Annotated in this window: 49 protein-coding genes and 4 tRNA genes (2 of these 53 cut by a window edge); 37 read left to right on the top strand and 16 right to left on the bottom strand. The window is 70.7% G+C overall.

Annotated elements, in window-relative coordinates; translation table 11 throughout:
* Positions 1 to 213: the beginning of a response regulator gene (locus tag ACZ6RT_RS11535; RefSeq protein ID WP_470153235.1), read on the bottom strand. Its footprint begins 495 nt before the window's first position; only the first 213 of its 708 coding nucleotides appear in the window; it begins with the start codon at positions 211 to 213; the stop codon falls past the left edge of the window.
* Positions 210 to 1727, bottom strand: coding sequence for a sensor histidine kinase (locus tag ACZ6RT_RS11530; protein WP_470153234.1), 1518 nt, complete (start codon positions 1725 to 1727; stop codon positions 210 to 212). Before ACZ6RT_RS11530 ends, ACZ6RT_RS11535 begins: the two co-directional genes overlap by 4 nt.
* 262 nt (positions 1728 to 1989) lie before the next feature.
* Here ACZ6RT_RS11530 and ACZ6RT_RS11525 point away from each other — a divergent pair, with 262 nt between their 5' ends.
* The 6 genes from ACZ6RT_RS11525 to katG all read left to right on the top strand — a co-directional run bounded on the left by ACZ6RT_RS11525 (position 1990) and on the right by katG (position 9482).
* A complete protein-coding gene (locus ACZ6RT_RS11525) occupies positions 1990 to 2880 on the top strand; it encodes an ABC transporter ATP-binding protein (protein WP_470153233.1) in 891 nt (296 codons plus the stop codon).
* Positions 2877 to 3944 carry an ABC transporter permease gene (locus ACZ6RT_RS11520; protein WP_470153231.1) on the top strand — a complete coding sequence of 356 codons (1068 nt, stop codon included), beginning with the start codon at positions 2877 to 2879 and terminating at the stop codon, positions 3942 to 3944. The genes ACZ6RT_RS11525 and ACZ6RT_RS11520 overlap by 4 nt, the downstream gene beginning before the upstream one ends.
* Positions 3941 to 5371, top strand: a complete 1431-nt coding sequence (locus tag ACZ6RT_RS11515; RefSeq protein WP_470153230.1) for a S41 family peptidase — start codon at positions 3941 to 3943, stop codon at positions 5369 to 5371. Before ACZ6RT_RS11520 ends, ACZ6RT_RS11515 begins: the two co-directional genes overlap by 4 nt.
* 11 nt (positions 5372 to 5382) lie before the next feature.
* Positions 5383 to 6537: an alpha/beta hydrolase family protein gene (locus tag ACZ6RT_RS11510; RefSeq protein ID WP_470153228.1), complete on the top strand. Its 1155-nt coding sequence runs from the start codon at positions 5383 to 5385 to the stop codon at positions 6535 to 6537.
* Positions 6538 to 6764: 227 nt separating this feature from the next.
* Entirely contained in the window at positions 6765 to 7196 is a 432-nt protein-coding gene (locus ACZ6RT_RS11505; RefSeq protein ID WP_399189695.1) for a Fur family transcriptional regulator, read from the top strand.
* Positions 7197 to 7211: 15 nt separating this feature from the next.
* A complete protein-coding gene (gene katG, locus ACZ6RT_RS11500; RefSeq protein WP_399189693.1) occupies positions 7212 to 9482 on the top strand; it encodes a catalase/peroxidase HPI in 2271 nt (756 codons plus the stop codon).
* A 262-nt stretch (positions 9483 to 9744) separates the two neighbouring features.
* Here the strand turns inward: katG and ACZ6RT_RS11495 are convergent, their stop codons facing one another.
* On the bottom strand, positions 9745 to 10236 hold the full coding sequence (locus ACZ6RT_RS11495) for a nuclear transport factor 2 family protein (protein ID WP_399189691.1): 492 nt from the start codon (positions 10234 to 10236) through the stop codon (positions 9745 to 9747).
* Positions 10237 to 10303: 67 nt separating this feature from the next.
* On the opposite strand from ACZ6RT_RS11495, the gene ACZ6RT_RS11490 reads away from it, so the two are divergent.
* Positions 10304 to 10783, top strand: a complete 480-nt coding sequence (locus ACZ6RT_RS11490; RefSeq protein ID WP_399189689.1) for a winged helix-turn-helix transcriptional regulator — start codon at positions 10304 to 10306, stop codon at positions 10781 to 10783.
* A 165-nt stretch (positions 10784 to 10948) separates the two neighbouring features.
* On the opposite strand, the gene ACZ6RT_RS11485 is transcribed toward ACZ6RT_RS11490, so the two are convergent.
* Both ACZ6RT_RS11485 and ACZ6RT_RS11480 read right to left on the bottom strand, forming a co-directional pair.
* The gene (locus tag ACZ6RT_RS11485; protein ID WP_470153227.1) at positions 10949 to 12268 is read right to left on the bottom strand and encodes an MFS transporter; all 1320 of its coding nucleotides are present in this window, start codon (positions 12266 to 12268) and stop codon (positions 10949 to 10951) included.
* 812 nt (positions 12269 to 13080) lie between these two features.
* Positions 13081 to 16719: a LamG-like jellyroll fold domain-containing protein gene (locus ACZ6RT_RS11480; protein WP_470153225.1), complete on the bottom strand. Its 3639-nt coding sequence runs from the start codon at positions 16717 to 16719 to the stop codon at positions 13081 to 13083.
* Between the two features lie 354 nt (positions 16720 to 17073).
* Between ACZ6RT_RS11480 and ACZ6RT_RS11475 the strand changes: the two genes are divergently transcribed.
* From ACZ6RT_RS11475 to ACZ6RT_RS11410, 14 genes are all read left to right on the top strand, one after another.
* On the top strand, positions 17074 to 18102 hold the full coding sequence (locus ACZ6RT_RS11475; RefSeq protein ID WP_470153224.1) for a LacI family DNA-binding transcriptional regulator: 1029 nt from the start codon (positions 17074 to 17076) through the stop codon (positions 18100 to 18102).
* Positions 18103 to 18164: 62 nt separating this feature from the next.
* Positions 18165 to 19439 (top strand): sugar ABC transporter substrate-binding protein, encoded by a 1275-nt coding sequence (locus ACZ6RT_RS11470; protein ID WP_470153222.1) that lies wholly within the window; start codon positions 18165 to 18167, stop codon positions 19437 to 19439.
* Between the two features lie 4 nt (positions 19440 to 19443).
* Positions 19444 to 20388: a carbohydrate ABC transporter permease gene (locus ACZ6RT_RS11465; RefSeq protein WP_470153220.1), complete on the top strand. Its 945-nt coding sequence runs from the start codon at positions 19444 to 19446 to the stop codon at positions 20386 to 20388.
* Positions 20385 to 21191, top strand: coding sequence for a carbohydrate ABC transporter permease (locus tag ACZ6RT_RS11460; protein WP_470153219.1), 807 nt, complete (start codon positions 20385 to 20387; stop codon positions 21189 to 21191). Before ACZ6RT_RS11465 ends, ACZ6RT_RS11460 begins: the two co-directional genes overlap by 4 nt.
* Positions 21192 to 21220: 29 nt before the next feature.
* Positions 21221 to 23119: a glycoside hydrolase family 127 protein gene (locus tag ACZ6RT_RS11455; RefSeq protein WP_470153217.1), complete on the top strand. Its 1899-nt coding sequence runs from the start codon at positions 21221 to 21223 to the stop codon at positions 23117 to 23119.
* 130 nt (positions 23120 to 23249) lie between these two features.
* The gene (locus ACZ6RT_RS11450; protein WP_470153215.1) at positions 23250 to 24920 is read left to right on the top strand and encodes an amylo-alpha-1,6-glucosidase; all 1671 of its coding nucleotides are present in this window, start codon (positions 23250 to 23252) and stop codon (positions 24918 to 24920) included.
* Positions 24921 to 25277: 357 nt separating this feature from the next.
* On the top strand, positions 25278 to 25580 hold the full coding sequence (locus ACZ6RT_RS11445) for a transposase (RefSeq protein WP_470153213.1): 303 nt from the start codon (positions 25278 to 25280) through the stop codon (positions 25578 to 25580).
* Between the two features lie 41 nt (positions 25581 to 25621).
* The gene (locus ACZ6RT_RS11440) at positions 25622 to 26176 is read left to right on the top strand and encodes an IS3 family transposase (RefSeq protein ID WP_470153211.1); all 555 of its coding nucleotides are present in this window, start codon (positions 25622 to 25624) and stop codon (positions 26174 to 26176) included.
* Positions 26177 to 26194: 18 nt separating this feature from the next.
* The gene (locus tag ACZ6RT_RS11435) at positions 26195 to 27595 is read left to right on the top strand and encodes an IS30 family transposase (RefSeq protein ID WP_470153210.1); all 1401 of its coding nucleotides are present in this window, start codon (positions 26195 to 26197) and stop codon (positions 27593 to 27595) included.
* 361 nt (positions 27596 to 27956) lie between these two features.
* A complete protein-coding gene (locus tag ACZ6RT_RS11430) occupies positions 27957 to 29129 on the top strand; it encodes a helix-turn-helix domain-containing protein (RefSeq protein ID WP_470153208.1) in 1173 nt (390 codons plus the stop codon).
* A gap of 95 nt (positions 29130 to 29224) precedes the next feature.
* A complete protein-coding gene (locus ACZ6RT_RS11425) occupies positions 29225 to 29569 on the top strand; it encodes a hypothetical protein (protein ID WP_470153207.1) in 345 nt (114 codons plus the stop codon).
* Positions 29566 to 30195 carry a hypothetical protein gene (locus ACZ6RT_RS11420; RefSeq protein ID WP_470153205.1) on the top strand — a complete coding sequence of 210 codons (630 nt, stop codon included), beginning with the start codon at positions 29566 to 29568 and terminating at the stop codon, positions 30193 to 30195. Before ACZ6RT_RS11425 ends, ACZ6RT_RS11420 begins: the two co-directional genes overlap by 4 nt.
* A 197-nt stretch (positions 30196 to 30392) precedes the next feature.
* Positions 30393 to 31391 carry a hydroxymethylbilane synthase gene (gene hemC, locus ACZ6RT_RS11415; RefSeq protein WP_470153203.1) on the top strand — a complete coding sequence of 333 codons (999 nt, stop codon included), beginning with the start codon at positions 30393 to 30395 and terminating at the stop codon, positions 31389 to 31391.
* A gap of 50 nt (positions 31392 to 31441) precedes the next feature.
* Positions 31442 to 31894, top strand: coding sequence for an NUDIX domain-containing protein (locus ACZ6RT_RS11410; protein ID WP_470153201.1), 453 nt, complete (start codon positions 31442 to 31444; stop codon positions 31892 to 31894).
* A 1107-nt stretch (positions 31895 to 33001) separates the two neighbouring features.
* Here the strand turns inward: ACZ6RT_RS11410 and ACZ6RT_RS11405 are convergent.
* Positions 33002 to 34245 (bottom strand): IS3 family transposase gene (locus tag ACZ6RT_RS11405; protein ID WP_470153200.1). Its coding sequence is split into 2 segments (ribosomal slippage): positions 33002 to 33963 and positions 33963 to 34245, totalling 1245 coding nucleotides; the frame shifts between segments, so codons are not numbered across the junction.
* Between the two features lie 99 nt (positions 34246 to 34344).
* Between ACZ6RT_RS11405 and ACZ6RT_RS11400 the strand changes: the two genes are divergently transcribed.
* The gene (locus tag ACZ6RT_RS11400; protein WP_470153198.1) at positions 34345 to 35211 is read left to right on the top strand and encodes a tyrosine-type recombinase/integrase; all 867 of its coding nucleotides are present in this window, start codon (positions 34345 to 34347) and stop codon (positions 35209 to 35211) included.
* A 255-nt stretch (positions 35212 to 35466) separates the two neighbouring features.
* On the opposite strand, the gene ACZ6RT_RS11395 is transcribed toward ACZ6RT_RS11400, so the two are convergent.
* Positions 35467 to 35542, bottom strand: a tRNA-Lys gene (locus tag ACZ6RT_RS11395).
* A 116-nt stretch (positions 35543 to 35658) separates the two neighbouring features.
* On the opposite strand from ACZ6RT_RS11395, the gene ACZ6RT_RS11390 reads away from it, so the two are divergent.
* Positions 35659 to 36291, top strand: coding sequence for a 3'-5' exonuclease (locus ACZ6RT_RS11390; RefSeq protein ID WP_470153196.1), 633 nt, complete (start codon positions 35659 to 35661; stop codon positions 36289 to 36291).
* A 115-nt stretch (positions 36292 to 36406) separates the two neighbouring features.
* Here the strand turns inward: ACZ6RT_RS11390 and ACZ6RT_RS11385 are convergent, their stop codons facing one another.
* A complete protein-coding gene (locus ACZ6RT_RS11385) occupies positions 36407 to 37564 on the bottom strand; it encodes an acyl-CoA dehydrogenase family protein (RefSeq protein WP_470153195.1) in 1158 nt (385 codons plus the stop codon).
* Between the two features lie 118 nt (positions 37565 to 37682).
* Between ACZ6RT_RS11385 and ACZ6RT_RS11380 the strand changes: the two genes are divergently transcribed.
* The gene (locus tag ACZ6RT_RS11380; RefSeq protein ID WP_399189679.1) at positions 37683 to 38126 is read left to right on the top strand and encodes a PspC domain-containing protein; all 444 of its coding nucleotides are present in this window, start codon (positions 37683 to 37685) and stop codon (positions 38124 to 38126) included.
* A 1-nt stretch (position 38127) separates the two neighbouring features.
* Here ACZ6RT_RS11380 and ACZ6RT_RS11375 read toward each other — a convergent pair whose 3' ends face one another.
* Both ACZ6RT_RS11375 and ACZ6RT_RS11370 read right to left on the bottom strand, forming a co-directional pair.
* The gene (locus ACZ6RT_RS11375; protein ID WP_470153193.1) at positions 38128 to 39423 is read right to left on the bottom strand and encodes an MFS transporter; all 1296 of its coding nucleotides are present in this window, start codon (positions 39421 to 39423) and stop codon (positions 38128 to 38130) included.
* A gap of 169 nt (positions 39424 to 39592) precedes the next feature.
* Positions 39593 to 39943 carry a metallopeptidase family protein gene (locus ACZ6RT_RS11370; protein WP_470153192.1) on the bottom strand — a complete coding sequence of 117 codons (351 nt, stop codon included), beginning with the start codon at positions 39941 to 39943 and terminating at the stop codon, positions 39593 to 39595.
* 35 nt (positions 39944 to 39978) lie between these two features.
* Here ACZ6RT_RS11370 and ACZ6RT_RS11365 point away from each other — a divergent pair, with 35 nt between their 5' ends.
* The 6 genes from ACZ6RT_RS11365 (at position 39979) to ACZ6RT_RS11340 (ending at position 42740) form a co-directional block, all read left to right on the top strand.
* Positions 39979 to 41493 carry a metallophosphoesterase family protein gene (locus tag ACZ6RT_RS11365; RefSeq protein ID WP_470153190.1) on the top strand — a complete coding sequence of 505 codons (1515 nt, stop codon included), beginning with the start codon at positions 39979 to 39981 and terminating at the stop codon, positions 41491 to 41493.
* 90 nt (positions 41494 to 41583) lie between these two features.
* Positions 41584 to 41656, top strand: a tRNA-Glu gene (locus ACZ6RT_RS11360).
* Between the two features lie 102 nt (positions 41657 to 41758).
* A tRNA-Asp gene (locus ACZ6RT_RS11355) sits at positions 41759 to 41833 on the top strand.
* A gap of 28 nt (positions 41834 to 41861) precedes the next feature.
* A tRNA-Phe gene (locus tag ACZ6RT_RS11350) sits at positions 41862 to 41935 on the top strand.
* A 161-nt stretch (positions 41936 to 42096) separates the two neighbouring features.
* Positions 42097 to 42348 (top strand): type II toxin-antitoxin system Phd/YefM family antitoxin, encoded by a 252-nt coding sequence (locus ACZ6RT_RS11345; RefSeq protein WP_470153188.1) that lies wholly within the window; start codon positions 42097 to 42099, stop codon positions 42346 to 42348.
* Entirely contained in the window at positions 42333 to 42740 is a 408-nt protein-coding gene (locus ACZ6RT_RS11340; RefSeq protein ID WP_470153187.1) for a PIN domain-containing protein, read from the top strand. The genes ACZ6RT_RS11345 and ACZ6RT_RS11340 overlap by 16 nt, the downstream gene beginning before the upstream one ends.
* Before the next feature lie 352 nt (positions 42741 to 43092).
* Here ACZ6RT_RS11340 and ACZ6RT_RS11335 read toward each other — a convergent pair whose 3' ends face one another.
* Complete coding sequence (locus ACZ6RT_RS11335) at positions 43093 to 44076, bottom strand: helix-turn-helix transcriptional regulator (protein WP_470153186.1); 984 nt, start codon at positions 44074 to 44076, stop codon at positions 43093 to 43095.
* Between the two features lie 199 nt (positions 44077 to 44275).
* Here ACZ6RT_RS11335 and ACZ6RT_RS11330 point away from each other — a divergent pair, with 199 nt between their 5' ends.
* The 5 genes from ACZ6RT_RS11330 (at position 44276) to ACZ6RT_RS11310 (ending at position 49555) form a co-directional block, all read left to right on the top strand.
* The gene (locus ACZ6RT_RS11330; protein WP_470153184.1) at positions 44276 to 45394 is read left to right on the top strand and encodes an epoxide hydrolase family protein; all 1119 of its coding nucleotides are present in this window, start codon (positions 44276 to 44278) and stop codon (positions 45392 to 45394) included.
* Positions 45395 to 45849: 455 nt separating this feature from the next.
* Positions 45850 to 46506, top strand: coding sequence for a DUF998 domain-containing protein (locus tag ACZ6RT_RS11325; protein ID WP_470153182.1), 657 nt, complete (start codon positions 45850 to 45852; stop codon positions 46504 to 46506).
* Positions 46507 to 46546: 40 nt separating this feature from the next.
* Positions 46547 to 46954: a YciI family protein gene (locus ACZ6RT_RS11320; protein ID WP_470153180.1), complete on the top strand. Its 408-nt coding sequence runs from the start codon at positions 46547 to 46549 to the stop codon at positions 46952 to 46954.
* 4 nt (positions 46955 to 46958) lie between these two features.
* The gene (locus ACZ6RT_RS11315) at positions 46959 to 48203 is read left to right on the top strand and encodes an RNA polymerase sigma factor (RefSeq protein WP_470153178.1); all 1245 of its coding nucleotides are present in this window, start codon (positions 46959 to 46961) and stop codon (positions 48201 to 48203) included.
* Between the two features lie 143 nt (positions 48204 to 48346).
* A complete protein-coding gene (locus ACZ6RT_RS11310; RefSeq protein ID WP_399189654.1) occupies positions 48347 to 49555 on the top strand; it encodes an RNA polymerase sigma factor in 1209 nt (402 codons plus the stop codon).
* A 96-nt stretch (positions 49556 to 49651) separates the two neighbouring features.
* Here the strand turns inward: ACZ6RT_RS11310 and ACZ6RT_RS11305 are convergent, their stop codons facing one another.
* Positions 49652 to 50011 (bottom strand): YciI family protein, encoded by a 360-nt coding sequence (locus tag ACZ6RT_RS11305; protein WP_470153177.1) that lies wholly within the window; start codon positions 50009 to 50011, stop codon positions 49652 to 49654.
* A 369-nt stretch (positions 50012 to 50380) separates the two neighbouring features.
* Here ACZ6RT_RS11305 and ACZ6RT_RS11300 point away from each other — a divergent pair, with 369 nt between their 5' ends.
* A complete protein-coding gene (locus tag ACZ6RT_RS11300; RefSeq protein ID WP_470153175.1) occupies positions 50381 to 50842 on the top strand; it encodes a hypothetical protein in 462 nt (153 codons plus the stop codon).
* Positions 50843 to 50984: 142 nt separating this feature from the next.
* Here ACZ6RT_RS11300 and ACZ6RT_RS11295 read toward each other — a convergent pair whose 3' ends face one another.
* The 3 genes from ACZ6RT_RS11295 to ACZ6RT_RS11285 form a co-directional block, all read right to left on the bottom strand.
* Entirely contained in the window at positions 50985 to 51968 is a 984-nt protein-coding gene (locus tag ACZ6RT_RS11295; protein WP_470153173.1) for a BtrH N-terminal domain-containing protein, read from the bottom strand.
* A 290-nt stretch (positions 51969 to 52258) separates the two neighbouring features.
* Entirely contained in the window at positions 52259 to 53224 is a 966-nt protein-coding gene (locus tag ACZ6RT_RS11290; protein ID WP_399189643.1) for a serine hydrolase domain-containing protein, read from the bottom strand.
* 148 nt (positions 53225 to 53372) lie between these two features.
* Entirely contained in the window at positions 53373 to 55610 is a 2238-nt protein-coding gene (locus ACZ6RT_RS11285; protein ID WP_470153171.1) for an MMPL family transporter, read from the bottom strand.
* 74 nt (positions 55611 to 55684) lie between these two features.
* On the opposite strand from ACZ6RT_RS11285, the gene ACZ6RT_RS11280 reads away from it, so the two are divergent.
* Positions 55685 to 56155 (top strand): MarR family winged helix-turn-helix transcriptional regulator, encoded by a 471-nt coding sequence (locus ACZ6RT_RS11280; protein ID WP_399189639.1) that lies wholly within the window; start codon positions 55685 to 55687, stop codon positions 56153 to 56155.
* A gap of 111 nt (positions 56156 to 56266) precedes the next feature.
* On the opposite strand, the gene ACZ6RT_RS11275 is transcribed toward ACZ6RT_RS11280, so the two are convergent.
* On the bottom strand, positions 56267 to 57255 hold the 3' portion of the coding sequence (locus tag ACZ6RT_RS11275) for an AfsR/SARP family transcriptional regulator (RefSeq protein ID WP_470153168.1). It continues 1900 nt past the right edge of the window; only the last 989 of its 2889 coding nucleotides appear in the window; the start codon falls outside the window, past its right edge; its stop codon occupies positions 56267 to 56269.

Here is a 57255-nt window from a genome sequence, read left to right as displayed (position 1 = left end):
GATCCGCCGGGTGGCCTCGAGGCCGTCCATCCTCGGCATCCGGACGTCCATGAGCACGACGTCGGGCCTGGTACGGCGGACCGCGGCGACGGCCTCCTCCCCGTCGGCGGCCTCGGCCGTCACGTCGATGCCGTCGGCGGCGAGGATCATGCGGAATCCCGTGCGTACCAGTGCCTGGTCGTCGGCGATGACGGCGCGCAACCGCTCGGTCATGTCGCCCTCCACGGGATACGGGCCCTGATCCGGAATCCGCCCCCGGCCGTCGGCCCCGCGTCCAGGGTCCCGCCGTAGACGGCGAGCCGCTCGCGCAGCCCGATCAGCCCCCTGCCGCCGCCGGTCCGCGGTCCGGCGCTCGGTGTCCCGCCGGTGTCGGTCACCTCGATCTCCAGCCGGTCGCCGTCATGACCGATCGTCACGAACGCGGCGGCCCCGGCCGCGTGCTTGATCGTGTTGGTGAGGGCCTCCTGCACGACGCGGTAGGCGGCGAGGTCGATCCCGGGAGGAAGCGGCCCGATCGGCGACACCTCGACGCTCACCGGCACGCCGGCGGCGCGGACCCGTTCCACCAGGGCGTCGAGCCGGTCGAGCCCGGGCTGGGGTTCGAGCCCGTCGGAGAGCCCGTCGGAGGACCCGCCGGAGGGCCCGTCGAGGCGCTCGCCGCCCGGCCCCGCGAGCAGGCCCATGACGTTGCGCAGTTCGGCCATGGCGGCCCGGCCGCCGGACTCGATCGCGAGCAGGGCCTGTTTCGACTGCTCCGGTTCCATGTCCATGACCTTGCGGGCCGCGCCGGCCTGGATCACCATCACGCTGACATTGTGGGTCACCACGTCGTGGAGTTCGGCGGCGATCCGGGAGCGCTCCTCCGCGACGGCCCTGCGCGTGGCGTTCTCCTGCTCCCGCCGCAGCTCGGCGAGCCGACGCCGGCCGGCCCCTAGCTGCCGCCGCCAGGAACGGACGAAGCTCCCGAAGACGCCGACGCCCAGCAGGACGGCGAACGGCACCATCCAGTCCGGCAGCCCGGGCGCGACGTCCCGGAAGGCGCCCCCGGCGAGCCCGGCCGCGAGCACGAGGCCCCCCATCGCCAGGAACCGGTTACGGCCGTGGACGACGGCACCGTACGCGGCGACGGCGCAGGTCAGAACGGTGATCCAGGTCGCGACCCGGTACGTGGCCAGCGCCGCGGCCAGCACCACCCAGAAGGTGACGAGCGGGTACCGGCGCCGCACCGCCAGCGGCAACGCCGTCAGCGCCACGAGGAACACGGGCAGGACGTGGGACAGGAGCCAGGCGGGCACGATGCCGGACGGCTCACCGGAGGACGGGGACGGACCTTCGGACGGGGAATCCGGGATCGACGGCATGTCGGCCATCGGTGGCAGGTCGGGCATCGACGGCAGGTCGGGCATCGAGGGGAGGTCGGCCGTCGGTGGCAGGGGGGAGGCGGTGGGCCGGAGCCGCAGGTACTCGATCACCTCGGGCTGGTCCGTGGCGGGACCGGTCACCGGATATCTCACCGACACGGTCACCGCGACGGCCGTCAGGACGAGCGCGACCACCACGTCGGCGGTGAGGGCCCGGCGCGACGGTCCCGGGGGGCCGTCGCCACCCGGCCCCGGCGTGTCCCGGGCGTCGCGCCGGTCCGGGCGGTCCTCGTCCGTCCGGCCGTCCGGGTCCAGCAGGTGCCGCCACCACGCCGGTCGTCCGGCCGGTCGCTCATCGGTCTCCACCGGCACATTGTCACGCCTGCCCGCCTCTCCCACATCGGCCGTCGTGACGGGGCCCGTGGTCTCGGGGAGTACATCGCAGGGATGACCCGGCGGCCCCTGGTCCCCGGGAGGTACGCGATCTCGGCAGGACGGCCGACGCGCACCGGCGGGGGCGGTGCCTAGTTTCGTTCCCACCGTCACGCCGCTTCGGAACCACGATCCACCGAAGGCACGCGGCGCTGTTCACGACCACCTTTCGGACCACCGCTCAGGAGGACATAGCGTGACCGCTGTTGTGGAGGCCCGGGCACTGGGCAAGAGGTACGGCAGGCGCTGGGCGCTGAGCGAGTGCACCGTCGACATCCCGGCGGGTCGCGTCGTCGGCCTGGTGGGGCCCAACGGGGCCGGCAAGACCACGCTGCTGAAGCTCGCGAGCGGCCAGCTGGAGCCGACGGCGGGCGGCATCAGCGTGCTCGGCGGCCGTCCGGGGAGCACTCCCGCGCAGCTGGCTCGGGTCGGCTTCGTCGCCCAGGACACCCCCCTCTACCCGGCGCTGACCGTGGCCGAGCACCTGCGGCTGGGGGCCCGGCTCAACCCCGGCTGGGACCAGGCCCTGGCGCGGGACCGGATCGCGCGGCTCGGCCTCGATCCCGCTCATCGGGCGGGCCGGTTGTCGGGTGGCCGGCGCGCCCAGCTCGCCCTCACCCTGGGCCTGGCCAAGCGGCCCGAGCTGCTGATCCTGGACGAGCCCGTCGCCTCGCTCGACCCGCTGGCCCGCCGCGAGTTCATGCAGGGGCTGACGGAGGCCGTCGCCGAGCACCGGCTCAGCGTCGTGCTCTCCTCCCACCTGATCTCCGACCTGGAACGGGTCTGCGACTTCCTGGTCGTCCTCGTCGACTCCCACGTCCGGGTGGCCGGGGAGGTCGACGGGCTGCTGGGCACCCACCACCGGCTCACCGGCCCGCGCCGCGACCCCGACCGCCTGCCCGCCGACCAGTACGTGATCTCCGCGCGCCACACCGACCGGCAGAGCACGTACGTGGTCCGTACCGACTCCCCGATCCACGACCCCGCCTGGACGGTCGCCCCGCTCGGCCTGGAGGACCTCGTCCTGGCCTACATGGACGAGCGGCCCACGGAGAACCGGCCGGCCGCCACGGAGGTGCGGCGATGATCTGGCTGACCTGGCGCCAGTTCCGCGGCTCGGCCGCGATGACGGCCGCCGTCCTCGTCGTCCTCGCCACCGTCCTGACCCTGACCGGCCCGGACCTGGCCTCCGCCTACGCCGCCGGGGTCGCCGACTGCACCCCGGACGGCACCTGCCACGACTTCTTCGACCGGTTCTTCGGCGAGTACGACATCCCCTTCCTGGCCCTCACCCTCGTCGTGCTGGTCCTGCCGGCGTTGATCGGGCTGTTCTGGGGGGCTCCGCTGGTCACCCGTGAGCTGGAGGCGGGCACGCACCTGCTGGTGTGGAACCAGAGCGTCACCCGCGGCCGCTGGCTGGCGGTCAAGCTCGGGCTCATCGGCCTGGCGGCCGTGATCGCCGCCGGTGCGTGCGGTCTGGTGGTGACCTGGTGGTCCGATCCGCTGGACAGGTCGGCCGTGCCGGAGCTGGCGATGATGGCCCCGCTGGTGTTCGGCGCGCGCGGCATCGCCCCGATGGGGTACGCGGCCTTCGCCTTCGTGCTGGGGGTGACCGTGGGCATGCTGGTGCGCCGCACGCTGCCGGCCATGGCCCTGACCCTGGCCGTCTTCGCCGTGATCCAGCTCGCCGTGCCGCTGCTGGTCCGCCCCCAGCTGATGCCCCCGGTCACCGGCACCTTCGAGATCAACCGGGAGAACATGGACGGTCTCGGCGCGCCGGAAGGCGGATCCCTGCAGATCTTCCTGAGGACGTCCGCCGTTCCCGGCCACGCGGGCGCCTGGGTGCTGTCCAGCAGGCTGGTCGATCCGTCCGGACGGACGATCTCCGGCGGGGACGGGAGCTCGGGACCGTCGTCGACGATCGTGCGGGCCGTCCCGGTCTCCACGACGTCGGGACCCTGCTCACCGCAGGGACTCCCCGCGGGGGGATGCGTGGCCGAGATCAACCGGCTCGGCTACCGGCAACGGGCGAGCTACCAGCCCCTGGAGCGGTTCTGGCCCTTCCAGTGGATCGAGACCGGGATCTACGCCCTGCTCACCCTCGGTCTCGCCTGGTCGTCCTTCTGGTGGATCCGGAGACGCCTGTCATGACCCTCATCAGGACCGCGGCCTGCGGGCTCGCCCTCCTTCTTGCGGCGGCCTGCACCACGCCGGAGCCGCCGCGCGTCCAGGCGGGCACGGCGGCCGGTACGGTCTGCGCGCCGCCCTCGGGTCCCGTCGAGGCGGAGAAGGCCACCACGATCGACGTCGTCGAGCAGGCGTACCTCTGCATTCTCGGCAGGTACTACAGCGGTGCGACGCTGGACGCCCGCTCGCTGCTGACCGCCGGATTCGCCGCCCTGACGCGGGAGCTCGACCGCTACGGGCGCGACATGCCCGAGGCGGTCATGCCCGCGCTGACCGGCGACCGCGGAGCCGACTGGGCCGCCTTCGAGACCGCCTACCGGAAGATCGTCGATCGGGTGCCCGACCTGCGCGACAGGCTGGCCGCCGTCACCCTGCGGGCGCTCGTGGCCGCCCTCGGCGACGACCACGCCCGCTGGACGCGCCAGGACAGGCGGCCGCCCGGCCACTACGACGGCGACGGCTACGGCCTGGGCCTACAGGCGAACGTCACCGGCCCGCAGGCGGACACCGATCCCGGTACCGCCCTTCCCCCGCTCTTCGTCACCGGCGTGCAGGGCGGCGCGGCGCGGGCCGCGGGCCTGCGTCCGGGCGACGTCATCGAGTCGATCAACGGCTCCGCGCCCTTCGTCGACGCGAAGGCCACCCCCGCCATCGCCGCCCTCCACCCCGAGTACCCGGAGGCGCGGCCGGTCCGGCTGCGGCTGCTGCGGCAGGCCACCGGCCGCCGCTGGACCGTGACGCTCGAACCCGGCCTCTTCCCCCGGGATCCGGCCGACCTGCGGGTGGTGCGATCGGAACTGCTGGACGACGGCGATGACGGCGGCGTCGCCCACGTACGGATGACCGGGTTCACCCCCGACTCAGCGAACCGGGTCCTGCGGGCGATCGCCAGGCTGCGCGTCGGCCGGACCCTGTCCGGCGTCGTGCTGGACCTGCGCGGCAACGGCGGCGGCAGTCCCGTGGAGGCGACCCGGCTGCTGAGCGCGTTCGCCCACGGCGCGAACACCGCCTACCAGTGCACCGCCGACGGCACCTGCCAGGCCACGCCGACCGACGACACCGTCGAGCTGCTTCACCTGCCGTCGGTGGTGCTCGTCGACCGCGGCTGCGCCTCTGCGTGCGAGCACTTCAGCTCCGCGATCAAGGACCTGCGCATCGCCCCGCTGGTCGGCACCAGGACCGCCGGCGTGATCTCCGGCCCGGCACGGACGTACCTGCTCGCCGACAACACCTTCCTGCACCTTCCCGCCAGGCACCACCTCGGGCCGAACCGCGAGGTGATCGACCGGATCGGCGTGCCGCCCGACCACCGCGTGCCCCTCACCCCCAAGGACGCGGCCGCCGGACGCGACCCCGCACTGGCCAAGGCCCTGACCCTGCTGCGCACGTGAGGGACCTCGCCATGAGAAGACTTTCGACCCTGTTCGCGGGACTGGCCGTCCTGGCCGCGTCCGCCTGCTCCGCGCCCGCACCGCCCCGCTCCGACGCGCCGCGAGCCGAACCGCCCGGTCCCGTGACGCTGCCCGCCCCCACCGGCCCCCATCCGGTCGGCACCACCGTCCTGCACCTGACCGACACCTCCCGCCCCGACCCCTGGAACCCCGACGCGGACGCCAGGGAGCTCAAGGTCACCCTGTGGTATCCGGCCGGGCGGCGTCACGGGCGGCGCGCGCCCTACATGACGGCCAAGGAGGCGGAACTCCTCCTGAAGGGCTCCGGGACCTCGACCGCGCCGTCCGGCACGCTGAGCAGGACCCGGACCAACGCCGTCGAGGACGCCGCCCCCTCCGGGCGCGGGCTGCCGCTGGTGGTGCTCTCCCCGGGCTTCACCAAGCCGGTGAGCACCCTCACCTCCCTGGCCGAGGACCTGGCCGGCCGCGGGTACGTCGTCGCCGGGATCGACCACACCCACGAGAGCCACGCCACCACCCTGTCCGGCGGCCGGGTCGCCGAATGTCTCGCCTGCGACAGCAGCACCGACCCCGGTTTCGGCGCCGGGTTGGTCCGGGGCCGGGCCGCCGACGTCTCCTTCGTCCTCGACCGGCTGACCTCCACGTGGGGTCATTCCGGCCTGATCGACCGGAGAAGGATCGCGATGGCGGGCCAGTCGATCGGCGGGGCCGCGACCGTGGCGGCCATGATCGAAGACCCGCGCGTACGCGCCGGGATCAATATGGACGGCACCACCTACGCCCGCATCCCCAAGGGCGGTCTCTCCCGGCCGTTCATGTTCCTGGGATCGCGCGAGCACGTCCCGGGCGGTCGCGACACCTCCTGGGACCGCGACTGGAGGCTGCTGACCGGCTGGAAGCGCTGGCTCGTGCTGTCGGGCGCCGAACACCAGTCCTTCACCGACATCCCCCTGCTGGCGGGCGTCCTCGGCCTCGAACCCCTCCCCGGCATGCTGCCCGCGGCCCGTGGCTCTGAGCTCACCCGCACCTACGTGGCGGCCTTCCTCGACCGGCACCTGGGATCACGGCCACAGCCCCTTCTGGACGGGCCGTCGCCGAGGCACCCCGAGGCCGGCTTCTGTCCGGCGACCTGCGGCCGGTCCTGAGCCCCCGCGCTTCCCGACGCGCGGGGCACGGATCCCGGGCCTCGGGACCGTGGCCTCGGAGATCCCGGGCATGCGCGCCGTGCCCCACTGCAGCACCGATCGCCCCGGACGGCCCCGGGCGGTCGGCCGGACGTCCCCGGGCGGTCGGCCGGACGTCCAGGGAACTCCCAAGACTTGAATCACTCAATATCTTAAATTGTTCATGTTTGTGGGGGTATATTGGAGTCATGACCGCATCCCAGCCCCCGACCATCGCCGAGGAGCTGCGAGGTGCCGGCCTACGGGTGACTGCGGCCCGTGTCGCGCTGCTCGAAACCGTCCGAAACGGTGACCATCTCGGTGTCGAGGCGCTCACCTCCGGAGTCCGTGATCGTATCGGCCAGGTGTCCCTCCAGGCCGTGTACGAAGGCCTCCACGCGCTCACCACCGCGGGACTCGTCCGCCGTATAGAACCGCCGGGCAGTCCGGCCCTGTTCGAGGGGCGGGTCGGCGACAATCACCACCACATCGTGTGCCGATCGTGCGGTGTCGTCGCCGACGTCGACTGTGCGGTCGGTGAGGCGCCCTGCCTGACCGCGTCCGACGATCACGGCTTCGTGATCGACGAGGCCGAGATCATCTACTGGGGCGTGTGCCTCAACTGTTCCACCGCCAGCTGATCCGGAAGGATTTTCATGACCGAGAACAACGACGCGACCGGCTTCGACCCGAAGAGCGGGGGTGCAGCAGGCGGTTGCCCGGTCGCGCACGACTCCGTGACCGCGCACGGCAGCGAGAGCGAGAACCCGGCCATCGACTCGCCGACCCCGAAGACCGGCGGTCGCCCGCACACGAACCGGGACTGGTGGCCCAACCAGCTCGACCTGTCGATCCTGCGCTCGCACTCCTCCAAGAGCACCCCGCTGGGGGAGGACTTCGACTACGCCAAGGAGCTCGAGAAGCTCGACGTCGAGGCCCTCAAGCGGGACATCGCCGAGGTTCTCACCACCTCGCAGGACTGGTGGCCGGCCGACTTCGGCCACTACGGCGGCCTGATGATCCGGATGAGCTGGCACGCCGCGGGCACCTACCGCATCCACGACGGTCGCGGCGGTGCCGGTGACGGCTCCCAGCGTTTCGCGCCGCTCAACAGCTGGCCCGACAACGCCAACCTCGACAAGGCCCGCCGGCTGCTGTGGCCGGTCAAGCAGAAGTACGGCCAGAAGATCTCCTGGGCCGACCTGCTCGTACTGGCCGGCAACGTCGCCCTGGAGTCCATGGGCTTCAAGACCTTCGGCTTCGGTTTCGGCCGCGAGGACATCTGGGAGCCGGAGGAGATCTTCTGGGGCCCGGAGGACGCCTGGCTGGGTGACGAGCGCTACGTCGCCGACAACGAGATGGCGCCGGACGTCGGCGCGGCCGAGATGGGCCTCATCTACGTCAACCCGGAAGGGCCCCGCGGCAGCGCGGACCCGCTCGCGGCGGCGTACTTCATCCGCGAGACCTTCAAGCGGATGGCGATGAACGACGAGGAGACCGTCGCCCTCATCGCCGGCGGCCACACGTTCGGCAAGACCCACGGCGCCGGGCCCGCGGACGGCCACGTGGGGCCGGAGCCCGAGGCCGCGCCGCTGGAGACGCAGGGGCTGGGCTGGCTGAGCACCTACGGCACCGGCAAGGGCAAGGACACGATCACCAGCGGTCTCGAGGTGACGTGGACCGACCGGCCGACGCAGTGGAGCAACCGTTTCTTCGAGATCCTCTTCGGCCACGAGTGGGAGCTCACCACGAGCCCCGCCGGCGCGAAGCAGTGGGTCGCGAAGGACGCCGAGGCGATCATCCCCGACGCCCACGACCCGTCGAAGAAGCACAAGCCGACGATGCTCACGACCGACCTGTCGCTGCGCGTCGACCCGGCGTACGAGAAGATCTCCCGCCGCTTCCTGGAGAACCCCGACGAGTTCGCGCTGGCCTTCGCCAAGGCCTGGTACAAGCTGCTGCACCGCGACATGGGTCCGGTCAGCCGCTTCCGCGGACCGTGGGTCCCCGAGCCCCAGCTGTGGCAGGACCCGGTGCCGGCCGTCGACCACGAGCTGGTGGGTGACGACGACATCGCCGCCCTGAAGGCCAAGGTCCTGGAGTCCGGTCTCACGACCGCCCAGCTGGTCTCCACCGCCTGGGCCTCCGCCGCGACCTTCCGGTCCACCGACAAGCGCGGCGGCGCCAACGGCGCCAGGATCCGCCTGGAGCCGCAGCGGAACTGGGAGGTCAACCAGCCCGAGCAGCTCGGAAAGGTCCTGGACACCCTCGAGGGCATCCAGCGCGAGTTCAACGAGGCCGGCGGCGCGAAGATCTCGCTCGCCGACCTGATCGTGCTGGCCGGCTCGGCCGCCGTCGAGAAGGCGGCGCGCGACGCCGGCGTGACGGTGACGGTGCCGTTCCGCCCGGGTCGCACCGACGCCACCCAGGAGCAGACCGACGTCGAGTCCTTCCAGGTCCTGGAGCCCCGCGCCGACGGGTTCCGCAACTACCTGGCCGACGGCGTGAAGATCCAGCCGGAGACGCTGCTCGTCGACCGTGCCTACATGCTCAACCTGACCCCGCCCCAGATGACCGTCCTCCTGGGCGGCCTGCGCTCCCTCGGGGCCAACTTCGGCGGCAGCCGGCACGGCGTCCTCACCGACCGGCCCGGCGTGCTCACCAACGACTTCTTCACCAACCTGCTCTCCCCGGGCACCCGGTGGAAGGCGTCGGAGTCCGAGGAGCACGTGTACGAGATCCGGGACGTGAACACCGATGAGGTGAAGTGGACCGCCACCGCGGTCGACCTCGTCTTCGGCTCCAACTCCGAGCTGCGGGCCCTCGCCGAGGTCTACGCCAGCCAGGACGCCTCCGACAAGTTCGTGAACGACTTCGTCGCGGCCTGGACCAAGGTCATGGAGCTCGACCGGTTCGACCTCGCCTGATCCGTTCCGCCTGATCCGTTCCACCCGACGAGCCCGGTCGAGCCACCACGGCCGACCGGGCTCGCCCGTCGCCGGGACCCGGTGACCGACCGGATGAGCGTGACGTCGTCACCCGCGGCCTCCGGGCGGGGACCGTGACCTTCCATGCTGAGACCGTCGGCCTTCCGTGCTGAGACCCTCGGCCTTCCGGGCGGAGATCGTGGCCTTTCCGAGCGGAGACCCTTGGCCTTCCGGGCGCAGGTCGGTGGCCTCCGGGCCGAGATCAGCCGCTCTTCGGGGTGACGAGGGGGACCAGGGTACGGTCGCCGAAGTCGGTCATGAAGGCCAGCGGCCTCACCGAGGCGCCGACGAACGCGGCCAGCGCGGGCCTGCCCGAGGCCCTGGCCAGGCCGGGTCCCAGCGCGGCCATCAGCGCGGTGAGCGCGGGCAACGGCCGGACCCACATGGTGACCTCCTCGATCAGTCCGTCGTCGCCGAGACGGACCAGGGCGGCCTCCTCCAGCTCGTGGTGGCCGAGACGGGCGGTGGCGGCGAGCATGCGGGTGCGGTCGTCGCCGACGTCGGTGTGATAGCGAAGGTCCCGCAGAGTTCCGAGGGCGACACCGAAGAGCCGGCGGACCTCGGCGTGCCCCGCGAAGCCGGCCCTGCCGCTGAGCGGGGAGCGGAAGACCACCGTGGGGGCGAGCGTCGACATCAGGGCGTCGACGTCCCTGGCCTCGCCGGCCTCGCGGTAGCGCTGGGTGATGGCGTTCATGGAGCCTCCGGTGAGTCCTGAAAATGAACTGAGTGGGTTCACTTTAGCAACTGACTATGCTGGGGTCATGAACAGGTTCGGGGAGATGCACTGCTCGATCGCGCAGGCCGTCGGCGTGGTGGCCGAGCCGTGGACGCCGCTGATCCTGCGGGACCTGTTCCTCGGGCTGCGCCGCTTCGACCAGCTGAGCGAGGACCTCGGGATCTCGCGGAACCTGCTCACCCAGCGCCTGGACCGCCTGCAGGCGGCGGGCGTGGTGGAGAAAGTGGCCTACCAGGAACGGCCGGTCCGCCACGAGTACCACCTGACCGAGGCGGGGCGCGACATCGTGCCCGCGCTGATCACACTGATGGCCTGGGGTGATCGCTGGTCCACGCCGCCCGGCGGGCCACCCGCCCTGCTGGTCCACTCCTGCGGCGAGCGGTTCACGCCCACCGTGACGTGCCCGCACTGCGGCGGTCCCGCCGACGCGGACACGATCACGGTCGTCGCCGGCCCCGGCGCCGCGCAGGGACCGGGGACGATGGTGCTGGCCGGGCCCGACTAGCGGCCGTGTCGTGCCGCTCCTCACCGGGGAGACCGCGCCGCCCGGTCTCCGGCCTGTCCGGGATGTTCTTGGTGTCGTAGGTGTCCTTGTGTTCAAGGGGGGCCACCGGCCTTCCCGGGATGTCCTTGGCGTCCGGGGTGGTCCGCCCGCGTCGCCCACACCGCGTCAACCGGCCGGCCCGCCGGTCGCCGGACCGCCTCCCGTCTGCTCGGGTCCGGGGGGAGCCGACCTCAGGGTGCGTACCTGGGGCGCGCAGACGGTGAACGCGGCGGCCGCGCAGACGAGCACGGCACACCCCGCGAGGGTGGGCCGGAGACCCAGCTCGCGCGCCCCGATACCGGCCGCCACCACCGCCACGGGAGCGAGCGCCAGCGACCCGAACCAGTCGTAGGCGCTCACCCTCGACACCGCGTGAGCGGGAACGTGCTGCTGGATGACCGTGTCCGCGAGGACCATCAGCAGGCCGCCGCCGACACCGGCGACGACCGCACCGGCGACCACGACCGGCGCGGGCAGCGCGGCCGCCAGCAACGCGATGGGGACGGCACCGGCGGGCAGGAGCAGCGCCGCGACGAGGGCGGGACGACGAGGCCGTACCCAGCGGGCGACGAACGCACCGGCCAGGGTGCCGACGGCCTGACCTGCGAGGACCGCGGACCACGCCCGCGGCCCGCCCAGGTAGGACTGGGCGGCCGACGGCCCGAGCACCCCGGTGACGGCGGAGGTGACGGCGTAGCCGACCGAGTAGCCCGTGACGAGGACCCACAGCCACTGGCGGCCGGTGAACTCCCGCCACCCCGCGGCGAGCTCCCCGGCGAGACCGGACCCCGGGGTCTCGGTCGAGACCGAGACCGAGGTCGAAGCCGAGGTCGGGACGGCCGGCCGCAGCGCGGCGAGGAGCACGGCCGCCAGCAGGTACGTGGCGGCGTCGACGGCCAGCGCCCAGCCGGCACCGGCCCACGCCACCGTCGGACCGGCGGCGACGAGTCCTGCGGTCCGCGCCGTGTACGTGGCGGACCGCAGCACGGAGTTCGCCCGGGGCCGCTCGGATGCGGGCACGACGTGCACCACCATCCCGGTCAACGCCGGTCCCACCAGGGCGGCCGCCACACCGGCGACGACCGCGCAGGCCGACAGAAGGGGGACGGGCGCGGCGCCTGTGCCCACCATGACCGCCATGCCGCCCCACGCGAGCCCGGCGGTCACCTCCGCGGCGGCCAGCAGGACGGTCCTCGGGAGGCGATCGGCCAGCACGCCGCCGAGGAGGACCAGGAGCAGATGGGGAACCGTCTGGCAGGCCACGATCAGCGACAGCGTGCCGGTGTCGGCCCCGGGCAGGCCGAGGACGCCGAACGCGAGCGCGACCGGCCCGAAGCCGGTTCCCGCCGAGGAGACGACCCGCGCGGCGAGCAGCAACCGGAAGTCGCGACGCCACCCCGCCGCCCCCGGCCCCCGCACCCCCGCGGCGCGCCGCGTGTTCGCCATGTTCCCGCAATGTACGCGGAAGATCCTGTAAGGAAGCTGAGACGAACCGAGAGGACATCGCTGCTCCCCTTTTGTTCCCCGCTCGTTCCCCTTGCGTCCGGCATGCCCGCGGCACGTGGTCCCTGTCGTGGCGAAGGGTTCGTTCGCCACATCCGCCACCACGGTCATATAGTCTCGTTCTGGATAGTCTGCAACGGATGAATATGAAGAAGATCACGTGGACGGCCGGTGGGAACGCCCGGCCGTACGGTGGTCCGGGCCACCGGCCTCCGGGACCGGCTCCCAGCGGCCCTCGATCGTCCGTCTTGTCGGTGCGGTTTTGGCCGAGCAGAGTGATGAGTGGACCGAGGCCCGCCGCTATATGGGGCTGGACGTTCCGGCCAAGACCCGGATGTGCCTCCTCGTCGGTGACACGCCGCAGCAGAACCCAATCCCGCAGACACTCACCGCTCGACATGCAGAAACAGGATCACGCGAAGGTCAACTCATACACCACTTCGCTGGACGTGACCCCTGCCGGGATCAGGTCCCGGCAGGTGGTCCATACATCCGGCCCGATCGATTCGCCGGTCCACTCACCCTGCATGCCAACTGAGTCTGGCCCCGCATCTCTGAGGCGGGGCCAGAACACAGGATTTTCAGTGATCTTCTAGGGCGGGCACGACATCCCATCAGTGATCAAGATCTCTGACCACCGGTGAGGGCACGGTCTGACCCCAGGACTCGAGCATCGGTCCAGCGGATGGAAGTGCTCACTCACCAGCGGCTACCAGGCACCGAGTCTGCCCGATCAGCTGACTCGGTAGCTCCCATCAGCGGCTGTAGCGCGCGATCGTGATCTTGTCGATCGTCGGGGCGTACTGGGAGCGCAGGAGCACGCCTGGGAACGTCTCCGACGCGTACGTCTTGCCGTCGAAGTTCGGCAGTTCCGCGCTTGCGAACCGGACCGTGTTGTCTCCCTTCTTCAGCTTCACCGGGACCGTCAGTTCCCAGAAGTTGTTCTCGTGGAACGTGTGCGGGAACAGCACGCGCTGCGGCGCTGCGCCGTTCACCGCGATGTCGGCGTGCCGGGCCAGCGGGTCGGGGTTGTAGTGCGTGGCGGGCGACTGCTCCGGGTTGGAGTAGCGGACGCGCATCGCGTAGGTGCCGGAGGCGTCCGTCCGCACTCTGAAGGTCAGGGTGTTGGCGTTGCCCGGCGCGCCGCCGATCCCGGTGACCGCGGCCTGGCCGCTGGCCAGGGACAGCGGCGAGGACTTCGCCGTGCCCGCGAGCTGGGCCGACTCCGCCTCGTAGGTGGTGGCCGGCAGCGCGCCTGGGGCCGGGCGAACGTCCAGGCGGTCGATGAGCGTGGTGGCCGACCGGCCGGTGACCGTGACCTTGTTGACCCCGCCGGACAGTGACACCGCCGCGGTGGCGCGGCCGCGCCGGGCGTCGTCCAGCACCTCCAGGCCGTTGACGGCCACCCTCGCCTTGCCGGGACCGGACAGTTTGAGGTCCAGGACGGCCGCGGCGTCGTCGCCCGAGTACACCCAGAACGTCACCGACCGGCCTCGGGAGACCGCCGCGGCGCCCGAGCCGGAGACCTGGTGGCCCTTGACGTCGTATGCCGCCCGTGCCCCCCGCAGTTCGGCCAGCTCGGCCTCGTACGTCGAGGCCGCCGCCGCCGGGTTCGGCAGCGAGAGGCGGATCCGGTCGATGATCGCGTCGCCCTTGGTGGCTCTGGAGCCGTCGAGGCTGCGTGCGGCCAGGGAGATGACGTGCTTGCCCGCGGTGAGCTCCACGGTGGTGTCGGCGTGGTCCCAGACGACCCACTTGTAGCCGAGCGGCAGGAACAGCTCCTGCTCCGCGCCCCCGTCCACGCGCACGAACACGTTGGTCGGGCCCTGCTCGCGCACCAGGTCGTGGGTATTGAGGGAGTTGGCGAAGACGCTCAGGTCGTAGCGGCCGGTCTGGGGCACCTCGACGGTGAAGTCGAGCACGCCGTCCGAGCCGGTGCGCAGCCCGCCGATGTTGTAGCGGCCGGAGGTGTAGAACTTCGACACGTCCGACGGCGAGCCCTCGGGTCCGTTGCGGCTGTAGCCCCCACCGGTGTACTTCGCGTCCTCCGCCTCGTACGACCGCTCCCAGAGCTGCGGCGCGGGCGCCGTCACGGTGCCGGTCCCGGCGGGGGACAGGACGATCTCGTATGCCGACGACTCCTCCAGCCTCGGCAGGTCATCTGCGCCGAAGTCGAGGGCCACGGCCCCGTTCTCGACGGTGACGTCGCGCTCGGCGATGATCTTGGGCTGGGGTGAGTCACCGAGCTGCCCGGTCCAGGGGATCTCCCGGATCCAGGCGTGCGCCTTGCGGCCGAAGACCTTCTCCGGGACGTTCTCGAAGCGGATGTGCGCGGTGCCGCTCGCGCCGCCGAAGATCGTCCGGGCCTGCCGCTTGGCGGGGTCGAGTGTCGCGACGCCCTGGAGGGTGTAGTTCTGGCCCGGGTGCGGCGGCGTGACCCGGACGGTGTGGCCGCTCATCTGGCCGTAGGCGTGCAGCAGCCACCACTGGCCGTTGCCCCGGTTGGCCTGCACGGCGGAGTCGCTGAGGTTGCCGTCGATGTTCCAGTACGCGATGTCGGCGTCCACCTTCGACTCCTCGATGGCCGACACCCACTGGATCATCTGGCCCGGCACCGAGGTGTGGTAGTTGAAGGCGTACTCGTTGATGTTGATGGGCAGCTTCTTGCCCTCGTGCGAGGTGCCGGCGAAGACCTCGGCCTCCATCTCCCGGTAGCGCTTGACGCTCTCCCGCACCTGCTCGGGGTGGCTGAGCTCGTGCCAGGTCATCACGTCGGGCACGGTGCCCGCCTTCACCACGTGCGCCAGGTAACCCTTCACCTGAGCGAACAGCACGCTCGTGTTGGGTCCGGCGATGCGGGCGTCCGGCATTCTGCCCTTGATGAGGGCGTAGACCTCGTCCCACGCCTTGAAGTAGTGCTGCGGGTCACTGAGCCAGCTGACGCGGTTGTAGCTCCACTCCCCGGTGCCGAACATGTTGCCCTCGGGCTCGTTGAAGGGCACGAACACGATGTTGTCGCGGTATTCCGGGTCGAGCTGCAGCACCTGGTCGACCTGCTTGTCGATCTTCTGCTTGTACAGGTCGAGCTTCTCCTGCGGTGTGCTTCCCGGCCACTGGTACGGGAAGCCGCGGTGGATGTCGGTCATGTAGACGTACACGTCGCCGTCGGTGCTGTCGGCCAGTGGCTTGACCACCTCCAGCGCGTCGGCGCCGGGGTGCTGCGGGCCGTCCTGGGCCTTGGTCGAGACCGTGCGGAGCTTCATGCCCTCGATGAGGTTGTTCGTCGGCACCCCGGGTCCGTACAGGCCGTAGAGGGTGCCGGACGCGCCGCCGTGGAAGGCGCCGGTGTCCTTGGCCAGGTCGATGACGAGCTGACCTTCGCGGATCACCGTGACCTTGGCGGTGACCGGACGGCCGGCGGCCGTGCCGTTGACGGTGAAGGTGCCCGCGGCGGCGTACTCGCCCGGGTCCACGGACGGCCAGGCGATGGGCAGGTCACGGTCGAAGTCGTCGGAGAAGGCGGCGCGGACCGCGGGCGGCAGGGAGGGCGCGGTGCCGACGGTCGTCCGCACCTGGAAGGCGTCCCGGCTCAGGCCGGTCGGCGTCGGCGGTGTGCCGCCGACCAGCTCGGCCACCTGACTGGCCGTCAACGCCGCGGGGTAGATGCGGAAATCGTCGATCGCGCCGTCGAACAGCGGGTCCTGGTAGAACGAGCGCCCGATGAACCCGGCCGACGTCGTCGAGGCGTCGACGAGCTGCGCCGCCGTGATCGTCGTGGCGGCGGAGGCGACGGCGGCTCCGTCGAGGTAGGTCGTGATGCGCCGGGCCGTCGTGTCGAGGGTGACGGTCAGTGTCCTCCAGACGTTCGCCGGAAGCGGCGCATAGCCGGTGACCTGGACCTCGGCGCCGCCGCCCGACGTGGTGACCGCCGTACGCAGCCGGCCGTCGCCGTTGTACGGCGTGCTGAACAGGTACCGGGTGTTGTTCTTGCCCAGCGCGTAGATCCACTGCCAGGGGGTCGTGGTGCCGTCCCACTTCACCCGTGCGGACACGGTCAGGTCGGTCTTGCCCTTGATCGCGGCCAGCGGCAGTCGGACGTAGGCGCCGTCGGAGGACGGGGCGCCGCCGGGCAGGCTCAGCGCGTGTCCGCCCGCGGCGCCGTCCACCAGTGCCGCGGTGGCGGCGTTGGCCAGCTCGCCGTGCAGGTGGTTGCCGGAAGAGTCGGTGACGGAGCCGGTGGTGAGATCGTCGGCGTCGAACTCGTAGACGAGCACCGGAGCCGGTGGAGCGGCGTCGGCGGCCGCGGCTTCCGCGGCTCCCGCGGTTGACGAGAGGGCGAGGGCCGCCGCGAGGAGTCCCGCGCATAAGGCCCTGGTGGTGGTCGGGAATGCCATTGTGATGTCCCTGGTGTGTGAGCGCTAACAATGCTGAGGGAGCAGATTGGGAACGCAACCGAGGGTTTCGCGCAGATTACGTAGCCGTACGCTCCGCGTCAATAGCTCGATCTCTTCACGTTTCCGACTTGTCACGATTCGATATCCCGACGGTGCTCGCCCTTGACGTCCGGTCTCCGAAGGGAAACAGTTCGAGCCACATCGTTGAACCGGTTCGCTCGTTCCCGTGACCACGACATGCCGTCGGCGCGAAGCCGATCCGTATGCGTTCACAGGATACGTGTCATCGGGTCAACGATGCGAGGGAGCAGTGCACCGCAATCGTCGAACCGGTTCGACAATCAGGAGGTGAGAGTGGCGACGATCGGAGACGTGGCCCGGGAGGCCGGGGTGAGCCGCAGTACGGCGTCGTACGCGCTGTCGGGCAAGCGGCCCATCTCGGAGGACGTGCGCCGGCGCGTGCTGGCGGTCGCCGAGGCGCTCGCCTACACGCCGAACGCAGGCGCCCGAGCACTCGCCACCGCTCAGACCAAGGTCCTCGGTCTGCTCGCCCAGTTCCATGAAGACGAGTTTGCGCCCGCGATGCTGCAGTACATCCTGGGCGTCACCAACACCGCCCGCGACCTGGGCTACGACACGCTGCTGGTCACCGAGGCCGATGGGGTGCGGGCGCTGCGGCGCATCACCGACTCGCGGATGGTGGACGGCGTCGTTCTCATGAACATCGCCCAGGACGACGCCCGGTTGCCCATCCTGCGCGCCGCGTCGCAGCCGGGCGCTCTGGTCGGACTGCCGGATGACTGCTCCGGGCTTGACGTGTTCGACCTGGACTTCGAGGAGGCCGGGCGGGTGATGGTGGACCACCTCCACCGGCTCGGCCACCGCGAGCTCATCCTGATCTGCCACCCGGAGCACGTGGTCGAGCGGGGCGGCGCCTACGTGTGGCGGTTGCGCGACGCGGCGCTCGAACGCGCCCGCCAGCTCGGCGTCACCCTGCACGTCGTGTACGGCGAGTCCCGGCAACCGGCCGTGGGCCGCCTGCTCAACGAGTTGCTCGACGCCTACCCGGCGGCGACCGGCCTGTTGATCAACAATGAAGCCGCCGTGGCGGCGCTGCCCACCATCACCCACGCGCGGGAGCTGCGGGTGCCCGAGGACCTGTCGGTCGTCGGGCGCTACTCCGCCGACTTCGCCGCGACCTTCTCCCTGCCCTATTCGTTCATCGAGAGCGCGCCCGACCGCCTCGGCGCCATGGCCGTACGCCAGCTCGTGCGCCGTGTGGAGTCCCCGGCGGCCAGAAAGGAGCCGTTCGTGGTGCGCTTCATCTCGCCCGAACTGGTCTCCCGGGGAAGCACCGCCCCCCCGCGACCGCGCTCCCGCTAGTACCAGGCCCTACCCCCCACTTTCGCCACGCTCCTGATGTGAGCGTTAACAAGGAGGAATCGATGAACCGTCCATCGGTGTCCGCGAAGATGACGGTCTTCGGAACCGCCGTCCTGGCGCTGTCCACCCTCACCGCCTGCGCGTCCGCCCCTCAGGAGGCGTCCGGATCCGGCGCCGACACGGCTTCCGCGACAGGCGCGTACACCTGGTGGGACCCGTACCCGCAGCACGACGCGAGCTCGGCATGGGCCAAGCGGGTCGGCTCCTGCGGCAAGCAGGCCGGCGTCACCATCCAGCGCACCGCCTACGACACGACGGCGCTGACGAACCAGGCCCTGCTGGCCGGGCAGGAGGGCAACGCGCCCGATGTCATCCTCCTGGACAATCCCGCCGTCTCCACGCTGGCTGGCGCCGGGATGCTCAGCGCGATGTCCGACTTCGGGCTTGATGTCAACTGGTTCGACAAGAACCTGATCGCCGCCGGCGAGTTGGACGGCAAGACGTACGGCATCCCCATCGGCGCCAACACCCTGGCCCTCTACTACAACAAGAAGATCCTGGAGGAGGCCGGCGTCGACCCGGGATCGATCAAGGACTGGGCCTCGCTCACCGCGGCGCTGAAGAAGGTCAAGGCCGCGGGCAAGAAACCGATCACGTTCGCCGGCATCGGCACCGAGGAAGGCTCCTTCCAGTTCCTTCCCTGGTTCTGGGGCGCCGGGGCGCAGCTCACGAAGCTCGACTCGCCGCAGGCCGTCGAGGCGCTGGAGCTGTGGAGCTCCTGGCTCAAGGACGGCCTCGCGCCGAACTCGGTCATCGGCAACTCCCAGAACACCAGCTGGGAGGAGTTCCTGACCGGCGAGTTCGCCTTCGGCGAGAACGGCACCTGGCAGATCAACAGCGCCGCCGGGGCGGACTTCCCGACCGGCATCGTGCAGATCCCCGCCAAGGACAGCGGCGCCGCGCCCACGCCCACCGGCGGAGAGTTCATCACGGTCCCGGCGCAGAAGGACACCAAGCGCTACGACGTCACCAAGAAGATTCTCGAGTGCATGACCACGCCGGAGGGCTTGGTGGAGACCGGCACCACGTTCGCGTACTACATCCCCTCCACGGCCGAAGGGCAGGAGGCCATCCTCGCCAAGGAGCCCTCGCTCAAGCCGTGGGTGGAGGCCGTACGCACCGCCAAGGGCCGTACCAGCGACAACCTCGGCACGGACTACCCGAAGATCTCCGAGGCGCTGTGGACCGGCGTGCAGAAAGCGCTGAGCGGCGCGGCGAGCCCCGCCGACGCGCTCAAGGAGGCACAGGCGCAGGCGGAGCAGGCGACCGGCGACTGATCCCATGACTTCACTTCGCATCGAGGCGACCACGACGGGGGAAGCCGCGTACGCGGCTCCCCCGCGGAGGGGGGCCCGGCGGTGGACGGCCTTCGCCTTCCTGGCCCCGCTGGTCGTCTACCTGCTCGCCTTCTACGCCTATCCGCTGTACCGCAACATCGATCTCAGCGTGCACGACTACACACCGCGCGCCTTCGTCCAGGGTGATCCGGAGTTCACCGGGCTGGACAACCACCTGAACATCCTCTCCGACGGCGCGTTCCTCCGCACGCTGGGCAACACGGCGCTGTTCACCCTGGGGTCGATCGCCGCCCAGTACGCCCTCGGCCTGGCCCTGGCGGTCTTCTTCCATCGGAGCTTCCGCCTGTCGGCCGTGCTGCGGGCGATGTTCCTCGTGCCGTGGCTGCTGCCGCTGATCGTGTCCGCCTCCACCTGGTCGTGGATGCTCAACAGCGAGAACGGCATCGTCAACGCGGCGCTCCAGGCGTTCGGCATCGGCCAGATCAACTGGCTGACGTCGCCGGACACCTCGCTGCTGGCGGTCACCATCGCCAACATCTGGCTCGGCGTCCCGTTCAACCTGGTGATCCTCTACGCCGGGTTGCAGAACATCCCGGCAGACCTGTATGAGGCCGCCGGGCTGGACGGCGCGAACGCCTGGCAGCGGTTCCGGCGCATCACCTTCCCGCTGCTGCGGCCGGTGTCGGCGATCACGCTGCTGCTCGGACTGATCTACACGCTCAAGGTCGTCGACATCATCTGGATCATGACGCGGGGCGGCCCGGCGGACGCCTCGACGACGCTGGCCATCTGGTCCTACCGCGAGGCGTTCGGCACCGGCCAGCCCGACTTCTCCCCGGCGGCGGCGGTCGGCAACCTGCTCATCCTCATCGCATTCGTCGCCGGGCTGGTGCACGTGCGCCTGCGGAAGGGGGAGGAGACCGCATGAGAGCCTGGAAGACCGCGGTGGGCGTCATCCTGGTGGGCGTGATGCTCTTCCCGGTCTACTGGATGTTCAACGTCTCACTCACCAAGACGAGTGACATGCGGGCCGACCCGCCGCACTGGTTCCCGTGGGACCCGACGTTCGAGGGCTACGGCGCGGCGCTCAGTCAGCAGCTCCCGGCCCTGGCCACCAGCCTGCTCATCGGGCTCGGCACGGTCGTGCTCACGCTCGCCGTGTCCCTGCCGGCCGGGTACGCGCTGGCCAAGCTGCGCCCGCGCGGGGGGCGGACGATCGACTTCCTGCTCCTCGTCGCGCAGATGATCCCCGGCGTCGTCATGGCCATGGGCTTCTACGCGATCTACATCAGGCTCGGGCTGCTCAACACCGTCGCGGGTCTGATCGTGGCCGACTCGACGCTGGCCGTGCCGTTCGGGGTGCTGCTCTTCCGGGCGTTCATGGCGAGCATCCCCGCCGAGGTCCTGGCCGCGGCGCAGATCGACGGGGCGAGCACCTGGCGGACGTTCCGGTCGATCGTGCTGCCGCTCAGCCGCAACTCCGTCATCACGGTCTCGCTGTTCACCTTCCTGTGGGCGTGGTCGGACTTCATCTTCGCCTCGACCCTCAACCGAAACAGCGACGTCATCCCCATCACGCTCGGCATCTTCCGCTACATCGGCAACAACACCACGCAATGGAACTCGATCATGGCGACCGCCGTGATCGCCTCGCTCCCCGTGGCGTTCCTCCTCGTCCTGGCGCAGCGCTACATCGCCGCCGGGGTGACCTCGGGCGCCGTCAAGGACTGACAGGAAGGCTTCGACATATGACCGGCCCCGTGCTGCCGTCTCACGGCCGGGTACGCCCCCTCGGGCTCGCACAGGTCTCGCTCACCGGCGGGTTCTGGGGCGACCGGCAGGCCGTGAACGCCACGGCGACGCTCGCCCACTGCGAGTCGTGGATGGAGCGCCTCGGCTGGCTGGCCAACTTCGACCGGGTCGCCGACGGGACGATCGGACCCGACCGTCCCGGCTGGTCGTTCTCCGACTCGGAGGTCTACAAGCTGCTGGAGGCCCTGGCCTGGGAGACCGCGAGGACCGGCGACCCGGAGGCGGAGACGGCGATCAAGCGGCTCACCATCCGTGTCGCCCGCGCCCAGGACCCGGACGGGTACATCAACACCTGCTTCGGCCACGGCGACCAGCCGCCGCGCTACAGCGACCTGGAGATGGGCCACGAGCTCTACAACACCGGCCACCTGCTGCAGGCCGCCGTCGCTCGGCTGCGCACCTCCGGTGAGGACGACCTGGTACGCGTCGCGCGGCGCGCCGCCGACCACGTGTGCCGCACGTTCGGCCCCGGCGGGCACGCGGGGATCTGCGGTCATCCGGAGATCGAGGTCGGTCTGGCCGAGTTCGGCCGCGCCCTGGGCGAGGAGCGGTACGTCGAGCAGGCCCGCCTGTTCCTCGACCGCCGCGGCTACGGGACGCTGCGGGACATTCCGCTGGGGCGGGCGTACTTCCAGGACGACATCCCCATCCGGGAGGCGGACGTGTGGCGCGGCCACGCCGTCCGGGCTCTCTACCTCACCGCGGCGGCCGTGGACGTGGCGGTCGAACGCGGTGACGACGAGCTGCTGCACGCGGTGCAGCGGCAGTGGGAGCGCTCGGTCGCGCGCCGCACGTACATCACCGGCGGCATGGGCTCACGCCACCAGGACGAGGGCTTCGGTGAGGACTGGGAGCTGCCACCGGACCGCGCCTACTGCGAGACCTGCGCCGGCGTCGCTTCGATCATGGTGTCCTGGCGCCTCCTGCTGGCCACCGGCGACCCGCGCTACGCCGACCTCATCGAGCGGACCCTGTACAACGTCATCGCGACCTCGCCGAGCCCCGACGGCCGGGCGTTCTTCTACGCCAACCCGCTGCATCAGCGTACGCCGGGCAAGGCCGCGGACCCGGACGAGGTGAGCCCGCGCGCCGAGGGCGGCACCCGGGCCGCCTGGTTCGACGTCTCCTGCTGCCCCACCAACATCGCCCGCACGCTCGCCAGCCTGCACGGCTACCTCGCCACCACCGACGACGACGACGGCCTGCAGATCCACCAGTACGCCCCCTGCGAGATCCGCGCCGAGCTGCCCGGCGGGCGGCCGATCGCCGTGGACGTCGAGACCGGCTACCCGGAGTCCGGCGTCGTCCGCCTCCGCATCACGGCCGACACCCCCGGCCCCTGGACGCTCACCTTGCGTGTCCCCGCCTGGGCGACGGGCGCCACCCTCACCGAGGACGGCCGCACGCGGCAGGCCGTTCCCGGCCTCGTCCGCGTCCACCGGGTCTTCCGCGCGGGCGAGACCATCACCCTCGACCTGCCCGTCGGACCCCGCTTCACCTGGCCCGACCCCCGCATCGACTCGGTGCGCGGCTGCGTCGCCGTCGAGCGCGGCCCGGAGGTGCTGTGCGCCGAGTCCTGCGATCTACCGCACCTCGCCGCACTCGACGCCCTCGTGATCGACACCCGCTCCGCGCCCCGGACCGGGAACGGCGCCGCCCTGGTCCGCGCTCTGCTCCCCGACCACCCCGACGCGACCTGGCCCTACCTCCCCCGTCCGGCGCTCTTCGCACGGGACGCCCGATGGATCGACCTTCCGCTGCGCCCCTACCACTCCTGGGCCCGGCGGGGCCCGGCGGGCATGCGCGTCTGGCTGCCCGCCCGCACTTCCCACCCCGAAGGAGGGTGAAGCGCGTCCGTGCATCCGGAAAACCGCCGCCGGGGCGCCTCACCTGACGGACCGGGGAGAGGGAGCGGCACCGTAGACGCCGTTCCCTCGCCGCGGACGCCGTCGAAGACCGAGAAGGGACTCTCACCCGATGACCGTCACCGCTTCGGGGCCGGTGTTCTCCCTGCGGGAGATACCGTTCAGCCACCGCGGCTCCTGGTTCGGATTCTCGCCCGTGGTGGCGGAGAAGACCTACGCCCAGGATGTGCACCTGGTCTCGCACCAGACCGGTATGCACCCGATCCTGAAGCTGGTTCCCGAGGCCGAGGCCGTGATCACGGCCACCCCGCACCGGCTCACCTGGAGCCGCGACGACGGCCGGATCGACCTCGCCTACGAGAGCGCCGACACGGTACGCGTGCGCGGCCTCGGCCTCGGCCTCCGCCTGCTGGCCGCCGACCCGGTCCTGACGCCGTTCAGCGGCCCGTACTTCTACCGAGATCCCGTCGACGGATCGTACGTCCTCACCGTCTACCAGACCGGCCGGCGCTACCGGATCACCCTCCTCCGCGGCGAGGCCGGGCATCTCGGTACGCAGGCGCTGGGCACCGCCGAACGCGGGGTCGTCCTGCGCGGGGAGTGGGAGATCGCCGTCGAGGAGTACGAGACCGCCCGCGTTCCGTACGCGAGCACCGGCCCTTTCGAGCAGATCGTCGGGGCGGCTCGGGCGGAGTTCGACGCGTTCACCGAGGCGGTCGCGCCCTGGCGCAGCGACCGGTCGCCTGCCGCCGAACTGGCAGCTTACGTGCTGTGGTCGGCCACCGTCCGCCCTGCCGGGTTCGTCACCCGGCCCGCCGTGCTCATGTCCAAGCACTGGATGGACAAGGTGTGGAGCTGGGACCACTGCTTCAACGCCCTCGCCCTCGCCCCCGGTCTGCCGGAGCTGGCCTGGGACCAGTTCCGGCTGCCCTTCGACCACCAGGATGCCGCCGGCGCGTTGCCCGACTCCGTCACCCACTCCGAAATCCTCTACAACTTCGTCAAACCGCCCATCCATGGCTGGGCCCTGCGCCACCTCCCTCCCACGCTCGATCCGTCCGGCATCTACCGGTCGCTGGAACGCTGGACCACCTTCTGGCTCGACGCCCGCCGCGCCCCCGGCCGTGAGCTGCCGCACTACCAGCATGGCAACGACAGCGGCTGGGACAACGCCACCACCTTCGACCCCGAGCGGGTCGTCGAGACCGCCGACCTGGCCGCCTTCCTCGTACTGCAGATGCGCGAGTTGGCCCGCCTGGCGTCCGGCCCCGACGCGTCCGCCCGATGGACGGCACAGGCCGACCGGATGCGCGACGCCCTCCTCGCCGAGTTGTGGGACGGCGAACGGTTCGTCGCCCGGAGCGCGCACTCGGGGCGTATCTGGACCAGTTCGAGCCTGCTCGACCTCATTCCGATCGTGCTGGGACAGGAACTACCGCGACCCGTCCGCGCGGCGCTGGCCGCCCGGATCGAACAGCACCTGACCGCCTTCGGGCCGGCCACCGAACTGCCCACCTCGGAGCACTACCAGGACGACGGCTACTGGCGGGGCCCCATCTGGGCGCCGTCCACCGTCCTGATCGAGGACGGCCTGCGCCGGTCCGGATACCCGGACCTGGCCGACGAGATCAGCGCTCGCTTCCGCGCGCTGTGCGAGAAGTCGGGATTCGCCGAGAACTTCGACGCCCGTACCGGGGAGGGACTGCGCGACCGCGCCTACACGTGGACGGCAAGCGCCTACCTCATCCTCGCGGCAGCCCACGAGCGGCGGAGCAGAACGTGATTCGCGCTGTGGCGCCGACGGCGCCCGCCATCGAACCCGATTGACAGGGGGTTGCGTCCACGGACGCGATAGAGGAGTTCAGGGAGGCTTTTTCGTGCGCCTAGCAGAGCAGGAGGTGAAGTGAGCTTCCCCTCGTAGCGTGGAGATCGAACCGAAAGAGGTTTGGTCGTGGCAGGTACCACGCGGCGTCGCTTTGATCCGGAGTTCCGGGCCGGGGCGGTGCGGATCGTCAAGGAGACCGGCAAACCCGTCGCGCACTGAACCGCGCCGGGTTTCGTGGAGCTTTGATGTACCCCGGCTTTCGTGGAGTCGCTTTGGTTGACTTATATGCCCCCGCCCCCTTCAGGAGAGGTCGGCATGGCAAGGAGATATCCCCCTGAGTTCCGCCGCAAGGTCCTGGACCTGTTGAAGGCCGGCCGGACCGTGCGGCAGGTGGCCTTCGATCTACAGATCAGCGACCAGACGATCTACAACTGGCGTGAGCAGGAGCTGATCGATACCGGTCAAAAGCCCGGCGTCACCTCCTGCGATCACCTTGAGCTGGTCGCGGCCCGTCGCCGGATCGCCGAGTTGGAGACCGAGCCGGCCGTGACCAGGCGCGCCGCCGAGCTGTTGAGAGAGGCGGTGCCCCCAAAAGACGGTTCGAGGCCATCGCGGTGATGGCCGCCGAAGGGCTCCCGGTCCAGGTCTGCTGCCGCATCATGGACGTGTCGGAGTCGGGCTTCTACGCCTGGCGCAACCGGCCGCCCTCAGCCCGGACGCTCCGGCACGCCTGGCTGACCGACGAAATCCGGAAAGTACACGCCGCATCCAACGGCGTCTACGGCGGCATGCGGGTGCACGCCGAGCTAACCTTGGGGCGCGGCATCGCGGTCGGGCACGGCGCGGTGGCCATGCTGATGCACCGCGCCGGTATCAAAGGCCTGCCCGGCAACCGGCGGCGTCGGCCCGTTCATCAGACCCCCACTGCCGCGGACCTGGTCGAGCGCCAGTTCACCCGAGGCGCCCTCAACGAGCTGTGGGTCACCGACATCACCGAGCACCCCACCCGCGAGGGCAAGGTCTACTGCTGCGTCGCCAGAGGACGTCTACTCCCGCCGGGTGGTGGGCTGGTCCATCGATGCCAGCCAGACCGCAACGCCGGTCACCAACGCGCTCGGCATGGCCATCCACAACCGCACACCGCGGCCTGGAACGCTGATCCACTCCGATCACGGGGTGCAGGGTGGATTCAATCGGTCGTCGCAACACCTTGATCACGGAGGTGTTGGTGAATGGGCCTGGGCAAGAAGCAGCAGGCTGTCCGGTTGTATCGCGGTCAGATCCCCTCACCGGGACGGCCGACGGTCGCCTGGCGTGAGGATCGCGTGCGGTTTTGGCACGCGATCGCTCGAGGAGTGAGCTCGCAGGAGGCGGCAGTAGGAATCGGCGTGTCGCCGGCGGTAGGAACGCGCTGGTTTCGCCAGGCTGGCGGGGTGAGACCCTGCCTTGCCCCGACGGTGTCGGGCCGTTACCTGTCGTTCGCGGAACGGGAAGAGATCGCGTTGTGCCGTGCCCGGAAGGCCGGCGTGCGCGAGATCGCACGGCGTCTGGGGCGCTCTGCGTCGACGATCTCCCGCGAGATCCGGAGCAACGCCTCAACGCGAACCTATGCCGTGGAATACCGGGCGACGGTCGCACAGTGGCATGCCGAGCGTCGAGCCCGCCGGCCCAAGACCTCGAAATTGGCGGCCGATCCGCGGCTGCGCGCGTATGTGCAGGAGCGGCTGGCCGGACAGGTCCGCCACCCCGACGGCACGGCGGTGGCGGGGCCGCAGACGACGTCGTGGAAGGGGCGTAACAAACCCCGGCGGCAGGATCGCCACTGGGCAAGATCGTGGAGTCCAGAACAGATCGCCCATCGGCTGAAGGTCGATTTTCCCGAGGATGACAGCATGCGGATCTCACACGAGGCGATCTACCAGGCCTTGTTCGCCCAGGGGCGAGGAGCGCTCAAGCGGGAGCTGGTCGCCTGTCTGCGTACCGGGCGTGCACTGCGGGTGCCGCGTGCACGCGCACGGCACAAGGCCGGTGGCCACGTGAGTGCCGAGGTGCTGATCAGTGAGCGGCCCGCCGAGGCCGAAGACCGCGCGGTCCCGGGTCACTGGGAAGGTGATCTCATCATCGGCACCGGCCGATCGGCGATCGGCACCCTGGTGGAGCGCACGACACGGTTCACCTTGCTGTTGCACCTGCCCCCGATGGAGGGCCACGGCATTCAAGAGCGCGTGAACAACGGCCCGGCGCTGGCCGGCCGCGGCGCCCAGGCGGTGCGGGACGCGATCACCAAAGAGATCACCGGATTGCCCGAGCAGCTACGCCGCTCGCTGACCTGGGATCGGGCAACGGAACTGGCCCAGCATGCCCAACTGCGCATCGACACCGGCCTGCAGGTCTACTTCGCCGACCCGCACAGCCCCTGGCAGCGTGGCACCAACGAGAACACCAACGGCCTGTTGCGCCAGTACTTTCCCAAGGGCACCGACCTGTCGCGATGGGGTACCGAGGAGCTGGCGGCCGTGGCGTTCACGCTCAATACCAGGCCCCGAAAGACCCTCGGATGGAAGACACCGGCAGAAGCCTTCAGCGAGCATCTAAACTCGCTGCTGAGCAGCAGTGTTGCGACGACCGCTTGAACCCAGGCTCTGAGTGACGGTCGTTATGGGAACTACACCAGGGAATGCCCTAATCACAATTAGTGACAACTGCTTTATCGGGTTCGGGATGCACCGAATCTCGAACCGTCACCGATCCACTGGGCAACGACCTGCAAATTGATCGACCCAATAGGACTTGCGCGTACAAGGCGTTCTTGCACATCCGGCACGTCCAGGCGGAAACAGGAACTACTCGGCGGCCAACTTGCCGCTCAACGAAGGGGCCAAGCCTGCGACTCCTCGCATGATGAAGGCCCTGCACCGTAGCCTGAGGGTGTCGACGCCTCAGAAACCGTGCAGAGCCTGATCAGGACGGTACACGATGGACCTTCGTCCGGATATGACCATCGGCGAGAACATCCGCGCCGCCCGCCGAGCCAGAGGCATCAGCCTGGAAGCGCTCGCCGGACTCGTCGGCCGGTCCAAAGGGTGGCTCAGTAAAATCGAGAACGGCCGGGTCCGGCTGGAGCGCCGCTCGGACATCGCAGCGCTCGCCGAGGCGCTGCAGGTGTCCGCGGACTTCCTGCTCGGCGGGCCCGCCCCCGAGGTTCGGCCAGAACGGCGTCACTACAACCTCGTGCCGCTGCAGCGGATCCTCATGGACGCCGCCCCCGACGACCCGCCAGACATCCCGACCCGGCCCGTCGAACTCCTGCGCGCCGACCTGAACCAAGCGGACATGGCCCTCCGACATGGCGACTACGCGACCATGGCCCGGCTGCTGCCCGCGCTGATCGGTGAGCTGTACGTTCACGCAGCCGCCGGCACCGAGCCCGACAGGAGCGAAGCTCTGAAACTGCTCGTGCTGGCCTGCGGATCCGACGGGGCGTGCATGCTCCGCCACCTGGGTGAGACGAACCTGGCCTACATCAGCGGCGAGCGCGGGCAGCAGGCGGCCGATCTCCTCGGTGATCCGATCTGGCGAGGAGCCGCCGCCTATGGGCGGGCGCACGCCCGCAGCTCGGCGAACAAGCCGAAACCCCTCATGATCGCTCCCCGGATCGCCGATGAGGTGGAGCCGCACATCGGCGACGACCCGTTCGCCCACCAGGTGCACGGGATGTTGAGGCTGAGTGCCGCCCTCTCCTGCGAGATCCAAGGCGACCACCGCGGCGCCGACGACCAGGCGCGGGAAGCCGCCCGGCTCGCCGAGCCGCTGGGCGACGCCTCCGACGCCTTCGAGCTGTTCGGCATCGCCAACGTGGGCGTGTGGCGCACCTCCCTGGCCGTGGAAGCCGGGAAGCCGGGCAACGCCCTGGAGTACGCGAAGAACGTCAACCCGCGGGCGCTGGCGTCGGACAACAGGCGGGCCGCCCTGCATGTGGAGAAGGCGCGCGCCCACGCGATGCTCGACCGCGGCGCCGACGCCGTACAGGAGTTGAAGAAGGCCGAGCGGCTCTCTCCGACGCAGGTTCACAACCACCCGCTGATCCGCGAGCTGGTCGCGGCCATGCTCGACCGGGCGGGAGGCCGTGATCTGCGCGGCCTGGCCTGGCGCATGAACCTGATCTGACAAGGGTTTCCGAACGGAAACAACACGCCTGTCACCCAGACCTACCGTGTCCGTCACGCCACCGAACGTGACGCGACTGCGGGAGGTCAAAGACCATGTTGGATGCTCCATCGCACGACAGGCCGGCCTCGCCGCTGCTGCTGGCCGACGGCCAGGCCGACGCTCTGATGCTGCACATCGGCCAAGCGTTCCCGCCATGGCGGATCTGGCGGGCGGGCGTGTTCTGGTACGCGACCGGCCCGTGCCGGATCCCGGGGTGCCCGTGCTCGCGCACCTTGCACGCGCCAGACCCGGCCGGGTTGTGCCAGCAGCTCGAGGCGGTGGAGCAGGCCGGCCGCGAGCAGCGCGGAGACCGCGAGCTGACGATCGAGGACGCGTACCTGCTGCTCGCCGACATCTCCTGGGCGGACGAGACCGCCGAGCAGGAGACGGCACGGTGACGGCCGCAGCGCCGCTGCGGCTGCGCGTCCCCTACGTCATCGCCCACGCCGACGAGGCCGCACCCCAACCCCTGCGGTTCACCCGGCGCCCGCTCGGCGGACCCCGGCTCGCCTACGACGACCCGCGCCGCGGCGACGTGGTGCGCGGCGTGCTGCGCGCCCGGGTGCTGAACAACCGGCGCGGGGCCCCGCAGTGGCGCAAGCTCAACACGCTGCGCCAGTGGCGGTGCATGGAGAAGCTGCTGTGCCAGGTGTGCGGCGGGGTGGCCACCGACCCGGCCACCGGCCGCATCCCGTGGATCACGACCGCCACCGCGTTCCGCACCTTCCCCGACGATCCCGCCGGCGGCCTCACCAGCGCGCCGCCCACCTGCCGGGCGTACATTCCCGAGGCGCTGGCCACCTGCCCGCAGCTGCACATCTCCTCGACGGTGTGCACCGTGGCCCGCACCGAGCCCGCTGCGGTGCTGGCCGACATGTTCACCCCCGGCCCGGCCGGGCGGGCCGTCCCGACGGGCGAGTACAGCGTCGAGGTCAGCCTGAGCGAGAAGGCACTGATCCCCTACGCGCTGGCCACGCAGCTGGTCGTCCGGGTGTATGACCTCCAGGCGGCGGGCCCGGACTGAGAACGAGGAAGCTCCCCGCGGGCGGTGGTGTGGTGGCACTGAGGGCCGCCCGCGGGGTTAAGCCCCACCGGGCCCCCAAAATCCGGGGCGCGGGCACCGATCGCGAGAATGATGCCCTCTGCCAGCGCCTTCCTCCAAGGCACTGCCCACCAAAAAGCGACTACCGCGTGTAGTAACCCCCTTACTGAGGAGTCAACGTGAGTGCCTTGACCGAGATCCTCCACAACCGCTTCGCCGAAACCCCGCTGCGGATCGGCACCCGCACCTCCACCATGGCCAGAACCCAAGCCGACCACGTCGCCGCCCTGATCGCCCAACTCGCGCCCGGCGTCCCCATCGAGATCACGCCCATCCAGGTCACCGCCGACCTGTGGCCCGGCGACCTCGCCGAGATCGGAGGCAAGGGCGCCTTCAGCAAGGAGATCGACCGTGCCCTGACCGGCGGCCGGATCGACATCGCCGTGCACTGCATGAAGGACGTCCCGGGCGACGTGCCCCTGGCCGAGGGCACCTCGTTCGGCGCCTACCTGCCCCGCGACGACGTCCATGACGTCGTCGTCACCCGCGACGGCGTCCCCCTGGCCAGCCTTCCCGCCGGATCACTGATCGGCACCAGCTCCGTACGGCGCCGCGCCCAGCTCAGCATCCACCGGCCCGACCTGCGCACCGAACGTATCCGCGGCAACGTCGACACCCGCCTGGCCAAACTCGACGAGGAAAACAGCAAATACGCCGCGCTGATCCTTGGCCGCACCAGCCTGATCCGTCTCGGCCTGCTCGACCGACACCACGAGACCCTTCCTCTGGAGTTCCACACCGCAGACGAGAACGTCGTGTCGATGGTGCCGCCCATCGGCGCCGGCGTCGTCGGCATCCAGGCCCGCAGCAGTGACACCCCCACCATGCGAGTCCTGGACGAGCTCAACCACCCGCCGACCGCCCGCCACATCCTCGCCGAGCGGACCATGCTGCACATGCTGTTCGGCCACTGCAACAGCCCCATCGCCGGACACGCCTCCACCACCCCCGACGGGAAGATGAGCCTGTTCGGCATGGTGTTCAACCGCGACGGCAGCGCCTTCGCCCGCTCCCACGCCTGGGGAGACCACTCCGACCCGGCCACCCTCGGCGCCCGCGTCGCTGCCGACCTGCTCCACCAGGGCGCCCGCAACCTGATCACCGCCACCCGGAAGTGACCGGCCCGGACCCACGCCCCGTCCCCGCAGACGATCCGTATGGTTGTGCTGTGACCGCCCACCTCCTCGTGCTCGACGAGGTGGGCCGGTGGCTCATCCTGCGGACCACCCGCGACCGTGACCGCTGGCAACTCCCCGGAGGGCGCGCCCACCACGGCGAGAGCCCGGCCGCCGCCGCGACCCGCGAAGCTCGCGAGGAGACCGGCCTGAGCCTGCACGTCGAACGCCTCATCACCGTCGCATGGGTACCGGCCGGTAGCACCGGTCGCCGTGACCGGATCGCCTTCGTGTTCAGCACCCGCACCGTCCGCTGGCAGGACTTGAGAGCGATCACCCTGCAGACCAGCGAAGTCGACGCCTGGCAGCTCGCCCCCGCGCACCGTGCGACCGCGCAGCTTCACCCGCTGATCGCCGAACGGCTCACCGAGGCCGGATTGCACGGCCCGGGCCACTACATCGACCAGGATCCCGGCTCGATACGCGAACGGACGGTAATGCCTTGACCCTCGCCAATCCCGCCGATCCTGTGCGCGAAGACGACGGTGACCTGACGCTGGCTCCCCCGTGGAGGCGACCGGCCGTTGAGGGACAGGCCAACCGCCCGCGGGGGTAGGTGCGGCCGGACGGCGCCTCAGCCTGGCGTCGTCGCATCACCGGCCGTGGTGGCGGCCCGCATCCGGAGGGGTGCGGGCCACCGTTATTTCATCGGCTCTCACACGTGACGTCTCGCGGAGTGTCGCAGGCTACTGCCACCGGAACAGGACGAAAGCGGCGGGATGCCCTTTAAAGGTGTGAATTGCATCGTGATATGGGTGGCCTTGATGACGTATGTCACTACCGGAGGGGTGGTGTCCCATGATATTGATCAATATGCGGATGATCGGCCTTTCGTGACGCACCCATGGGCGACATGCGGCACGGTCTGCGCCGATTTTCGCTCACCTGCATTCCATGTCCGGAATGTCTTTCCCCGGGAGAACAGTTGAATTGGCGCACTTCGTTCAAAAAGATCATGGCGGTTACCGCCCTGGCCACGCTCGTTGGTGACCTCACCACCCCAGCCGTTTCCATGGCAGAGGCGATGGACTGCAGGGTCAACGTCTATCTAACCAACGGTAGCGCGGGCCCCGCATACGTCTACAAGCGTTCCGCCGGGAAGGCGAAGGTATACCCTCGCCCAAAACCCGTGGGCTCCATCATCAAAGGCCCCAACAGCAATGTCATGAAGAGGAACTATCGGAACGGCCGACGGGCGGTATATCTGTCCTCAAAGGCAATTGCCTGGATGTATGACGTCGATCTGACGTACCAGCACTGCCGTAGACGAGCCTGAAATAAAGACTAAAACGGCACAATCTTCTATTCGCTGGAGATGTTCCAGACGGATCCGCCTGGCTCGGCAAGGGTAGCGAAACGCTACCCTTGCCCGGCTGTGACACTTCCACCACACCTGTGCGCGGCGAGTGTTTCATCGCGCCCCCGGTTTGCGACCGTCACCCCGAAGATCGCAACCTCATCGAGGCGAGGGGGACAGCCTGTCCCCCTCAAGTCGCGGTGGACAGGCTGTCCACCGCGACCGTCACTGAAGCGATCCGGGTTCGGTGGAGGCTCTACGGGCTGACTCCAGTCGCTGGTTCGGGCTGGTGTTGAGCGTAGTAGACGGCTTCGTGTTCGACGGGCGGGATATCGCCGATGGCGGTGTGGATGCGCTGCTGGTTGAACCAGTCGACCCACTCGGCGGTGGCCACCTCCACATCGGCCAGGCCGCGCCAGGGCCTGCGTGGTGTGATCAACTCGGTCTTGTACAAGCCGATCTGGGACTCCATCAGAGCGTTGTTCAGGGCATCTCCCACCGTTCCGATGGAGGCGTCGATACCCGCTTCGAGCAGATGCGCGGTGAAGGCGAACGACGTGTATTGACTGCCGGCATCTGAGTGATGCACCAGTCCGGGGCCTGCTGGATGGCCTGCTCGATCACGCCGCCACAGGCCCATGTCCAGGGCGTCCAGGACGAGCTTGGCGCGTTTGCTCCTTGCCGCTGCCCAGCCGACGATCGCCCGGGAGTAGACGTCCACGACGAACGCGACATAGACCACCCCGGCCCAGGTCGTGACGTGGGTGAAGTCGGCGACCCACCGCTGGTTGGGCCGCACCGCGGTGAAGCCTCGCCGCAACAGGTCACCGGCCCGCTCATGGCTATTGTCGCGGAGCGTGGTGCGGATCTTCCTCCCGCGGCGGGCGCCGTGCAGCCCCAGCTCGCGCATCAGCCGGGCGACCGTGCAGCGGGCCGCTACGATGTGCTCGCGCTGCAGCTGCCGCCAGACCTTCCGGATCCCGTAGACGCTGTAGTTGTCGGCGTGGACCCGGCTGATCTGTACTTTCAGCTCCTCGTCCCGCAGGGCGCGGGCGCTGGGCCGGCGGTTGGCGGCGGCGTAGTACGTGCTCGTTGCGATCTTCATCCCGTGGCCGGACAGGACACGGCAGATCGGCTCGACCCCGAACACCTGCTTGAACTCGCCGATGAACGCTACGAGCGTTTGTGTGGCCGCTCGAGCTCGGCCGCGAAGAAAATCGACGCCGATTTCAAGATCTCATTGGCCCGTCGCAGCTCGGCGACCTCCGCGCGCAGCCGTTTGATCTCGGCGGCGTCCTGGCTGGTGGTACCGGGCCGCTGCCCGGCATCGATCTGGGTTTTGCGCACCCAGGAGCGCACCGTCTCGGTGGTGCCGATCCCCAGTTTCGCCGCCACCGCCTTCATCGCGGCCCACTCGGTCGGATAGTTCGGACGGATCTTCGCGACCATGCGCACCGCACGCTCACGAAGCTCAGGAGGGTAGAGGGACGGACGTGCCATGACTCGATCCTCTCAAGGAATCGAGCCTCCATCAGACCCGGACCGCTTCACCTGCGGGTGCTGCGGTGGTTGGAGGCGGCCTCCCTGCCTCTGAGCGCGATGGAGGAACCCAAGTACACGCGGGCGGCCTTGGAGGCCATCTCCTTGCGGCTGGACGGCAAGGCGGCGGCTGCCTCGACCTACCGGCGCAAGCGGGCGGTGTTTCATCACGTCCTTGAGTACGCCGTGGAACTCGGGGAGCTTTCGGCAAATCCGATCCACAGGGTGAAGTTCCGCAAGGTCGAGACCGGCGGCGAAATTGATCGGCGCTCGGTGGTCAATCCCGCCCAAGCTCGCAGGCTGCTGACCGCCGTGACCTACGCGGGCCGTACCCGTGGCCAGATGATGGCGGCCATGTTCGCCTGCATGTACTTCGCTGGTCTTCGCCCGGCTGAGGCGGCCGGTCTGCGTAAGGCGAACTGTGAGCTTCCGAAGACAGGATGGGGCACGCTCACTCTGGAGAAGACCCGGCCGGAGAGCAACAAGCGTTACACCGACTCGGGGGAGTCCAACGACGAACGAGGACTCAAGCACCGCGACGAGAAGGCCACACGAACGGTGCCGATCCCTCCGGAGCTGGTGACCATCCTGCGCGCGCACATCGACAGACACGGCGTCTCCGAAGACGGTCGGCTGTTCCGGACCCGTACCGGCCAGACCTTCCCCGGCTCTACGGTCTCGATGGTCTGGAAGCAGGCTCGTTCTTACGCCTTCACTCCGGATCAGGTCGTCTCACCGCTAGCGCGTCGGCCGTACGACCTGCGGCACGCGGCGATCTCCCTGTGGCTCAACGCCGGAGTCCACGCGCCGGAGGTGGCGGAGCGGGCGGGGCACGGGGTGGACGTGCTCCTCAAGGTCTACGCCAAGTGCATCGACGGCCAGCACGAGGTGGCCAACAAGCGGATCTTGGAAGCGCTCACGACGTGACATCCCTGACGGCAGGACATGAAGGACCCCGGGTGCCCCTCGGGGTCCTTCGTCGTGTGGGCTCCGCCGTCCCCGGAATCGTTCCGCGAGGTTCCGGAACGCTCGCGCTGACCTGGGGAAACGCCGGTGATCCCATTCCGCGTATATTCCGGGACCACTGGCAGACGGCTGCATCTGGCTGCATCCGACTGCATGTGCCGGTGAAGATCGACAAGAACGAAGGCCCAGGTCAGAGCCTAAGTTCCTGCTCAGGAGTGGTAGGGCGCCTGGGACTCGAACCCAGAACCTACGGATTAAAAGTCCGCAGCTCTAACCATTGAGCTAACGCCCCGCAGGTGACAGCGTACCGAGGATAGTGTCCACTAACGTCCGTCGCCAGGCCCATTCAAGGTCACCTGTTTGCGGAACGGCAGGTGGAGGGTCGGGACGGCTCCTAGAGTGGCAGGCATGACGAGCTCGGGGCCTGAGCCCGCCCGCGGTGCCCACGTCTCCACCGTCTCCACGCGGCAAGGGTATGTCGTGGTGGACGTGGAGACCACCGGATTCTCCCCGTCGAGGGGCGACCGGATCTGCGAGATCGCGCTCGTCTCGCTGGACGCCCGGGGCGAGACCGTCGACGAGTGGCACTCGCTGGTCGACCCCCGCCGCCCCACCGGGGCCGTGCACGTCCACGGGATCACCGGCGCGATGGTCGCGGGAGCGCCGATGATCGAGGAGCTGCTGGACGAGATCTGGCGGCGGGTCGCCGGCCGGGTCCTGGTGGCCCACAACGCCTCCTTCGACCTGCGCTTCCTGCGGCCGCTTCCCGGCAGCGAGTGGGTGAGCGAGACCCTGTGCACGCAGCGGCTGGCCCCCGGTTTCCTGCCGGAGGGCAGGTGGACGCTGGCCGCGTGCTGCGAGCGCGCGGGCATCCCGCTCACCCGTGCCCATGCCGCCCTGGCCGACGCCCGCGCCACCGCCGAGCTGCTCCGCTTCTTCATGGCCTGCGGAGCCTCCTGGGAGGACGAGCTCCGCAAGGCCGCCGAGACCCCCGAGTGGCGGCCCTCCGGCCTGCCCCAGAGGCATCCCCGCCCGAGGTGACCCCGGGCGGGCGTCGCCGTCCCGTGGGACCTGAGTGGCGAGTGTGGAACCGTCCCGCGGTGACCAGGGTGGCGAGGACGGGACCGGCCCGTCCGGGCGCCGGTCCGCGTGGACGTCAGCGGTAGGCGGCGATGCCGGTCAGGGCCTCGCCGAGGACCAGCGTGTGGATCTCCTGGGTGCCCTCGTAGGTCAGCACGCTCTCCAGGTTGTTCATGTGCCGGATCACCGGGTACTCCAGCGTGATCCCGTTGCCGCCCAGGATGGAGCGCGACTGGCGGGCGATGTCCAGGGCGGCGCGGACGTTGGCGAGCTTGCCGAAGCTCACCTGACGCGGCGTGAGGGTCCCCGCGTCCTTGAGGCGGCCCAGGTGCAGTGCGGTGAGCTGTGCCTGTCCCAGGCCGACGTACATCCAGGCGAGCTTCTCCTGGGTCAGCTGGAAGCCGCCGATGGGCCTGCCGAACTGGACGCGGGAGGTGGAGTAGTCGACGGCCGCCTCCAGGCAGGCGCGGGCGGCGCCGACCACGCCCCAGACGATGCCGAAGCGGGCCTCCGACAGGCACGACAGCGGGCCCTTCAGCCCCCGTACGCCGGGCAGGACGGCCGAGGCGGGCAGGCGGACGTCGTCGAAGTAGAGGGAGGAGGTCACCGAGGCCCGCAGGGACATCTTCTTGTGGATCTCCGGGGCGGTGAAGCCCGGGGTGTCGGCCGGCACCACGAAGCCGCGGACGCCCTCCCCGGTCTGCGCCCAGACCACGGCGACGTCGGCGATCGAGCCGTTGGTGATCCACATCTTGGCGCCGTTGAGGATCCAGTCGCCCGAGGGGTCCTGCTCGGCGTGGGTACGCATACCCGCGGGGTCGGAGCCGTGGTCGGGCTCGGTGAGCCCGAAGCAGCCGATCGCCTCGCCCGAGGCCATCCGGGGGAGCCACTCCTCCTTCTGCTCGTCCGAGCCGTACTTCCAGATCGGGAACATCGCGAGCGAGCCCTGGACGGACACGAACGACCGCAGCCCGGAGTCCCCGGCCTCCAGCTCGCGGCAGGCCACGCCGTAGGAGACCGCGTCCAGGCCCGCGCAACCGTACCCGTCCAGGTGCATGCCCAGCAGGCCGAGCGAGCCGAGCGCCGGGGCCAGCTCGCGGGCGGGGAAGGCCGCCTGTTCGAACCAGTCACCGACGTACGGGAGCACCTTGTCCGCGACGAGGTCCCGTACGGTGTCGCGGATGAGCCTCTGCTCCTCGGAGAGCTCGTCGTCGATGCGCAGGAGATCGTCCATGGTGTCCCTCTCTCGTCGGCCCTGTCAGGGTATTGCGGCCCCGGACGGGGTGCATGTCAGGGTCCTGCCAGGGGGAATCCCGATGTGGGACCGCCCCTCGGCCGGGCATTCTCGATACATGAACGAAAACGACTTCTCAGGCGTCAAGAAGCTCCAGCGGACCAGGGACGGGCGCATCGTCGCGGGTGTGGCCTCCGGTCTCGGACGGTACACCGGTATCGACCCCAACATCATCCGCGCGGCCCTCGCCGTCGCCACCTTCTTCGGAGGGCTCGGCGTGGCCGTCTACGCGATCGGCTGGGTGCTCCTGCCCGAGGAGGGGCACGAGCGGTCGGTCCTGCAGGACGTGATCGACAAGAACAAGGACAACCCGATCTGGGTGGACGCCAGGACCAAGGCCGAGCAGAGCTGGGCCAAGGCCACCAGCCAGCGCGCCCCGCACCGGACGGCCCCGGACCACCCCACCCACCAGGAGCCCTTCCCGCCGGCCCCCGAGCCCGTCGTCACCCCGGCGCCGTACCAGGCGCCCAGGCAGGGCGACGACCTCCGTCCCCAGGGCTGAGTCAGGTGTTCGCCTCCACGCGAACCCTCTCGATGACCTCCCTGCGGGACCGCCTCCAGAGCACGGCCAGCGCGGCCGCGGTCACCAGCCCGGCCGCGCCGGCCAGTGCCACCACGATCTCCGGGCCGAGGTGGTCGGCCGCGACCCCGCCGATCAGGATGCCGATGCCCTGGGAGGCCAGCAGGCCGGACTGGACGAGCCCGAAGGCCTGACCTCGCTGCCCGGCCGGTACGTACTGCACGAACGCGGCGTTGGCCGCGAGCTGGTACGCCCCGCCCAGCCCCGAGGTGAACCAGAGCAGCAGGACCACGACGAGCGGCGGCCTGGCCGCGCAGAGCATCAGGGGCGCGCAGGTCAGCATCGCCATCCAGCCCATCGACCGCAACCGGTTCGACGGACTGACGTAACGGCTGAACAGGAACGCGCCCACCACCGTCCCGGTGGGCATGGCCGCCATGAGCAGGCCGGTCACCAGGGAGAGCTGCCGCGGATCACCGGTCAGCTCGTCGGCGTACGGGGTCGCGATCCCCTCGGGCAGCACGTAGAAACCGCAGAGCCAGGCGAACAGCACCAGCGTCCGCAGCCGGGGGTCGCCGAAGACCAGCACGGCGCCGGCGCGGGTCGTCTTCCACATCGAGGGCCGGTTCTCGTCGGGGGAGCCGGGAGCGGGACGCCGCCGTACGCCCGCGACGAGGATGAGCGCGGAGGCCAGGTAGGTGGCCGAGTCCAGCGCCAGCGCCCGGTACGGGCCCATCCCCATGATCAGGATGCCGCCGAGGGTGAAGCCCAGCATCTGCGCGCCCTGGTTGGTCATGTTCTGCAGGGCCGAGCCCGCGACGTAGCGGTCGCCCTCCAGGAGTTCCGGCAGCAGGGCCGCCCGCGCCGCGGAGAACGGCGCGCTGAGCAGCACCACGCAGAAGACCAGGACGCACAGCGCCGAGAACGAGGTGCCGGGGACCGCCATGAGCGCGACCAGGGCGGCCCGGAGCAGGTCACAGGTGATCATGACGCGCCGGCGGGCGTAGCGGTCGGCGAGGCCCGCGAGCAGCGGCCCGCCGACGATCGGCGGCAGGTAGGTCAGGGCGTAGACCGACGCCGTCGCCAGGGGCGAGTCCGTCCGCTCGAAGACGAGGACGGACAGCGCGACCCGCGAGAGCTGGTCGCCGAGCAGGGAGAGCCCCTGGCCGATCCAGAGCGCGCGGAACTCCCTGATGGCGATGACCTCGCCGTAGGTCGCTCGGCGTTCCGCCGGACGGCGGTGCCGACCGGGTAGTCGGCCGGACTTGGTGGCCGCCATAGGACTCCGCTGAGTTCGCAGGCACACTGACTGTGGGTGTTCACCGTGTGACCTACGGTGCCTTCTGTGAGGCCCGCGCGCAACCTAAAGCAATCAAACGCATGCAAACCGTAACGATAAGCGACGACATTTCGAGAACGGTGGCATTTGGTGCGTGTTCCGGGGGTACCTACCAACCCAGCTCGTGCAGCCGGTCATCATCGATCCCGAAATGGTGAGCGATCTCGTGAACGACGGTTATCTGTACCTCCTCGACGACCTGTTCCTCCGTCTCGCACATCGCGCAGATCGGCCCCCGGTAGATCTCGATCCGGTCGGGTAACACCCCCGCGTACCAGTCGCCGCGCTCTGTGAGCGGAATGCCGGTGTACAGACCTAGGAGTCCTGGTTCGGGGGGATCGTCCACGACGACCAACACCACGTTGTCCATGACCTTCGTCAGCTCGGGGGGAATGCTGTCCAGAGCCTCGGCCACGAGTTCCTCGAACTTCTCCCGCGAGATCTCGATCACACATGTCATTCTGCCCGCGTATTCCGGGGTAGAGGTGGAGGCGAATGAAACTCACTGATCTGGCCCCCCGGGCCCGCCGTCTCGCCGGCGGGCGGATCGCCCGCGGCGTCGCGCGCGCCGTGGCCGTCGCCGCCGTCGCCCTGGCCGGCACCTGGCTCGGCATCATGCTCGGCGGGACCGTACGGTCCAACGTCGGCCCGGTGGAGCTGGGCATGTCGGCCGAGCCCTCCTGGAGCGGCGAGACCGTCGTGGACGCCCACCCGTTCGGCACGCTGCTGTTCGACACCCACAACGCCCCGGTGGGCCTGCGGGTGACCCTGGAGAACATCAACCCCGACCGGGCGCGGGGCTTCCTGGACGACCCCAGGTTCTCCGCGGACCGGCTTCCCGCGCTCCTGGAGGAGGAGCTGGGGGCCGGGGTCAGGACGCTGGTCGCGCGCGCCGCGTTCTGCGGCCTGGCGGGCGCCCTGGTCGCGTCCCTGATCGTCTTCCGCAGGCCCGGACCGGCCCTGGCCGGCCTGACGGGCGTCGCCGTGGCGATCGCCGGTACGGGCGCGGCCGTCGCCCTGACCTTCCGGCCCGACTCGGTGGTGGAGCCCAAGTACACCGGGCTGCTGGCCGGGGCGCCCTCCCTGGTCGGCGACGCCGAGTCGATCGTGACCAGGTTCGAGTCCTACCGGGTGCAGCTGGCCAAGCTGGTCAACAACGTCTCCCAGCTCTACGACGTGGTCTCGGCCCTGCCCGTCTACGACGCCGACCCCACCTCGATCCGGGTGCTGCACGTCTCCGACATCCACCTCAGCCCCATCGCGTGGAACCTCATCCGCTCGGTCACCGCCCAGTTCAAGATCGACGCGATCGTCGACACCGGTGACCTGACCGACCACGGCACCGGCCCCGAGGACAGGTTCGTCGAGGAGATCGGCACCTTCGGCGTCCCGTACGTCTTCGTCAGGGGCAACCACGACTCCGCGACCACCCAGCGGGCCGTGGCCCGGCAGAAGGGGGCGGTCGTCCTCGACGGCCAGGCCGCGACCGTGGCCGGGCTGCGCGTCTACGGCCTCGGCGACCCCCGCTTCACCCCCGACAAGACCGTCCCGGTCGACTCCAACCTGGAATCGTTGGCGGCCCTGGGACGTACGCACGCCGCCAGGCTGGCGCGGCTGCCCAAACAGGTCGACCTGGTCGCCGTGCACGACCCCACGATCGCCAGGGGGTTCTCCGGGGCGGCCTCGCTGGTCCTCACCGGTCACTCGCACCAGCGCTCCACCGAGCTGCTGCCCTCCGGGACCCGGGTCCTGGTCCAGGGATCCACCGGCGGAGCCGGCCTGCGGGCCCTCGAACACGACGAACCGACCCCGGTGGAGGCCTCGGTCCTCTACTTCGACGCGCAGACGCACCGCCTGCGGGCCTGGGACGACATCACCCTCGGGGGGCTCGGCGAGCAGTCGGTGCAGATCCAGCGTCACGTGGAACCCGACCCTGGCCGTACAATTTCTCCTGTGCCGACGACCGCTCCGTCTCCAACGGGGTCCGTCAGCGTCACACCGACACCGTGACCGCAAACCGCTTTGGCATCGAGGCAAAAGTCCCCTATGCTTCAGAGGTCTCCAGCGGAGCACGGCGAAGGAACGGGACGCGAGTCCCGAGCCCCCATCGTCTAGTGGCCTAGGACACCGCCCTTTCAAGGCGGCGACACGGGTTCGAATCCCGTTGGGGGCACGGCCGGGCCAAGGCTCACCGGGGAAACGGCAGGTCGAAGACCTCCGGAAAACTGGTAGGCTAAGCACGGCAAGAAGGACGGGGCAAAGCCCCGGCAAGCAAGGTCCTGTAGAGCAGTTTGGAGTGCTCGCCACCCTGTCAAGGTGGAGGTCGCGGGTTCAAGTCCCGTCAGGACCGCTCTGGTAGGTGTTCGATCCACCACCGAGGTCAGGTAGCTCAGTCGGTACGAGCGTCCGCCTGAAAAGCGGAAGGTCGGCGGTTCGACCCCGCCCCTGACCACAGCAACTGAGCAGCACGAACGCCCCGAGCGACTATCGTTCGGGGCTTTTTTAATTTCTCAATCACATGCCCTGTTCACTGTGGTCCAAGGTGTTCAACAGCCGGTAAGAACAATCAGCGAATCCTCACCGAGAATCAGATAATCTGATTTCATGAAGGTGATGACTGCCACCGAGGCGTCCCGAAGCTTCGCGGTCGTTCTGGACGAGGCAGAGCGAGGGGAGACGATCGTGGTCACTCGGGGAGGTAAGCGGATCGCGGTGATCGGTCCCGCGCCCACGGCGCCGGGACGTGTGGTCAAAGCCTTCCTGGCCAGAGCCGCGGAGACGCTGGACGCCGATTTCGAGGCCGATGTCGCGGCGGCCCGGGAGGCCGTCGACGACGAGATGAGGAGCACGTGGCCCGACGTCTGATCCTGGACACCGGCGTACTGATCGCGGCGGAGCGGGGCAAGGCCTCCGTGGACGCGGTGATCGGGGATACCGACGATGTGGCGGTCGCCGCGATCACCGTGGCCGAGCTGCTCGTCGGCGTGGAGCTGGCGGATGAGGCGCGCCGTCCCGGGCGACAGGCTTTCGTGGACGAGGTTCTGGCGTTGATCCCGGTCGAGGAGTACACGGTGGACGTCGCCAGGGTTCACGCTCGTCTCATGGCGCATGTGCGCCGGTCGGGAAAGACGCGGGGAGCGTACGATCTGCTGATCGCCGCGACGGCGGCCACCACCGCCAGAGTCGTGATCACGATGGATTCGTCCGCCGCGTTCGACGACCTGCCCGGGGTCCGGGCGCAGGTCGTTCCCCGTTGAGGACCGACGACGATCTTGACTGGTGATCCTCACCGGTCGGCCGTGAACGGGTGGGCCTGGCCGTCCGCTGTGGAATGACGTCCCCTCCCCGCGTACGCGGCATGTCCGGGAGGGCCGGCGTGCGGCCGGACCCGACCGATGAATCAACGGACCGACTACGTGGGGACGGGCGGAGAAGAACGGCCTCCACAACGGCCGCCGGCGGACAGGTCGCCTCGATCACCCACCGGGACGCACCTACGATCTCGACGGAACGTACGCCACCGACACGGCCCGACGGCGTGATGCCGCCGCCCTGATCGGGTGACAAGCAGGGGACGGCGCTGTCGGCGACGCAGGCCGGGCCGCCCGGTCATCCGGCCGGTGGGCCGCCCTCACCCCGCTTCCCGATCGCGTTGCCGATGCGCGCGTGCAACGTCCCGAAGTGCTCGACGAGCTCGGCCGGTTCGTGGACGGTGAAGTCGAAGCCGAGCAGGGTCACGTACAGGGCGAGCCCGTCCAGGGAGTTCGAGCCGGCCCGCAGGGTGCAGGTGTGCTCGTCGACGGCTTCGACCGTCCCCGCGTCGGACGGCACCCTTTCGGCCACCTGCGTGGCCGCGGCGTGCATGGTGAACCGCGCCCGGTAGCGGTAGCGGTCGACCCCCACGGCCCAGGACGCGTACCCGCCGATGTCGCCGGACGGCGGCTCGCGCGGTGTGAAGCGCGGACCGGCCGGGGTCCGCGGCCGTAGCCGGTCGACCCGGAACGTCCGCCAGCCGGCCCGGTCGAGGTCGTAGGCGACCAGGTACCAGCGGCGCTCGGCGTGGACCAGCCTGTGCGGCTCCACCGTACGGACGGTGTCGGTACCGTCGTGGTCGCGGTAGTCCATGCGCAGCCGCTGGTGGTCGCGGCAGGCCGCGGCGATCGTGGTCAGCGTCTCCGCCGAGACCACCGCGCCCGGCCGGTGCTGCGCCACGGTGGCCGCGTCCAACGCCGAGACCCGGTACCGCAGCCGTGACGGCATGATCCGTTCCAGTTTCGCCAGGGCCCGCACCGACGTCTCCTCGATCCCCGCGACCGTACCGTTCGCCGCGGTGCGCAGTCCCACGACGACCGCGACGGCCTCCTCGTCGTCGAGGAGCAGCGGCGGCATGGCGGCCCCGGCCTCCAGCCGGTACCCGCCGACGTTCCCGATCGTGGCGTGCACCGGGTAACCGAGTTCGCGCAGCCGGTCGACGTCACGGCGCACGGTGCGCACCGTCACGCCCAGCCGGTCGGCCAGCTGCGGACCGGGCCAGTCCCGGTGTTGCTGCAGCAACGACAACAGTCGGAGCAGGCGGGCGGATGTTTCGAGCATTCCTGCATTGTGCACGGCAACGAGGACCGTGGCTGACCTCCTTGGCCGACACGATGGTGTCGACCCGCTCTGTGCCCACGATCACGGTCGTCCCGGCCTCGGAGCGGGCCGACGACCGGGGCCGACGACCGGGCGCGGCCAGAGCGCCGACCCCGTACGCGAGGCCGAGCACGTCACGCCGACCAGAAGGAGCCGTTTCATGACCAGCGAGATCAAGCCGTTCCGCGTCCACGTCCCGCAGGCCGACCTGGACGATCTGCGGCGGCGCCTGTCGGCCGTTCGCTGGCCCCGCCAGATTCCCGGCGTGGGCTGGAGCCGTGGTGTGCCGGTGGACCACCTGAAGGATCTGATCGAGTACTGGACGACGACGTACGACTGGCGTGCCACCGAGGAGAGGCTCAACCGGTACCCGCAGTTCACCACCCGGATCGACGGGCAGGACATCCACTTCCTGCACGTCCGCTCGCGCCACCGGCAGGCGTTCCCGCTGCTCCTCGCGCACGGCTGGCCCGGGTCGATCGCGGAGTTCCTGGAGGTGATCGAGCCGCTGACCGACCCCGGCGATCCCGACGACGCCTTCCACCTCGTGATCCCGTCGCACCCGAACTTCGGGTTCACCGGACCGGCCGCGGCGGGCTGGGACTCACGCCGCATCGCCACCGCCTACGCCGAGCTGATGGCCAGGCTCGGCCATGACCGGTACGGGGCACAGGGCGGCGACTTCGGCGCGTTCATCGCACCCGATCTCGGCCGGGTGGATCCGGAGCACGTCGCGGGCGTGCACGTCAACGCCGCCACCGTCGGGTTCATCCCGTTCGGCGGTGTGCCGGAGGGCACGGAGCTCACCGACGCCGAGCAGATCCGGCTCGATCGGATGAACCGGTTCCTCTCCGAGGGCAACGGCTACTTCCAGATCCAGGCCACGCGCCCGCACACGCTCGGTTTCGGCCTGGCCGACTCCCCGCTCGGCCAGCTCGCCTGGATCGGCGAGAAGTTCCACGACTGGGCCCACCCCGCGGGTTCGATCGGGCCCGACGACGTCATCACCCACGCGATGATCTACTGGCTGACCAACACCGGCACCTCCTCGGCGCAGATGTACTACGAGTCCATGCACACCGGTGACCGGCCCACACCTTCGCGGGTGCCCACCGGCGTGGCCAACTTCGCCGAGGACGTCGCGATCCGCCGATTCGCCGAACCGCTCAACACCATCACCCACTGGGCCGAGTACGACCGCGGCGGGCACTTCGCCGCGCTCGAGGTCCCCGACCTGTTCGTGGACGAACTGCGCACCTTCTTCCGTACCGTTCGCTGAACATCCGCCACCGTGGCCCTCGTGCCGGCGCTGGCCGTCCGGCACGGGCCTCTCACCACCTCGTGATCGTTCTCAGCACGGCGCCGCGGGGACCGGGGCCGCCTCGGGGCTCGTGGCGCGGGCCCGGGCGGAGGGCCACGGGGCGGGGGGCGACCGAGGTAGGTGGCCTGACCACGACGCTGATCTTGTCGTCACTGACGTGCCACAGGCCCTGGAGATCCTGTACGCCGAGCGGTGATCGGGCGGCTGTGCCGTAGCCCGGGGCGGCGTGCCGTACAGCACGGAAGCACGGCAACAGGGCCGCGCAACCCCTTACGTCGGCATCCACCATCACGCGCTTGAGCAGACCGGGGAGCGCCCCAGGTGGTGACGACTTGGCTGTCCGATTCCGAGATCCGGCCTCGACTACTCCATGACCGGACGCGACCGGCGTCCATCGTCCGAGGAGTCGAGGCATGACCACTCTCACCACTCCGTCCACCGCGGACGGCACCCGAACCGACCGGCTGCTGACCGCCGGCGTCCTCGCCGGGCCCGTGCTCGGCCTGACCTGGCTGGTTCAGGGCCTGGTCAGGGACGGCTACGACTTCACCCGCCATCCCGTGAGCCTGCTCGCCCTGGGCGAGGGCGGCTGGGTCCAGATCGCCGCCTTCTGCGTCACCGGCGGCCTGATGATCGGCTGCGCCGCGGGTCTTCGCCGGACCCTGAAGGACGGCCCGGGCGCCCGCTGGATCCCCCGGCTGACCGCCGTGATCGGCGGAGGCCTGATCGCGGCCGGTGTGTTCACGACCGACCCCGGAGCCGGCTTCCCGGCCGGGGCGCCGGAGGGGGCGCCGGTGCTGAGCTGGCACGGCGTCCTGCACGAGGCCGGCCACCTGGTGGTGGTCACGGCCTGGATCGCCCTATGCTTCGTGCTGCGTACGCGGTTCGCCCGCCGGGCCGACCGGGGCTGGGCCCGGGCCTGCGTGGCGGCGGTGCCGATCGTCATCGCCCTGGTGGCCTTTCCCCATCTCGACTCGTTCCCGATCCGCATCGTCGTGGCGTCGGTGCTCCAACTCGGCTTCGTCGGGCTGGCGGCCCGGCGGCTCGGCCGACCCACTCCGACCCGCTGACCACCGCGACGACACGAGAGGACCACGGACGATGAAGTACATGATCTTGACCTACGGTTCGCAGCAGGACTACGACGACATGGCCGGCCAGGACACGGGCCTTCCCGCGTGGACCCCGGAGGACTTCGCCGCCATGGGCGCCTTCATGGGCGAACTCAACCGGCGGCTCACCGAGTCCGGCGAACTGGTGGAGACCCGGGCGCTGGCTGCGCCGGTGCACACCCGCCGGGTGCAGAACGGCTCCGCCGGTGCGCCGATCGTCACCGACGGCCCGTACGCCGAGACCCAGGAGGTGCTGGCCGGCTACTGGATCGTTCAGTGCGACAGCTTCGACCGGGCCACCGAGATCGCGGCCGAGTTCGCCAACTGCCCGGTACCGGAGCACGTCCGGGCCGCGGCGTTCGCCGACGTCCGCCCGATCGACGAGTACGTCGCCGACGACGTCTGAGGCGATGACCGGGACCGAAGTGACCGAGGACCTGTGGCGCCGGCTGGCGCCCCAGGTGCTCGGCACGCTCGTCCGGAGGTACGGGCAGTTCGCGGTGGCCGAGGACGCCACCCAGGAGGCGCTGTTGCAGGCCGCCGCGGAGTGGAGCCGCTCCGGCGTACCGGACAACCCGCGCGCCTGGCTGACCACGGTCGCCTCGCGCCGGATGACCGACCTGCTACGGGCCGAGCTGGCCCGGCGGCGGCGGGAGGAGACCGCGGCCGCGTGGACCTATCCACTGGAGACGTCCGCGGTCGACGAGGCCGTCCCGGCGGACAAGGACGACAGCCTGGTCCTGCTCTTCCTGTGCTGCCACCCCGCGCTGGACCCGGCGGCCCAGATCGCCCTCACCCTCCGAGCGGTCGGCGGGCTGACCACCGCCGAGATCGCCCGGGCCTTCCTGGTGTCCGAGGCGACGATGACCCGCCGGATCACCCGGGCGAAGAAGGCCGTCCGGGACAGCGGCGCGCGCTTCTCGATGCCCGGTGGCGACGCCTACGCCCAGCGCCTGGGGGTCGTCCTGCAGGTGCTCTACCTGATCTTCAACGAGGGCTACGCGACCACCGCCGGGGAGAACCTGCAGCGCGGCGACCTGACCGCGGAGGCCATCCGGCTGACCCGGATGGTGCACCGGAGCCTGCCGGACGACGACGAGGTCACGGGCCTGCTGGCGCTGATGCTGCTGACCGACGCGCGCCGGCCGGCCCGGACCGACGAGCACGGCGACCTGGTGCCGATGAACGAACAGGACCGCGGCCGGTGGAACGCCGCGTACATCCGCGAGGGCGTCGCCCTGCTCACCGCCGCCGTGGCCCACCACAACCCCGGGCCGTACCAGATCCAGGCCGCCATCGCGGCCCTGCACGACGAGGCCCCGACGGCCGAGGCCACCGACTGGGCCCAGATCCGGGCGCTGTACGAGGCGCTGCTGCGGGTGTCGGACAATCCGGTGGTCGCGCTGAACCATGTCGTCGCCATGGCCATGGCCGACGGCGCCGACGTGGCCAGGGCACGGCTGACCGAGGTCGCCGCCGACCCGCGGATCGCCGACCACCCGCGGTTTCACGCCGTGTCGGCCCACCTGCTGGAGATGGCCGGGGACGTCGAGGCCGCCCGGACCGCGTACGCCGAGGCCGCCCGGCGGAGCACCAGCATCCCGCAGCAGCGCTACCTCCACGGCCGGGCCGCCCGGCTGGCGCGGAACGCATGAGCCTCTCCGCCGTCGGCCGGGTGGCGTCGGAGCAGCGCCGAGCCGCGCGAGGTCACTGCGGTGAGCCGAGAGCGCGGCCCCGGGCGGAGGGTCACGGGCGGGGAAGGGACGTCTCGGTCCCGCGGGTGCTGCACCCTGGTGGGGTGGGTGATGTGGCGGAACTGCTGGACCGGATCTGGCGGACGGACGCGGCCGGCATGCTCGGCGCGCTCAGCAGGCGTCTCGGCGACTTCGACCGGGCCGAGGAGGCGCTGTCGGACGCGCTGGCCGAGGCGCTCAAGCGCTGGCCCGGTGAGGGGGTGCCCGACAGCCCCACCGGCTGGCTGGTCACCACGGGCTGGCGCAAGGCGCTGGACCGGCTGCGCCGCGACGCCGTCGGCCGCGAGAAGGTGGCACGGCTGGCCGCGGAACCGCCGCCGGAACCGGGCGTGGACGATCGGCTGGCCATGATCTTCGCGTGCTGCCACCCGGACCTCGCCGAGCCGGCCCGGGTCGCGCTGACGCTGTACGCCGCCGGTGGCCTGAGCACGGCCGAGATCGCCGCCGCGTTCCTGGTGCCGCCGACGACGATGGCGCAGCGGCTTTCCCGGGCCAAGCGCCGGCTGCGGGAGCGCGGCGTCCGGTTCGAGGTGCCACAGCCGCACGAGTACGGCGACCGGTTGCCGGCCGTGCTCTCGGTGATCTACCTGGTGTTCAACGAGGGGTATCTGTCCGCGAGCCGGTCCGCCCAGCGGCGCGAGCTGGCCCTCGAGGGGGTCGAGCTGGCGCGCCGGCTCGCCGGACTGCTGCCCGGTGAGCCGGAGGCCGCGGGCCTCGCGGCGTTGCTGGAGCTGCACCACGCCCGTGCCGGCGCGCGGTTCGACTCGTGGGGCCGCATCGTCCTGCTCGACCGGCAGGACCGGCGCCTGTGGGACAGGGCGGCGATCGAACGGGCCGCGCTGCGGCTGCGGGCGGCGGTGCGCCAGGGCCGGACCGGGCCGTACCAGCTGCAGGCCGGCATCGCCGCGCTGCACGCCCTCGCCACCTCGTACGAGGCCACCGGCTGGACCGACGTGCGGGCGCTGTACGACCGGCTGTACGCGCTGGACCCGTCGCCGGTGGTGCTGCTGAACCGGGCGGTGGCCACGCGGTTCGCGGTGGGCCCGGCCCCGGCGCTGGACGAGGTCGACGCGCTCGGGGACCGGCTCGCCGGCTACCACCTGTGGCACGCGGCCCGGGCCGACCTGCTGGCCGCGCTCGGCCGTCCGGCAGAGGCGCTGACGGCGGCGGAGCGGGCTCTGGAGCTGGCGACGAACCCGGCCGAACGGGAGCTGATGTCGCGCCGGGTGGGTGAGCTGAGACGCCGGTCGTGAGACCGGCGCCTCAGCGTCACCGCTGTTCGCGGCTCACGACCGGACGGATCTCCACCGCTGTTCGCGGCTCACCATCGGACGGATCCCACCGCACCGTTATTCGTGGCTCATCACCGGGCGGACCTCCAGCGCGCTCATCCCGGCGGCGAACGGCCAGGTGGCCGCGATCCGCGTGGCCTCGTCGACGTCGTCGCACTCCAGCAGGACGATCGCGCCGATGACCTCCTTGAGTTCCAGGTACGGCCCGTCGGTGATCACCGGCCGGCCGTCCGCGTCGGCGCGTACCGTCTTGGCCGTCTGCCGGGGCTGCAGCTCGGCACCACCATCGATGATCTTGCCGGTCGGCTGCCACCGCTCGAACCACGCGTAGACCTGCTTCATCACGTCCTCCTCGTCGGCCGGGGACAGCGTGGCCCACTCGCGGTCGTCACCGCAGATCAGCATCGCGTACCTCATCGTCGCTCCTCATGGGTGGAAGGGATGCTTCGTCCGTGTGACGAACGGCGGGCACCGGTCCTCGACAGGATCCGCCGGATTTCTTCCCGAAGTCCCCTCCGCTTACGGCTCCAGGCCGAGAACAGACATACCGGGCGGGGATCGTGCGGGGACTTCCGGCTTCGCCGGAGGGCGTCCGGTCGTGCGGGGTGTTGCTCAGGGGAAGAGTGGGGCCGTTTGTGTCGTAGTGCACGCTTGCTCTTGTGTGTGCGTTTGTACGCAGAACGGGACTTCTCTCCTGCCTAATGTCGGTGCTGTCCGGAACGCGCAGCACCGAGAAAGCGCACCGGGCGCAGACAAGACAGATCGCTCACCCGAAGGAAATCCCTCATGCGTAAGCTTCGCAGCATCCTTGTCGGCACGGCTCTGGCCGGCGCGCTGGCCACCGGTGTCGCCGCCCCCGCCCAGGCCGCCACCACCGCCACGGCGGGTACGGCTTCGGTCGCCCAGGCGCAGTACACCAAGCACTGGTTCTCCGGCCACTCCGGCTTCGGCGACGGCGAGTCGCGCGGCGAGCGCTCCTACTACAAGGGCTACTGGTACTACTCCAACGGCCGCTACCACTTCGACATCAAGACCTGGGACCGCGACCGCGACCGGGAGAACACCTTCATCGACTTCTCCCACCACGACGACCGTGGCTGGCACAACCGCCGCTTCAGCACCGGCGGCCACCGCGAGTGGAAGTTCAGCTACAGCGCCAAGGGCGGCTTCGACGGCTTCCGCGTCCGCATCGGCGAGGGCCGCTCCGGCGACTTCGACTGGGGCACCTACCACCGCCGCTCCTTCTGATCCCGGTCTCCTCGGAGATGGGACACGCGCCGTGCTCGACGACGAACCGGCGGAGGTGCCGACCATCCCGCCGGCACCTCCACCGGCCGGCGCCGTCCCGCACGGACCGGCTCACGGCCCTCGGCCACGGCCGTCCTCCGGCCTACAACCGGCTCAGCACCTGCATGGCCTCCCTCTCGATGCGTGAGAGATCGTGGAGGATGACGCCGGCCCGCGTGAGGTACTCCGCGTCGCCGCTCTCCCCGGCCTTCTCGATCAGGGCGGACACGTCCGTCCACAGGGTGGCGGCCTCGGCGTACAGCCGGTGACCGGTGCGGAGGCCGTCGTCGTCGATCAGCCGGGTGCACTCGTCGAGGAAGTCACGGTAGAGGACGCGGAACAGGGCGCCGCCGGTGCCGCCCCTCTCCATGAGGAGAGCGGCCTGCGGCAGGTCCTGTCGCGGTTCGCCGGCGCGCAGCAGCCATCCGGGTACCAGCCCGGCGGCCTTCTCGATGCCGCGGTGGCCCAGGTTCGCGATGGGAGCGGCGAGGAAGGCGTCGGCGCAGTCCTTGACGGCGGGGATGATCCGGTCCTGCCAGGAGAGCGGGCGGGTCGGCAGGGTGACGGTGAAGGATCGGTTCCTGGCGGTCATCGGGCCGCGTTCGGCGCGCGCCATGGCGAGGCCGGCCAGGGGGGTGCGCACGGCTCCTCCCTGCTGCTCGGTGTCCACGAGGTAGGCGACGTGCTCGTCGTAGCCGTACATGGCGACGACATGGCCGCCGAAGTGCACCTTGGAGCGGAAGTAGTCCAGGTGGTAGCAGTCGAGCTGAAGGCCGACCGGCCGGCCGGCGTCGATGGGGGCGGCCACGTTCTCCCACGCCTTGCGCGGTGAGGTGGTCTCCTCGACCGTCAACCTCAGCCCCAGCCTGGCGGCCAGGTTCCTGGTGAGGTCGAAGGGCTTGACGCGGCCCCCGACGAAGGGGAGTGGCATGTCCTTGCGGTCCCAGTAGACGAAGGACAGCCCCGAGCCCAGCCCGAACAGCATGGGCTCGGACAGGTCGAGTCCCTCGTGCCGTAGCAGCACCCCCAGCGCCGTGGTCTCGCAGTGGTGCGTGCCGCGGGCCTCGACGCCCTTCACGATGGTCATGGGTCGCTCTCCTCGGCCGACGCGCGGATGGTCACACCGTCCTCACCTCTGACACCTGCATGATCAACCGCCGAGGACCGCTGGAGACAGCATGGGGTCTCCCACGGTGGGAGAGTCCAGCCGGGCCGGACCCACCCGGCGAGGGGCGGGTGAAGGCCTCGGATTCCGTCACCGGGGGTCGCACCACAGGGCCGGACCGCGCGGCAGGTTCGCACCCTGGTGAACGAGGGGGCCGCGACCACGTTTCGCTGCGGCCGGGCGAGGTGGGACGGTGGCGTCGCCGGTGCGGTTCAGCGCTCGACTCCCGGGAGGATCACCTCGTCGAGCACGGCCGGGGCGGTCCGCTGGTCGGGGTGGTCGTACTCTCCGGCGGTGATGGCGACCACGAGGTCCAGCGGGGGCGCCACGTGGATCCGCTGGCCGCCGTTGCCGAACGCGCCCACCCATCCCTCACCGGTGTACCAGTGGTAGCCGTAGCAGGAGTTCTCGTCGCGCCGTACGTGCGGGTGCAGTGCCGCCGCCAGCCAGGACGCGGGTACGAGGTCCCTGCCCCCGTCGAGGACGAGCCCTCCGATCGCCAGGAGGCCGCGGGGGGTCAGCCGCAGACCGGCCGCGGCCATGGCCGTCCCGTCCGTGCCGGTCGTCCACGCGAAGCGCGTGATCCCCAGCGGCTCGAACAGCCTTTCGCGCGCGTAGTCCGCCAGCGCCGACCCCGTGCCCTTCTCGATGAGCCGCGCCAGCAGCGCCGTGGCGCCCCCGCAGTAGGAGCGGCGGACGCCGGGCTCGTCCACGATCGGCCGTTCCAGGACGTAGCGGTAGCGGTCGGGGGCGAGCTCCATCGCGAGCTCGCTGTTGGCCGGGCTCGTGTAGGGGACGTTCTCGTCCCACTCCAGGCCGAGGGTCATCGTGAGCGCGTGCTCGACCGTCAGCGCGGCGCGCCGGGGGTCCTCGGCGAGGTCGGGGTACTCGGGGAAGTGCCGGAGCAGCGGCTCGCGCGGTTCGGGTACGTGGCCGTCGGCCAGGGCGACGCCGTACAGGAGGCCGACGACGCTCTTGGAGATCGAGCGGACGTCATGGAGGGTGTCCGGCGTGAAGCGCACGTGGCCGAGCGGCTCACCGAGCCTGAAGTCCTCGCCCTCGCCGTAGTGCTCCAGGACCACCCTGCCGCGGTGGGCGACGACGACGGCGTGCAGGCCGGGCACCCGGTCCTGTTCGACGGCGCGGGCGAGGCGGTCGGTGAGCGTGCGACTGTCCATGATCTCGTTCTACCGTCCGCCGCCCTCCGCCCGCCAGCGGTCGACGGGACGAGATGTCCGCCCTGGACGCCTTCCGGGGACGCGTCCAGGGCGGTTCATCGGGCGGGACGGCGTCCACGGGGGACGCCGCCCTCGCCCGGGCCGGCACTCACCCCGACACCCCGGCCGGTTCCCTGGACTCCTGCCGTGTCCCGGTACGGCCCAGGCGGCTGGGCCACCAGGCTCGGGGGCCCAGGTCCCGGACCAGTGCCGGTACCAGCAGGGACCGCACCACCAGGGTGTCGAGCAGGACGCCGAAGGCCACGATGAAGGCGATCTGGGCGAGGAAGGCCAGGGGGATCACCACCAGCGCGGCGAAGGTGGCGGCGAGCACGACGCCCGCGGAGGTGATCACTCCGCCGGTGGTGACCAGCCCGCGCAGCACGCCCTGACGCGCCCCGTGGTTCGCGGTCTCCTCGCGCACCCTGGACATGAGGAAGATGTTGTAGTCCACCCCCAGCGCGACCAGGAAGACGAAGCCGTACAGCGGCACGGACGCGTCGACGCCGGTGAAGCCGAACAGGTGCGTGAAGACCAGGGTGGAGACGCCGAGGGTGGCCAGGAAGTTCAGCGCCACGGTGACCACCAGGAGCACGGGCGTCACCAGCGAGCGCAGCAGGACGATCAGGATGAGCAGGATGATCGCCAGCACGACCGGGACGATGAGCAGCGTGTCCTTCTCCGCGGTCTCGGTCGTGTCGTACCGCTGGGCGCTGTACCCGCCGACCAGGACGCCGTTCTCGGCGGAGAGCGCGGTGCGCAGCCGCCTGACCGTGTCCTGGGCGGCGTCGCCGTCCGGCGCGTCCTTCAGCGTCGCCTCCACCAGCGCGAGCCCGTCGACGACCTTGGGGGAGTCATCGCCCGGGCGCCCGCTCCGGCTCACCACCGAGGCGTCGGAGACGCCCTCGACGCCGCGGGCCGCGTCCCGTACGGCCGTGGCGCGCTCGGCCGGGACGACGATGACCGCGGGCTGTCCCGAGCCTCCGGGGAAGTGCTCGCTCAGCGCCGCCTGCGCCGCCACCGACGGCGCGTCGTTCACGAAGGTCTCGTCCAGCGGTACGCCCGCGGCGTTCAGCTGCGGCGCGAAGAGGGCGAGGCCGATCAGGGGCAGGACGGTCGCGATCCAGAGCCGGCGCGGACGGCGGTCGACCAGGCCGGCCACCCGGCCCCAGATCCCGCGGGCCCCGCCCCCGGCCGATCGACGGGCCCGGTGGCCCGCCGGGGAGCCGTCCGGGTGGCGCGCAGGGACGCCGTCCGGGTGCTCCACCGAACGGTCGTCCGAGTGGTCCGCCGAGGGGGCGTCCGGGTGGTCCGTGGAAAAGCCGGCCGGGAGGTCGGCCGGGCGCGGCTTCGTCGGCCACAGGGCGACTCGGCCCAGCAGGACGAGCGCGGCGGGCAGGAAGGTGAGGGCGCTGAGGGCGGCGCACACGATGCCGATGGCGCCCACCGGGCCGAGCGCCCGGTTGTTGGTCAGGCCGCTGAGCAGCAGCGCGAGCAGGGCCAGGGCCACCGTGGCGGCGCTGGCGACGATCGGTTCGAACGAGCGCCGCAGCGCGACGCGGCCCGCGGCGACACGGTCGCCGGTCGCGGCCAGTTCCTCCCGGAAGCGGGCGGTCAGCAGCAACGCGTAGTCGGTGGCCGCGCCGATGACCAGGATGAACAGGATGCCCTGCACCTGGCCGTCGACCCGGACGATGTCGCGGTCGGCCAGGACGTACACCAGGGCGCACGCCAGGCCCAGGGCGAAGACCGCGCCGGCGATGATGATCAGGGGCAGCAGCACGCTCCGGTACACCGCCAGCAGGATGACCAGCACGGTGATCAGTGCCACCCCGAGCAGCAGGCCGTCGATCCCGGCGAAGGCGTCGGACAGGTCGGCCCGGGTGGCCGCCGGTCCCGCGAGCCTGGCCTGCAGGCCGTCGACCGCCACCGCCGAGCCGATCCGGTCCAGGGTCTGTTCGAGCGAGTCGCCGAGGTCGGGGCTGAGCTGGACCACGCCCTGCAGCGCCCGGCCGTCGTCGGACCCGATGGCGGGCGTGGGCGTCCCGACGACGCCCGCCGTCCCGCGCAGCGAGGCGAGCGCCCGGGTCGCCTCGGTGGTCTGCCCGGGGGTGACGTTCCCCTCGGCCGTCCACACCACGATGAGCGGCTGTGCGATGCCCTCGCGGAAGCGCTCCTGCGTCTCCAGCACGCGCGTCGACTCCGCGCTCTGGGGCAGGAACGCGGCCTGATCGTCGGTGGACACCTCGGCGAGCCTGCCGGCGAACGGGCCGAGCCCCCCGCCGACGGCCAGCCAGACCAGCACCAGCAGTGCCGGTACGAGCAGGCGGATCGATCGCCGCGCCATGAGACCGCCTTTCGTGACGCCATGTAACTCAATGATTGAGATAGCCAATGATTGAGTTAATGTAGCATGGCCTCATGACCGGCGACAGCGGGGAAGGCATCGACCTGCACTCCTTCGCGGTACGGCTGCGCCGGATGAACACCGAGTTCAACCGCATCGCCCACGAGTTCGCCCACGAGCACGGGCTGCACATCACCGACGTCCAGGCCCTCGTCACGATCTTCGACTCCCCGTCGCCGATCACCCCGAGCCGGCTACGGCAGGAGCTGAACCTGACCTCGGGCGCGGTCACCGCGTGCCTGGACAGGCTGGAACGGGCCGGGCACATCCGCCGGGTCCGCGACGTGCACGACCGGCGCGTGATCCACCTGCACTACCTCGACGCGGCCAAGGAGTTCGCCGCGGCCTTCTTCCGGCCGCTCGGCCGCGGCACGGACAACGCGCTGCGGCGCTTCAGCCCGGACGAGCTGCGCGTCGCGGCCGCCTTCCTCGACGCGATGAACGAGGAGCTCGACCTGCTGCGCGCCACGCCGCGCCCCTCCTGATCGCGCGCACCCGGCGCGCTTTCGCCGACCGCGAGCACCCGGCGCGCCTCCACCGATCACGCGTACCGGTGTGTGCCCCCGGCCGCGCGTACCCGGCGCGTGCCGTGGGGCTCAGGAACGCTCGTGGCGCAGTGCGGTCCGCCGGGCGCCGTCGCCCGGGGCGGTCGCGACGAGGCGGCGCGCCATCGCGGTGACGTCGTCGTTCGTCAGGCTGGCACCCATGGCCGTCGCCTCGTCGTACGCCTCCGGCGAGAGGGTGGAGCGCACGGCGGCCACGTTGCGGGGGCCGTCCAGCGGGTCCATCAGCTCGGGGGAGTAGCCGACCCGGGAGCCGATGGCCGAGACCGCGCCCAGGAGCACCGCGCCGTCCACGGCCCGGCCCGCCATGCCGAGGGCCCCGGCGAGCACGTGGGCGCAGGCCAGCCAGGAGGTCACGTCCTGTACGCGGTCCAGGTGCACGACCATGCGGGCCATCTGCTGCACCGCCCGGTCGGCGTCGCCCAGGTCCATGGCGACCTTGGCGCCGATCCAGGCCGAGGAGCAGTACGCCCAGTCGTGGCCGCAGGACTCGGCCAGGGCGGAGGCCTGCATGAGCTGCTCGATGGCGAGCAGCGGATCGCCCGCCACCCTGGTGATCTGCCCGCGGACCATCGTCAGCTCGGCCTCGACCCAGGACAGCCCGGTCGCCTGCACGTGCTTCCAGCCCTCGGCGAGCGCGAGCCGGGCCCGGCCCGGGTCGCCGCTGAGCTGGAGGAAGAACGCCCGGTACGGCAGGGCACGGGCCAGGACCTCGACGTCACCGGACGCCTCGGCCTCCCGCAGCGCCAGCTCGACGTCGTCGTTCCCGGTGAACGGGTCGCCCGCCAGGTAGCGGAGCATCGCCCGGCCGATCAGCGCCTGTCCCCGTCCGGGGTGGCCCGCGTCCGCGAGGTCGAGGGCCTCGGACAGCCGTGCGATGCCCTCGTGCACGTCGCCGTTGCGGTACCAGAACCACGACAGCGCGCCGGTGACGCGCAGCGCGGCGTCCCCGTCGCCCTTGGTCAGGGCGTGGCGGAGGGCGGCCCGCGTGTTCGCCTGCTCGTGGCGGAGCCTGCGCGTCC

It is taken from the genome of Streptosporangium sp. NPDC050148 (assembly GCF_055586505.1).
The sequence above is the reverse complement of the archived record's forward strand: the minus strand, read 5'-3'. Positions and strand labels throughout refer to the sequence as shown.

Coding starts and splice junctions, on each gene's coding strand:
- ACZ6RT_RS11495 (WP_399189691.1), bottom strand. CDS start 10,236: ATGAACGCCATCACCCAGCGCTACCGCGAGGCCGGCGAGGCCAGGGAC.
- ACZ6RT_RS11365 (WP_470153190.1), top strand. CDS start 39,979: ATGAAACTCACTGATCTGGCCCCCCGGGCCCGCCGTCTCGCCGGCGGG.
- ACZ6RT_RS11480 (WP_470153225.1), bottom strand. CDS start 16,719: ATGGCATTCCCGACCACCACCAGGGCCTTATGCGCGGGACTCCTCGCG.
- ACZ6RT_RS11335 (WP_470153186.1), bottom strand. CDS start 44,076: ATGCTCGAAACATCCGCCCGCCTGCTCCGACTGTTGTCGTTGCTGCAG.
- ACZ6RT_RS11400 (WP_470153198.1), top strand. CDS start 34,345: ATGGAGGAACCCAAGTACACGCGGGCGGCCTTGGAGGCCATCTCCTTG.
- ACZ6RT_RS11375 (WP_470153193.1), bottom strand. CDS start 39,423: ATGGCGGCCACCAAGTCCGGCCGACTACCCGGTCGGCACCGCCGTCCG.
- ACZ6RT_RS11470 (WP_470153222.1), top strand. CDS start 18,165: ATGAACCGTCCATCGGTGTCCGCGAAGATGACGGTCTTCGGAACCGCC.
- ACZ6RT_RS11300 (WP_470153175.1), top strand. CDS start 50,381: ATGCGTAAGCTTCGCAGCATCCTTGTCGGCACGGCTCTGGCCGGCGCG.
- ACZ6RT_RS11385 (WP_470153195.1), bottom strand. CDS start 37,564: ATGGACGATCTCCTGCGCATCGACGACGAGCTCTCCGAGGAGCAGAGG.
- ACZ6RT_RS11445 (WP_470153213.1), top strand. CDS start 25,278: ATGGCAAGGAGATATCCCCCTGAGTTCCGCCGCAAGGTCCTGGACCTG.
- ACZ6RT_RS11290 (WP_399189643.1), bottom strand. CDS start 53,224: ATGGACAGTCGCACGCTCACCGACCGCCTCGCCCGCGCCGTCGAACAG.
- ACZ6RT_RS11345 (WP_470153188.1), top strand. CDS start 42,097: ATGACTGCCACCGAGGCGTCCCGAAGCTTCGCGGTCGTTCTGGACGAG.
- ACZ6RT_RS11435 (WP_470153210.1), top strand. CDS start 26,195: ATGGGCCTGGGCAAGAAGCAGCAGGCTGTCCGGTTGTATCGCGGTCAG.
- ACZ6RT_RS11510 (WP_470153228.1), top strand. CDS start 5,383: ATGAGAAGACTTTCGACCCTGTTCGCGGGACTGGCCGTCCTGGCCGCG.
- ACZ6RT_RS11430 (WP_470153208.1), top strand. CDS start 27,957: ATGACCATCGGCGAGAACATCCGCGCCGCCCGCCGAGCCAGAGGCATC.
- ACZ6RT_RS11305 (WP_470153177.1), bottom strand. CDS start 50,011: ATGAGGTACGCGATGCTGATCTGCGGTGACGACCGCGAGTGGGCCACG.
- ACZ6RT_RS11390 (WP_470153196.1), top strand. CDS start 35,659: ATGACGAGCTCGGGGCCTGAGCCCGCCCGCGGTGCCCACGTCTCCACC.
- ACZ6RT_RS11490 (WP_399189689.1), top strand. CDS start 10,304: ATGAACAGGTTCGGGGAGATGCACTGCTCGATCGCGCAGGCCGTCGGC.
- ACZ6RT_RS11325 (WP_470153182.1), top strand. CDS start 45,850: ATGACCACTCTCACCACTCCGTCCACCGCGGACGGCACCCGAACCGAC.
- ACZ6RT_RS11450 (WP_470153215.1), top strand. CDS start 23,250: ATGACCGTCACCGCTTCGGGGCCGGTGTTCTCCCTGCGGGAGATACCG.
- ACZ6RT_RS11520 (WP_470153231.1), top strand. CDS start 2,877: ATGATCTGGCTGACCTGGCGCCAGTTCCGCGGCTCGGCCGCGATGACG.
- ACZ6RT_RS11485 (WP_470153227.1), bottom strand. CDS start 12,268: ATGGCGAACACGCGGCGCGCCGCGGGGGTGCGGGGGCCGGGGGCGGCG.
- ACZ6RT_RS11505 (WP_399189695.1), top strand. CDS start 6,765: ATGACCGCATCCCAGCCCCCGACCATCGCCGAGGAGCTGCGAGGTGCC.
- ACZ6RT_RS11465 (WP_470153220.1), top strand. CDS start 19,444: ATGACTTCACTTCGCATCGAGGCGACCACGACGGGGGAAGCCGCGTAC.
- ACZ6RT_RS11320 (WP_470153180.1), top strand. CDS start 46,547: ATGATCTTGACCTACGGTTCGCAGCAGGACTACGACGACATGGCCGGC.
- ACZ6RT_RS11425 (WP_470153207.1), top strand. CDS start 29,225: ATGTTGGATGCTCCATCGCACGACAGGCCGGCCTCGCCGCTGCTGCTG.
- ACZ6RT_RS11515 (WP_470153230.1), top strand. CDS start 3,941: ATGACCCTCATCAGGACCGCGGCCTGCGGGCTCGCCCTCCTTCTTGCG.
- ACZ6RT_RS11315 (WP_470153178.1), top strand. CDS start 46,959: ATGACCGGGACCGAAGTGACCGAGGACCTGTGGCGCCGGCTGGCGCCC.
- ACZ6RT_RS11370 (WP_470153192.1), bottom strand. CDS start 39,943: ATGACATGTGTGATCGAGATCTCGCGGGAGAAGTTCGAGGAACTCGTG.
- ACZ6RT_RS11460 (WP_470153219.1), top strand. CDS start 20,385: ATGAGAGCCTGGAAGACCGCGGTGGGCGTCATCCTGGTGGGCGTGATG.
- katG (WP_399189693.1), top strand. CDS start 7,212: ATGACCGAGAACAACGACGCGACCGGCTTCGACCCGAAGAGCGGGGGT.
- ACZ6RT_RS11380 (WP_399189679.1), top strand. CDS start 37,683: ATGAACGAAAACGACTTCTCAGGCGTCAAGAAGCTCCAGCGGACCAGG.
- ACZ6RT_RS11285 (WP_470153171.1), bottom strand. CDS start 55,610: ATGGCGCGGCGATCGATCCGCCTGCTCGTACCGGCACTGCTGGTGCTG.
- ACZ6RT_RS11280 (WP_399189639.1), top strand. CDS start 55,685: ATGACCGGCGACAGCGGGGAAGGCATCGACCTGCACTCCTTCGCGGTA.
- ACZ6RT_RS11440 (WP_470153211.1), top strand. CDS start 25,622: ATGGACGTGTCGGAGTCGGGCTTCTACGCCTGGCGCAACCGGCCGCCC.
- ACZ6RT_RS11295 (WP_470153173.1), bottom strand. CDS start 51,968: ATGACCATCGTGAAGGGCGTCGAGGCCCGCGGCACGCACCACTGCGAG.
- ACZ6RT_RS11330 (WP_470153184.1), top strand. CDS start 44,276: ATGACCAGCGAGATCAAGCCGTTCCGCGTCCACGTCCCGCAGGCCGAC.